This window comes from Luteimonas yindakuii, from assembly GCF_004803715.2.
GTDB lineage: Bacteria > Pseudomonadota > Gammaproteobacteria > Xanthomonadales > Xanthomonadaceae > Luteimonas > Luteimonas yindakuii.
Genome location: NZ_CP039383.2, coordinates 227,376 through 283,193 on the forward strand (window position 1 = coordinate 227,376; position 55,818 = coordinate 283,193).

Annotated in this window: 53 protein-coding genes and 2 pseudogenes (2 of these 55 running past the window's edge); 34 read left to right on the forward strand and 21 right to left on the reverse strand. The window is 70.3% G+C overall.

What is annotated here, in order from left to right; translation table 11 throughout:
• A protein-coding gene (locus E5843_RS01030; RefSeq protein WP_134675230.1) for a cytochrome c oxidase subunit 3 crosses the window boundary here: on the forward strand, positions 1-206 show its final stretch. 676 nt of this gene lie to the left of the window's left edge; only the last 206 of its 882 coding nucleotides appear in the window; the start codon falls outside the window, past its left edge; the stop codon is at positions 204-206.
• 240 nt (positions 207-446) lie between these two features.
• Here E5843_RS01030 and E5843_RS01035 read toward each other — a convergent pair whose 3' ends face one another.
• Positions 447-665, reverse strand: coding sequence for a twin transmembrane helix small protein (locus E5843_RS01035; RefSeq protein WP_134675229.1), 219 nt, complete (start codon positions 663-665; stop codon positions 447-449).
• Positions 666-793: 128 nt separating this feature from the next.
• Between E5843_RS01035 and E5843_RS01040 the strand changes: the two genes are divergently transcribed.
• From E5843_RS01040 to cyoE, 4 genes are read left to right on the forward strand one after another with little or no spacing between them, the layout of a single operon-like run.
• Positions 794-1,447 carry an SURF1 family protein gene (locus tag E5843_RS01040; protein WP_141066115.1) on the forward strand — a complete coding sequence of 218 codons (654 nt, stop codon included), beginning with the start codon at positions 794-796 and terminating at the stop codon, positions 1,445-1,447.
• On the forward strand, positions 1,444-2,016 hold the full coding sequence (locus E5843_RS01045) for a hypothetical protein (protein ID WP_134675228.1): 573 nt from the start codon (positions 1,444-1,446) through the stop codon (positions 2,014-2,016). Before E5843_RS01040 ends, E5843_RS01045 begins: the two co-directional genes overlap by 4 nt.
• 51 nt (positions 2,017-2,067) lie before the next feature.
• Positions 2,068-3,333, forward strand: coding sequence for a COX15/CtaA family protein (locus tag E5843_RS01050; protein WP_141065563.1), 1,266 nt, complete (start codon positions 2,068-2,070; stop codon positions 3,331-3,333).
• A gap of 1 nt (position 3,334) precedes the next feature.
• Positions 3,335-4,243, forward strand: coding sequence for a heme o synthase (cyoE, locus tag E5843_RS01055; RefSeq protein ID WP_136411567.1), 909 nt, complete (start codon positions 3,335-3,337; stop codon positions 4,241-4,243).
• A gap of 1 nt (position 4,244) precedes the next feature.
• Here cyoE and E5843_RS01060 read toward each other — a convergent pair whose 3' ends face one another.
• Positions 4,245-4,622, reverse strand: a complete 378-nt coding sequence (locus E5843_RS01060; RefSeq protein WP_136411568.1) for a hypothetical protein — start codon at positions 4,620-4,622, stop codon at positions 4,245-4,247.
• A 12-nt stretch (positions 4,623-4,634) separates the two neighbouring features.
• A complete protein-coding gene (locus E5843_RS01065; protein WP_166815817.1) occupies positions 4,635-5,897 on the reverse strand; it encodes a DNA/RNA non-specific endonuclease in 1,263 nt (420 codons plus the stop codon).
• Between the two features lie 173 nt (positions 5,898-6,070).
• Between E5843_RS01065 and ku the strand changes: the two genes are divergently transcribed.
• Entirely contained in the window at positions 6,071-7,027 is a 957-nt protein-coding gene (gene ku / locus E5843_RS01070) for a non-homologous end joining protein Ku (RefSeq protein WP_136411570.1), read from the forward strand.
• A gap of 57 nt (positions 7,028-7,084) precedes the next feature.
• Positions 7,085-7,945: pseudogene (gene ligD, locus E5843_RS01075) on the forward strand (non-homologous end-joining DNA ligase); the annotation flags it as partial.
• A gap of 13 nt (positions 7,946-7,958) precedes the next feature.
• Here the strand turns inward: ligD and E5843_RS01080 are convergent.
• The 6 genes from E5843_RS01080 to rpsU form a co-directional block, all read right to left on the reverse strand.
• The gene (locus tag E5843_RS01080) at positions 7,959-8,513 is read right to left on the reverse strand and encodes a cytochrome b (protein WP_134675222.1); all 555 of its coding nucleotides are present in this window, start codon (positions 8,511-8,513) and stop codon (positions 7,959-7,961) included.
• 192 nt (positions 8,514-8,705) lie between these two features.
• Positions 8,706-10,445: a DNA primase gene (gene dnaG, locus E5843_RS01085; protein ID WP_136411571.1), complete on the reverse strand. Its 1,740-nt coding sequence runs from the start codon at positions 10,443-10,445 to the stop codon at positions 8,706-8,708.
• Positions 10,446-10,557: 112 nt separating this feature from the next.
• Complete coding sequence (locus E5843_RS01090; RefSeq protein ID WP_208542761.1) at positions 10,558-11,541, reverse strand: YihY/virulence factor BrkB family protein; 984 nt, start codon at positions 11,539-11,541, stop codon at positions 10,558-10,560.
• A 99-nt stretch (positions 11,542-11,640) separates the two neighbouring features.
• On the reverse strand, positions 11,641-12,132 hold the full coding sequence (locus tag E5843_RS01095; protein ID WP_136411572.1) for a GNAT family N-acetyltransferase: 492 nt from the start codon (positions 12,130-12,132) through the stop codon (positions 11,641-11,643).
• The gene (locus E5843_RS01100; protein ID WP_136411573.1) at positions 12,132-12,578 is read right to left on the reverse strand and encodes a GatB/YqeY domain-containing protein; all 447 of its coding nucleotides are present in this window, start codon (positions 12,576-12,578) and stop codon (positions 12,132-12,134) included. The genes E5843_RS01095 and E5843_RS01100 overlap by 1 nt, the downstream gene beginning before the upstream one ends.
• 142 nt (positions 12,579-12,720) lie before the next feature.
• Positions 12,721-12,936: a 30S ribosomal protein S21 gene (gene rpsU, locus E5843_RS01105; protein WP_024889019.1), complete on the reverse strand. Its 216-nt coding sequence runs from the start codon at positions 12,934-12,936 to the stop codon at positions 12,721-12,723.
• A 205-nt stretch (positions 12,937-13,141) separates the two neighbouring features.
• Here rpsU and tsaD point away from each other — a divergent pair, with 205 nt between their 5' ends.
• The 5 genes from tsaD to E5843_RS01130 all read left to right on the forward strand — a co-directional run bounded on the left by tsaD (position 13,142) and on the right by E5843_RS01130 (position 17,566).
• Positions 13,142-14,179: a tRNA (adenosine(37)-N6)-threonylcarbamoyltransferase complex transferase subunit TsaD gene (gene tsaD / locus E5843_RS01110; protein ID WP_134675218.1), complete on the forward strand. Its 1,038-nt coding sequence runs from the start codon at positions 13,142-13,144 to the stop codon at positions 14,177-14,179.
• Between the two features lie 158 nt (positions 14,180-14,337).
• A complete protein-coding gene (gene folB / locus E5843_RS01115; RefSeq protein ID WP_134675217.1) occupies positions 14,338-14,694 on the forward strand; it encodes a dihydroneopterin aldolase in 357 nt (118 codons plus the stop codon).
• Positions 14,695-14,747: 53 nt separating this feature from the next.
• Positions 14,748-16,070: a mechanosensitive ion channel family protein gene (locus E5843_RS01120; RefSeq protein WP_243733162.1), complete on the forward strand. Its 1,323-nt coding sequence runs from the start codon at positions 14,748-14,750 to the stop codon at positions 16,068-16,070.
• A gap of 57 nt (positions 16,071-16,127) precedes the next feature.
• Complete coding sequence (gene folK, locus E5843_RS01125; RefSeq protein WP_136411574.1) at positions 16,128-16,628, forward strand: 2-amino-4-hydroxy-6-hydroxymethyldihydropteridine diphosphokinase; 501 nt, start codon at positions 16,128-16,130, stop codon at positions 16,626-16,628.
• A 104-nt stretch (positions 16,629-16,732) separates the two neighbouring features.
• On the forward strand, positions 16,733-17,566 hold the full coding sequence (locus tag E5843_RS01130) for a DUF6159 family protein (protein ID WP_134675214.1): 834 nt from the start codon (positions 16,733-16,735) through the stop codon (positions 17,564-17,566).
• 81 nt (positions 17,567-17,647) lie between these two features.
• On the opposite strand, the gene E5843_RS01135 is transcribed toward E5843_RS01130, so the two are convergent.
• Entirely contained in the window at positions 17,648-18,397 is a 750-nt protein-coding gene (locus E5843_RS01135; protein ID WP_141065564.1) for a pteridine reductase, read from the reverse strand.
• Between the two features lie 94 nt (positions 18,398-18,491).
• Here E5843_RS01135 and E5843_RS01140 point away from each other — a divergent pair, with 94 nt between their 5' ends.
• The 4 genes from E5843_RS01140 (at position 18,492) to E5843_RS01155 (ending at position 22,383) form a co-directional block, all read left to right on the forward strand.
• Positions 18,492-19,688 carry a class I SAM-dependent methyltransferase gene (locus E5843_RS01140; RefSeq protein ID WP_141065565.1) on the forward strand — a complete coding sequence of 399 codons (1,197 nt, stop codon included), beginning with the start codon at positions 18,492-18,494 and terminating at the stop codon, positions 19,686-19,688.
• Between the two features lie 5 nt (positions 19,689-19,693).
• On the forward strand, positions 19,694-20,092 hold the full coding sequence (locus E5843_RS01145; protein ID WP_141066116.1) for a VanZ family protein: 399 nt from the start codon (positions 19,694-19,696) through the stop codon (positions 20,090-20,092).
• A 224-nt stretch (positions 20,093-20,316) separates the two neighbouring features.
• Entirely contained in the window at positions 20,317-21,330 is a 1,014-nt protein-coding gene (locus E5843_RS01150) for an aminoglycoside phosphotransferase family protein (protein WP_425480736.1), read from the forward strand.
• Between the two features lie 228 nt (positions 21,331-21,558).
• Entirely contained in the window at positions 21,559-22,383 is an 825-nt protein-coding gene (locus E5843_RS01155) for a DUF72 domain-containing protein (protein WP_136411575.1), read from the forward strand.
• A gap of 131 nt (positions 22,384-22,514) precedes the next feature.
• On the opposite strand, the gene bla is transcribed toward E5843_RS01155, so the two are convergent.
• From bla to E5843_RS01170, 3 genes are all read right to left on the reverse strand, one after another.
• Positions 22,515-23,387: a subclass B3 metallo-beta-lactamase gene (bla, locus tag E5843_RS01160; RefSeq protein WP_425480722.1), complete on the reverse strand. Its 873-nt coding sequence runs from the start codon at positions 23,385-23,387 to the stop codon at positions 22,515-22,517.
• A 1,101-nt stretch (positions 23,388-24,488) separates the two neighbouring features.
• Positions 24,489-25,721 (reverse strand): multifunctional CCA addition/repair protein, encoded by a 1,233-nt coding sequence (locus tag E5843_RS01165; protein WP_141065566.1) that lies wholly within the window; start codon positions 25,719-25,721, stop codon positions 24,489-24,491.
• 139 nt (positions 25,722-25,860) lie between these two features.
• Positions 25,861-27,831 (reverse strand): lytic transglycosylase domain-containing protein, encoded by a 1,971-nt coding sequence (locus E5843_RS01170; RefSeq protein ID WP_141065567.1) that lies wholly within the window; start codon positions 27,829-27,831, stop codon positions 25,861-25,863.
• 109 nt (positions 27,832-27,940) lie between these two features.
• Between E5843_RS01170 and E5843_RS01175 the strand changes: the two genes are divergently transcribed.
• The 5 genes from E5843_RS01175 (at position 27,941) to E5843_RS01195 (ending at position 33,403) form a co-directional block, all read left to right on the forward strand.
• Positions 27,941-28,735 carry a sulfite exporter TauE/SafE family protein gene (locus E5843_RS01175; RefSeq protein WP_244240810.1) on the forward strand — a complete coding sequence of 265 codons (795 nt, stop codon included), beginning with the start codon at positions 27,941-27,943 and terminating at the stop codon, positions 28,733-28,735.
• 105 nt (positions 28,736-28,840) lie between these two features.
• Positions 28,841-29,227: a DUF1761 domain-containing protein gene (locus E5843_RS01180; RefSeq protein ID WP_134675206.1), complete on the forward strand. Its 387-nt coding sequence runs from the start codon at positions 28,841-28,843 to the stop codon at positions 29,225-29,227.
• Positions 29,228-29,307: 80 nt separating this feature from the next.
• Positions 29,308-29,865: a nucleotidyltransferase domain-containing protein gene (locus E5843_RS01185; protein ID WP_136411577.1), complete on the forward strand. Its 558-nt coding sequence runs from the start codon at positions 29,308-29,310 to the stop codon at positions 29,863-29,865.
• A 12-nt stretch (positions 29,866-29,877) separates the two neighbouring features.
• Complete coding sequence (locus tag E5843_RS01190) at positions 29,878-30,177, forward strand: hypothetical protein (protein WP_134675204.1); 300 nt, start codon at positions 29,878-29,880, stop codon at positions 30,175-30,177.
• Between the two features lie 349 nt (positions 30,178-30,526).
• The gene (locus tag E5843_RS01195) at positions 30,527-33,403 is read left to right on the forward strand and encodes a TonB-dependent receptor plug domain-containing protein (protein ID WP_141065568.1); all 2,877 of its coding nucleotides are present in this window, start codon (positions 30,527-30,529) and stop codon (positions 33,401-33,403) included.
• A 74-nt stretch (positions 33,404-33,477) separates the two neighbouring features.
• On the opposite strand, the gene E5843_RS01200 is transcribed toward E5843_RS01195, so the two are convergent.
• The 4 genes and pseudogenes from E5843_RS01200 to E5843_RS01215 all read right to left on the reverse strand — a co-directional run.
• Positions 33,478-34,266, reverse strand: a complete 789-nt coding sequence (locus E5843_RS01200; RefSeq protein WP_134675403.1) for an endonuclease/exonuclease/phosphatase family protein — start codon at positions 34,264-34,266, stop codon at positions 33,478-33,480.
• A gap of 135 nt (positions 34,267-34,401) precedes the next feature.
• On the reverse strand, positions 34,402-35,214 hold the full coding sequence (locus tag E5843_RS01205; RefSeq protein ID WP_136411580.1) for a thiol:disulfide interchange protein DsbA/DsbL: 813 nt from the start codon (positions 35,212-35,214) through the stop codon (positions 34,402-34,404).
• Between the two features lie 43 nt (positions 35,215-35,257).
• Positions 35,258-35,905 (reverse strand): thiol:disulfide interchange protein DsbA/DsbL, encoded by a 648-nt coding sequence (locus E5843_RS01210; RefSeq protein ID WP_141065569.1) that lies wholly within the window; start codon positions 35,903-35,905, stop codon positions 35,258-35,260.
• Positions 35,906-36,228: 323 nt separating this feature from the next.
• Positions 36,229-37,002 (reverse strand): annotated as a pseudogene (locus E5843_RS01215) (c-type cytochrome); the annotation flags it as partial.
• 163 nt (positions 37,003-37,165) lie between these two features.
• On the opposite strand from E5843_RS01215, the gene yihA reads away from it, so the two are divergent.
• The 10 genes from yihA (at position 37,166) to E5843_RS01265 (ending at position 48,651) form a co-directional block, all read left to right on the forward strand.
• Positions 37,166-37,783 (forward strand): ribosome biogenesis GTP-binding protein YihA/YsxC, encoded by a 618-nt coding sequence (yihA, locus tag E5843_RS01220; protein WP_134675199.1) that lies wholly within the window; start codon positions 37,166-37,168, stop codon positions 37,781-37,783.
• A gap of 175 nt (positions 37,784-37,958) precedes the next feature.
• On the forward strand, positions 37,959-39,323 hold the full coding sequence (locus E5843_RS01225) for a glutamate--cysteine ligase (protein WP_136411583.1): 1,365 nt from the start codon (positions 37,959-37,961) through the stop codon (positions 39,321-39,323).
• Between the two features lie 394 nt (positions 39,324-39,717).
• On the forward strand, positions 39,718-40,890 hold the full coding sequence (locus E5843_RS01230) for a hypothetical protein (protein WP_141065570.1): 1,173 nt from the start codon (positions 39,718-39,720) through the stop codon (positions 40,888-40,890).
• Positions 40,891-40,907: 17 nt separating this feature from the next.
• Positions 40,908-41,633 (forward strand): ferritin-like domain-containing protein, encoded by a 726-nt coding sequence (locus E5843_RS01235; RefSeq protein ID WP_141065571.1) that lies wholly within the window; start codon positions 40,908-40,910, stop codon positions 41,631-41,633.
• 49 nt (positions 41,634-41,682) lie between these two features.
• Positions 41,683-44,430, forward strand: coding sequence for a phosphoenolpyruvate carboxylase (gene ppc / locus E5843_RS01240; protein ID WP_141065572.1), 2,748 nt, complete (start codon positions 41,683-41,685; stop codon positions 44,428-44,430).
• Positions 44,431-44,679: 249 nt separating this feature from the next.
• Entirely contained in the window at positions 44,680-45,312 is a 633-nt protein-coding gene (locus E5843_RS01245) for a glutathione S-transferase family protein (RefSeq protein WP_136411585.1), read from the forward strand.
• A 495-nt stretch (positions 45,313-45,807) separates the two neighbouring features.
• Positions 45,808-46,083 carry a metal/formaldehyde-sensitive transcriptional repressor gene (locus tag E5843_RS01250; protein ID WP_134675402.1) on the forward strand — a complete coding sequence of 92 codons (276 nt, stop codon included), beginning with the start codon at positions 45,808-45,810 and terminating at the stop codon, positions 46,081-46,083.
• 67 nt (positions 46,084-46,150) lie between these two features.
• Complete coding sequence (locus tag E5843_RS01255) at positions 46,151-47,260, forward strand: S-(hydroxymethyl)glutathione dehydrogenase/class III alcohol dehydrogenase (RefSeq protein ID WP_141065573.1); 1,110 nt, start codon at positions 46,151-46,153, stop codon at positions 47,258-47,260.
• A 60-nt stretch (positions 47,261-47,320) separates the two neighbouring features.
• The gene (gene fghA / locus E5843_RS01260; RefSeq protein ID WP_136411587.1) at positions 47,321-48,151 is read left to right on the forward strand and encodes an S-formylglutathione hydrolase; all 831 of its coding nucleotides are present in this window, start codon (positions 47,321-47,323) and stop codon (positions 48,149-48,151) included.
• Between the two features lie 65 nt (positions 48,152-48,216).
• Positions 48,217-48,651, forward strand: a complete 435-nt coding sequence (locus E5843_RS01265; protein WP_134675191.1) for a sugar transporter — start codon at positions 48,217-48,219, stop codon at positions 48,649-48,651.
• A gap of 3 nt (positions 48,652-48,654) precedes the next feature.
• Here the strand turns inward: E5843_RS01265 and E5843_RS01270 are convergent, their stop codons facing one another.
• The 3 genes from E5843_RS01270 to E5843_RS01280 all read right to left on the reverse strand — a co-directional run bounded on the left by E5843_RS01270 (position 48,655) and on the right by E5843_RS01280 (position 50,671).
• Positions 48,655-49,332 carry a Dph6-related ATP pyrophosphatase gene (locus tag E5843_RS01270; protein ID WP_136411588.1) on the reverse strand — a complete coding sequence of 226 codons (678 nt, stop codon included), beginning with the start codon at positions 49,330-49,332 and terminating at the stop codon, positions 48,655-48,657.
• A gap of 1 nt (position 49,333) precedes the next feature.
• On the reverse strand, positions 49,334-49,666 hold the full coding sequence (locus E5843_RS01275) for a hypothetical protein (RefSeq protein ID WP_134675189.1): 333 nt from the start codon (positions 49,664-49,666) through the stop codon (positions 49,334-49,336).
• Between the two features lie 66 nt (positions 49,667-49,732).
• Complete coding sequence (locus E5843_RS01280; RefSeq protein WP_136411589.1) at positions 49,733-50,671, reverse strand: DegV family protein; 939 nt, start codon at positions 50,669-50,671, stop codon at positions 49,733-49,735.
• A 225-nt stretch (positions 50,672-50,896) separates the two neighbouring features.
• On the opposite strand from E5843_RS01280, the gene E5843_RS01285 reads away from it, so the two are divergent.
• On the forward strand, positions 50,897-51,661 hold the full coding sequence (locus tag E5843_RS01285) for an NYN domain-containing protein (protein WP_134675187.1): 765 nt from the start codon (positions 50,897-50,899) through the stop codon (positions 51,659-51,661).
• Between the two features lie 12 nt (positions 51,662-51,673).
• Here E5843_RS01285 and E5843_RS01290 read toward each other — a convergent pair whose 3' ends face one another.
• Positions 51,674-53,890: a primosomal protein N' gene (locus E5843_RS01290; protein WP_141065574.1), complete on the reverse strand. Its 2,217-nt coding sequence runs from the start codon at positions 53,888-53,890 to the stop codon at positions 51,674-51,676.
• A gap of 444 nt (positions 53,891-54,334) precedes the next feature.
• On the opposite strand from E5843_RS01290, the gene E5843_RS01295 reads away from it, so the two are divergent.
• The gene (locus tag E5843_RS01295; RefSeq protein ID WP_134675185.1) at positions 54,335-55,315 is read left to right on the forward strand and encodes a hypothetical protein; all 981 of its coding nucleotides are present in this window, start codon (positions 54,335-54,337) and stop codon (positions 55,313-55,315) included.
• On the forward strand, positions 55,305-55,818 hold the 5' portion of the coding sequence (locus E5843_RS01300) for a DUF3106 domain-containing protein (RefSeq protein WP_208002256.1). Its footprint extends 113 nt past the window's final position; the window shows 514 of its 627 coding nt (coding positions 1-514); it begins with the start codon at positions 55,305-55,307; the stop codon falls past the right edge of the window. The genes E5843_RS01295 and E5843_RS01300 overlap by 11 nt, the downstream gene beginning before the upstream one ends.

Below are 55,818 nucleotides of genomic sequence, written 5' to 3' on the forward strand. Positions count from 1 at the left end.
TCTACGGTTCCACGTTCTTCATGCTGACCGGCTTCCACGGCGCGCACGTGACCCTGGGCACGATCATGCTGATCGTGATCTGGTTCCGCTGCCTGAAGGGGCACTTCACCCGCGAGAACCATTTCGCCTTCGAGGCCGTGGCCTGGTACTGGCACTTCGTCGACGTGGTGTGGCTGATCCTGTTCCTGTTCGTCTACGTGGTCTGACGGCGCGGCATCACCCGATCCCCCGACGCGTCGAAGGTCTCGCGTCGGGGAAAGATCCGGTACTCCCTTCGCCCTTCTCCCGCGTGCGGGAGAAGGTGGCGCGAAGCGCCGGATGAGGGCGGAGCGCGGCATCTGCCGGAGTCCGGCGCAGGTTGCCAACCGCCATCACCCGCGGCTCGGATGTCCCATCCACCTGCAGGCATCCCGGAATCAGGGTGCCGGTCCGCATCCCCGCGCGGCTTACCCGCCGACGCCATGCGGTTCGATCCAGCCCATCCAGATCGCCAGCACCACCAGCAGGATCAGCGCCACGGACAGGCCGATGCGCTTGGTCAGCGCATTGACCGTGCGCTTGGTCTCGCCCTTGTCGACCAGCATGTAATACAGGCCCGCGCCGAGGTTCCACAGGATGAGCAGCAGAAAGGCGACGATCAGCAGGATCTTCAGCGAGTCGTTCATTGCGTTCTCCGGCGCGGGCTGCGCATGAGCGGATTATCGCAGCCGTCGCGGAGCAGCGGGTGAGCCGGTCACGGGCGACGCCGGTCCTCGGCTGGGCGTTCGCGCTGCTGCTGATCGCACTGTTCTGCATGCTGGGCAGCTGGCAGCTGGGACGACAGCACGCCAAGCAGGCGATGCTGGATTCCGCCGCGCAGGCGCTGTCGACGCGCGCGCCGCAGTCGCTGGATGCGGCAGCGGACACGCAGCGCGGCCGGGCGCATGAATGGGCTGCGGGCAGCGGGCGCTTTGCCGATACGCCTGCAGTGTTGCTCGACAACCAGCAGCGCGGTGGGCGTCCGGGGCTGCGCGTGTACCGCGCGTTCCTGCCCGAGGACGGACGCGCCCCGGTGCTGGTGGATCTCGGCTGGCTGCCGGTGCCGCCGGACCGCACCATCCCGACCATCGACCCGGCGCCGGAATGGTCGCGCGTGGAAGGCCTGCTCGCGCCGCCGCCCGCCGCCGGGCTGGTGGCGCCGGCGATCCAGCCGCAGGCCGATGGCAGCCTGCTGGTGATGGCACTGGAGCCGGATGCCATCGCCGAGGCGCTTGGCCTGCCGACGCTGGCCGCGCGCGTGCTGCGCGCCGATCCCATGCTCGACGGCGGCTACCCGCGCGACCTCGAACTGCTTGCGAACACCCTTCCGCCGGAACGCCACCTCGGTTACGCGGTGCAGTGGTTCGGCCTCGCGCTGGCGGTGCTGGTCACCGCGCTGGTACTGACCTTCCGCAGGAAACGTCCATGAATTCCGCTCCCGTGTCGCGCCGGCAGCGCAACCGCAACCGTGCGCTGCTGGTCGCGGTCGTCGTCATCTTCCTCGGCAGCGCGCTGATGGCGGGCGCATTGCGCTTCTCCGGCTGGCGACCGGAGGGCATGCGCAACCATGGCGAGCTGCTGCAGCCGCCCGGCGACCTGCGCGCGGTGGCGCTCGCGACCGCCGACGGTGCGCCGTACGCCTGGCAGCCGGCCGAGCGCACGTGGCGGATCGCGCTCGCGCCCCCTGCCGGGTGCAACGAGGAATGCGTGCGCCTGTCGGCGGACCTCGACAAGGTCTGGCAGCTGTTCGGGCGCCAGGCCGACCGCGTGCACATCCTCTGGATGGGCGAGCCGCCAGCCAACGCCACGCACTCCCGCGCGCTGCATGTGCTGGCCGAGGATGCCGGGTTCCGCGCCGGCCTCGCCCGCAACGACGACCCTGCCGGCGTGCCCGTCTACGTGATCGATCCCAATGGCTTCGTCATACTGCGCTACGCTCCCGGCTTCGATGCGGGGCATCTGCGCACCGACATGGCGCGCCTGCTCAAGCTGAAATAGCCCGCGGCCCCGCTGCCCGGCGCCCCCGGACCGACGACCGACCACGAGACGATGACCCCAGCCACACCAGGCGCCCCCACGCCCAGCCCGCCGCCATCCAGGCCGACGCGTCCGGCCGCCTCGAGGCCGACACTGCATCGGCATTTCCACCGCATCGCCTGGTTCGCAGTGGCGTTGACCCTGCTGGTGGTGGTGTTCGGTGCGTTCGTACGCCTGTCCGACGCCGGCCTGAGCTGCCCCGACTGGCCGACCTGCTATGGCCGCGCGGCGTGGCCGAAGGTACCCGAGGAGGTGGCCGGGCACGCCGCCACCGACATCCGTCCGCTGGAGACCCACAAGGCCTGGCGCGAGCAGGTGCACCGCCACATCGCCGCGATCCTCGGTGTGCTGGTGCTGGGACTGGCGCTGCTGGCAGCGCGCCGTCGGCGGCACGGCATCGCCCAGGTCGTCGGCGCATCCGCACTGGTGGCGGCGGCGATTCCGGCCTACATGTACGGCCACATCGGCGCCGCGTTCGCGCTCGCCGGTGCCGGCGAGGCGATCCTGCTGCTGGCGGCGTTGCGCTGGAGCAACGTCGACCTGGCCCGCGCCGCCGTGCTGACGCTGGCGGTGATCATCTTCCAGGCGCTGCTCGGCAAATGGACGGTGACCCTGCTGCTGAAGCCGGTGATCGTGATGGGCCACCTGCTGGGCGGCCTGCTGACGTTCTCGCTGCTGACGTGGATGGCCTGGCGCGCCACCCACCTGCCGATCCGCCTCGCCGGGGCGCACGCACTGCGCGTGCTGCTGTGGGTGGCGCTGGCGGTGCTCGGCGTGCAGATCGCCCTGGGCGGCTGGGTGAGCGCCAATTACGCGGCGCTGGCCTGCGGTGGCGGCGGCTGGACCACCGACACCGCCCATTACATCGACTTCCCCAGGTGCGTGGGCCAGTGGTGGCCGCCGTCGGACTTCCGCGAGGGCTTCGTGCTCTGGCGCGGGATCGGTGTCGACTACGAGGGCGGCGTGCTCGACGGCGGTGCGCGCATCGCCATCCAGATGGCCCACCGCCTGTTCGCGATCGTCGCCTTCGTCGCGCTGATCACTGCCGCGGTGCAGCTGCTGCGCATGCCCGGCCTGCGCGGCTGGGGCGTGCTACTGGCCCTGCTGACGGTGGCGCAGGTCATGCTGGGCATCCTCAACGTCAAGCTTGCCCTGCCGCTGTCGGTAGCGGTGATGCACAACGGCGGCGCGGCCCTGCTGCTGTTCGTGCTGGTCTCGCTGCTGGCGCGGGTGCAGGACGCGGGTGTCGGCGGCCCCACGCGCATGGCGGTCGACTGACATGGCCGTGCCGTTCGGCCAGTACTGGGAGCTGACCAAGCCGCGGGTGGTGGCGCTGCTGGTGTTCACCGCGCTGGTCGGCATGTTCCTGGCGGTGCCGGGCCTGCCGCCGCTGCGCGAAAGCCTGTTCGGGCTGCTCGGCATCTGGCTGGCGGCGTCGTCGGCGGCGGCGATCAACCACCTGATCGACCAGCGCATCGACCGGATCATGGCGCGCACCGCGCACCGGCCGCTGGCCACGGGTACGTTGCGCCCGGTGCAGGTGCTGCTGTTCGCGATCGCCCTGGGCGTGGCGTCGATGGCGGTCCTGGTGCTGCTGGTCAACACGCTGACCGCCGTGCTCACCTTCTTCGCGCTGATCGGCTACGCGATCATCTACACCGGCTTCCTCAAGCGCGCGACGCCGCAGAACATCGTCATCGGCGGGCTCGCCGGCGCGGCGCCGCCGGCCCTGGGCTGGGCCGCGATCACCGGCACGCTGGATCCGCACGCGCTGCTGCTGGTGCTGATCATCTTCGTGTGGACGCCGCCGCACTTCTGGGCGCTGGCGATCTTCCGCCGCGACGATTACGCACGCGCGCTGATCCCGATGCTGCCGGTGACCCACGGCGTGGTCTATACCCGCTGGCAGATCCTGTTCTACACGGTGCTGCTGCTGGTTGCGACGGTGCTGCCGTGGGCGACCGGCATGAGCGGGCTGTTCTATCTCGGCGGCGCGCTGGTGCTCGGCCTGGTGTTTCTCTGGTACGCGTGGAAGCTGCTGGATCCACCCGATGAGTTCTTCGCGATGCGGGTGTTCAACTACTCCATCGTCTACCTGATGGCGCTGTTCGCCTTCCTGCTGGTCGACCACTGGCTGCAGCCGTGGCTGGCGCCTGCGCCGCTGATCGGGTTCGAGCGGATCGGCTGACTCACTGCGGCCGCGCGCGCTCCGCAACGGTGTGGAGCGTCTCCGGGCCGATCTTCCACTGCGTCGGTGTGTCGTAGTCGAAGTCGACCGCGACGCGGCCGGTGTCGCGGCGGATCTTCACCACGCAGGCGTTCCACGGCGCCTTTCCTGCGACCTGCGTGCCCGCGCGCAGGGCGTCGAGCTGTTCGCCCAGTTGTACCGTTGCCTCGGGTGTTGCCGCAGCCGGTGGTGCGCCGTCGCGATAGCGGAAGCCGGCCAGCTTCCGGCTGCCATCGGCATAGACGACGATCAGTGCGTAACCGTCCCATGGTGCGGCGGCGACCTTGTGATCGGTGGCGATCAGCCGGCCGATTTCCATGATCCGGGCGTTGTTGTCCATGGCCCGAGGATATCAGGCGATATCGGCGATCAAGCGGCCGATCTCCGCGCGCGACAGGCTGTCGAACACCTGTCCTGCCGCGTTCTCGAACACCGTCGTCGCCGGGTCGTAGACCACGCTGCCGCTGGCGGGATCGGTGACCGCGTAGTCCACCACCACCTGGTCGGGGCGCAGCGCACCGGACGGTGCGAGTTCCACGCGGATGTCGACATCCATGCCGGCATCGAGCCAGTCGGCCCACTCCTGTTCGAGGCGTGCATACGCGCCGGTGTTGAAGTTGCCGTTCTGCGGGAACATGTTCACCGCGCCATGCCCGTGCACGAAGCGGTAGGCGAAGATGTGGCCGGTGTGCTCGCTGCGGTCGAGCCCGTTGTCGACGCGGAAGCCCGACTGCGCTCGGTTCTCCACGCTGTCGGTGTCGCGCATGCTGCCGCTGCCGGGCAGCCAGGTCAGCGTGCCTTCCGCATGCAGCGGCCGGCCCTCGTCGTCGAAGGTCCAGGTGACGTCGTTGACCTCGCCGCTGGCGACGTCGCTGACCAGCGCGTTGATGCTGCCGGGCGAGACGGTCTCGGCAACGCCAACGGTGCCGTCGGGCAACGTGCCCGAGACCAGCAGGTGGTTGAGTGCCGCGCGCTGGTCGGGATGGCCCGGGTCGCGCTGCACCAGCGTATGCACGCTGAAATCCTCGCGGTCGAGTACCGGCGAGCCGGGGCCATGCGCGGTCGGTGCAGCGAACACGCTGGCGGGCCCCGACATCACCCGCAGTTCCGCCACCGGGCGTGCCCTGGTCTCGGTGGTCTTGACCATCACCAGGCGCACGTCGTCGATCGACTCGACGCCGTTGGCGTCGGCGAGGTTGCGGAACGTGGCCTCGAACGGCGTGCCGGCATGGTCGCCGCCGGCCAGTTCGACGCGGGTGCCGGGCGGCCAGGAGCCCGGATCGAGCGGGTTGATCGACCGCATCGCTTCCGGGGTCGCGGCGCTGCGCGGCATGTCGGCCTGGTAGTGCACGCGCACCGGCGCGCCCGGCTGCTCCGCCACGGCGACCGAGACTTCGGTGCTGGCGTCCCAGCGGCTGCGCTGGCCGGCGCCGGTTTCGTTGCTGATGCGGGTGGACGCCGGATCGTGTTCGAACGCAACATCGCGGCCCTGCGTGGCCAGCACGTCCGGGCCGAAGCGCGCCGCCGGGGGCTGCAGCATGGCGGCCAGCCCGGACAGCCAGTCCGGGAGCGGCCCCGGGAAGGACGATGCGTCGCGCGAGGCGTCGATGGACATGCGGCAAGCCAGTAGGCGGCGCCTGCGCGCCGACTCCGGAAGCATAGGCAGGCCGCCACCGGGCCGACATTGGGGCGCACCCGAGGTGGCTTGCGTCCTGGCCGCCGCGGTTGACGCACGGCTCACGGCAGCCGCCCGAGACTCGATCTCCCTTCAAGGCCCCGGAGCGCCCCATGGCCAGACCGATCTGGAGCGGCACCCTGTCGTTCGGGCTGCTCAACATCCCCGTCTCGCTGATGGCGGGTGAGCGCAGGACCGACCTGTCGTTCCGCATGCTCGATTCGCGCAACAACGCGCGCGTGCGCTACGAGCGCGTCAATGCCGACACCGGCGACGAGGTGCCGTGGAAGGACATCGTCAAGGCCTACGAGTACGACAAGGACAGCTACGTGGTGCTGGAGCCGGAGGACATCCAGGCCGCGGCGCCGGAGAGCCGCGATTCGATCGATGTCGACACCTTCGTCGATGCCTGCGACATCAGCCCGCAGTACTTCGAGAAGCCCTATGTGCTGGTGCCGGCGAAGAAGGCCGAGAAGGGCTATGTGCTGCTGCGCGAGGCGCTGACCCGCACCGGCAAGGCCGGCATCGCGCGGGTGGTGATCCGCACCCGCGAGCACCTGTGCGCGGTGATGCCACGCGGCGAGGCCCTGCTGCTGATCATGATGCGGTTCCCGCAGGAACTGGTGGACATCTCCGAGTACACGCTGCCCGAAGCCGACGCCAAGGGCTTCCGCATCACCGACAAGGAGCAGGCGTTCTCCGAGCAGCTGATCGAGACCATGGCCGCGCCCTGGGACCCCAGCCAGTACACCGACGACTTCCGCGAGCGGCTGCAGCTGGTGATCCGCAAACGCATGGAGGCCAACGGCGTGGTCGAGAAGCAGGAGGACGCCGAATCCCCCGTCGGCGAGAACGCGGCCACCAACGTGGTCGATTTCATGGAGCTGCTGCAGCAGAGCATCGACCGCAACCGGCGCACGCCGGCACGCAAGGCCGCCGCCACCAAGGCGCTGGCGAAGAAAGCCGCGGCCGAGCCTGCGCCGAAGAAGGCGCCGCGCAAGGCAGCGACGAAGAAGACCGCCGCCAAGAAGGCGCCGGCGAAGAAGTCGGCCGCGCGCAAACGGGCCTGAGCCGTGGCCGCCCGTCGTAACGACGATTCCACCGACGCCGCCGCCGCGCCGGCGCGACTGACCAGCCCGGATCGGGTCGTCTATCCGCGCATGGGCATCACCAAGCGCGAGGTGGCGGACTACTACCGCGCGGTGGCCGACCGCGTGCTGGCCGATGTCGGCGGTCGGCCGCTGTCGCTGCTGCGTTGTCCCGGCGGCGTGGGCGGACAGTGCTTCTTCCAGAAGCATCACGCGCGGGCGCTGGGCGGGGCGGTACGGGCAATCCCGCTGCGCGAGAAGGATGGCGACGAGGCCTGCTACGTGGCCATCGACAGCGTCGAGGGCCTGCTCGAGCTGGTGCAGATGAACACCCTGGAGCTGCATCCGTGGGGCAGCATGGCCGACGATCTCGAGCGCCCGGATCGGCTGGTGTTCGATCTCGATCCCGGCCCGGGGGTGGACTGGAAGGCGATCACCGCCGCGGCGCGCGACGTGCGCAAGCGCCTGGCGGCCGTGGGCCTGGAGGGTTTCGCGCGGCTGTCGGGCGGCAAAGGCGTGCACGTGGTGGTGCCGATCCGGCCCGGCCCGTCCTGGGACGAGGCGCGCGGCTTCTGCGAGGCGCTGGCCAACACGATGGCGCAGCAGCGTCCGGACCGTTACGTCGCCACCGCCAGCAAGGCCAAGCGCGACGGCGTGATCTTCATCGACTGGCTGCGCAATGCGCGCGGGCAGACCAGCGTGTCGAGCTGGTCGCTGCGCGCGCGCGAGAGCGCCGGCGTGGCGGTGCCGGTGCGCTGGGAGGAACTCGCGCGGGCGGGGTCAGGCGACGCCTACGACCTGCGGCGTGCGCTGCGGCGCGCCACGGCGTTGCGTGGAGAGGAGTGGCCCGGCTGGGGGGATGCCTGCGACCAGGCGTTGCCGGACGTCCCCGACGTCTGAACCGCGTCGCGCGTCAGCGCTGACGCAGCGGCCCGGCCATGCGCGCCAGCGTGCCGTCGCGCATCCACAGCTGGTGCAGGGCGACCATCAGCACATGGCCGACGATCAGCGCGCACAGCGTCCACGCCAGCACGCCGTGCGACAGGTTGGCCGGCGCCAGCATCCATTCGATCTTCTGGCCGGTGGCCGCGAACACTGGGATGCCGAACGGGGCGAAGCCGCGCCCGGAGCCGGCCTCGCGCAGCAGGGCGACTGCCGGGATATAGGCCATCAGCGCATAGAGCAGCGCATGGCCCGCGGCCGCGCCACGACCGAGCAATGAACGGGGATGCGGTGGACGCCGCGCCCACTGCGACAGGCCCCAGGCGCCGCGCAGCAGCACCAGCAGCAACAGCAGGGTGCCGATGGGTTTATGGCTGCCGACCATGAACGCGGTCAGCGGATGCCGCCCTACGATGTTCTTCACCGCCATGCCCGCGAACTGCCAGGACAGCAGTGCCGCCATCGTCCAGTGCAGCATGCGGGTGACCAGGCCATAGCGTTGCGGGGTGTCGAGCCAGCGGGACATGCGTGTTCCTGTGCGGGGTGTTGGTAACGGGACAGCGAGCGGTCGGCAGCCGCATCGGCGACCACGCAGTTCAGCCTGCCCGTGCAGGCATGTCAAACGTGGTGGTGCGCTGGCGCGTGAGCGTCGATGGTCCTGGCTCGATCTGCCGAAATACGTCTGCCACGGCCACATCGGCATCGGGCGACGCTGCGACTAGTTCCTAATGGCCTGCTGCAGTTCCCGCAGTTCGCTGTGCTCTTCCGCGTTCAACGCCGAGGGCGAGCCACCTTCGCGCCACTTGAGCATCAGGTCGTCCACCCGTTGCTGCTTCGTCTGTTTGACCAGCTGCGCAACCGCGCCTGCGAAGTCCTGCCGCCATGACTCGGCATCGCCAGGGATCTCACTGGTGGCGAGCTTGTGCAGCGACGCGGCTTCGTCCCGGCCCTCGAAATGCTGCAGCAGCATGCCGGTGCTGATGTCGGGCCGTGCATGCACCAGGTCGATCAGCTCCACCAGCAATGGAACGCCCGGTTGGCGCAGGCCCGCCAGCTGTGCCTGATCGGGGGTGTCGAGCGCCAGCGCCGGACGCTGCAGCAGCAGGGTGATCGCCGTGCGCACCAGGCTGCGCTTCGGTGCAGGCACGCCGCGGCCGGTGCGCATGCGTCGCGTCGGCGCCTGCGCCGGGGCCGCTTCGTTGCGCGCACCGACCCCGGTAAGGGTGGTGAGGTGCTGGCGCATCAGGTCGGCGAAGGCGCCATCGGGGATCTGCGCCAGCAATGGTTGCGTGCGCTCGGCCAGCCGCGCCTTGCCATCGAGCGTGCCCAGGTTCACGCCCTCGGAGAACTGGTCGAAGAAGAACTGCGACAGTGGCACCGCGTCGCGCAGGCGCGCCTCGAAGCCTTCCGTGCCCTCGCTGCGCACGATCGAATCCGGATCCTCGCCTTCGGGCAGGAACAGGAAGAACGCCTGGCGGCCATCGCGCGTGCGTGGCAGCACCGATTCCATCGCCTTGGATGCCGCGCGGCGGCCGGCGGCGTCGCCGTCGAAGCAGAAGTAGACGTCGGGCGCGTTGCGGAACAGCAGCTCGGCATGGTCGGCGGTGGTGGCGGTGCCGAGCGTGGCCACCGCCTCGCGCAGGCCGTGCTGGAACAGCGCGACCACGTCCATGTAGCCCTCGACCACGATCAGCCGCGCGATCTTCTGCTGCGCCTGGCGCACCTGCCACAAGCCGTAGAGTTCGCGGCCCTTGTGGAACAGCGCGGTCTCCGGTGAATTGAGGTACTTGGGACCGTCATCCGATTTGAGCACGCGGCCGCCGAAGGCGATCGTGCGGCCTCGGCGGTCGGCGATCGGGAACATCACCCGGTCGCGGAACTTGTCGTAGGTGTGGCCGCGGTCGTTCTTCGACAGCAGGCCGGCGCGCTCGAGCAGCTTCAGCCGGCGCTCGTCGGTGCCCAGCGTGTCCTTGAGCGCGGAGAAGCCTTCCGGTGCATAACCGATGCCGAACAGCTCGCGGATCTCCAGGTCCACGCCGCGGCCGTCCAGATAGGCCTGGGTGGCCGGACTGGCGGCGAGCGCGTTGCGGTAGTGGCGTGCGGCGGCCTCGAGTGCGTCGTAGACGCCGCGGGTGTCGTCGTCGGGCGTACGCGCGCGCTCGTCGCGCGGGATCTCCATGTTGGCCGCACGCGCCAGTTCCTCGACCGCGTCGAGGAATTCGAGGCGGTCGTAGTTCATCAGGAAGCTGATCGCGGTGCCGTGCGCGCCGCAGCCGAAGCAGTGGTAGAACTGCTTGACCGGCGACACGTAGAACGACGGCGTGCGCTCGTCGTGGAACGGGCACGGCGCGGAGTACTCCCGGCCCTTGCGCTTGAGCGGCACGCGCGCGCCCACCACCTCGACGATGTCGGTACGCGCGAGCAGGTCGTCGATGAACGCGTCGGGGATGCGGGCCATCGCGCTAGTGTATGCCGCCGGCCTCGGGCCCCGCCGCCGTTCGAGCGGCCGCGGCGCGCCCGTCAGCCGGCGTCGCCCGGGGCGGCAACGCACGGACGCAGGCGGTTACGGGCTACGGGTTGCGGGCGTCGCGCGGTGGCGGAGCTGCCGGCGGAGGATCGACGGCCAGCGTCGTCGGGTACACCTGCGGTTCCTCCGGCGCCTCGGCCTGCGGCCAGCAGTCCTCCTGCTCGGGCGGCATCTCGCCGCAGCGGATCTGCGCGCGTTCGTCGATGACCGCGGTGATCAGCGCGCCGACGAAGAACACCATCGCCGCGTAGTACATCCACACCAGCAGGATCACCAGCGTGCCCATCGAGCCGTAGGCGCTGCCGGGCGCGGCGCGCGCGATGTACACGCCGATCGCCCAGCGGCCGAGCATGAACAGTGCCGCGGTGATCAGCCCGCCGAGGAAGGCCTGCTGCCAGCGCACCCGCCGGTCCGGCAGGTAGTGGTAGAGCAGGGCGAACGCGAAGGCATAGATCGCCAGCGAGATCACGATGCCGAGCAACGGCAGCAGGCTCGGCACGCCGGCGAAGATCCATTCGATCACCGCCGACAGCACCGTCGACACGATCACCAGGAAGCCGAGCGCGAACACCACCCCGAACGAGAACACCCGCTTGCGCAGGAACACGAGGATGCCGCCGAGCGTCTGCCCGCTGGTATGGAAGATCAGGTTGAGCGTGCCCTGCAGCCGCGCGAACACCGTGGTCGCGCCGATGAACAGCAGCAGCGTGCTCCACATCCCGGCCAGCGAACCGATGTCGGGCTGGTCGCGGGCGTTGCGCAGCACCGTGCCCGCGACTTCCTGCGCGGCGCTGCCGGCAATCGCCCCGAGCTGCTCGATCAGCTGCTCCTGCGCTTCCGGGTACAGCGACGCCGCCAGCCACAGCAGCAGCACCAGCAGCGGCGCCAGCGACAGCAGGGCGAAGAACGACAGCGAGGCCGCCTGGGTGAGCAGGTCGATCTCGACGAAGCGCCGTGCCAGCGCCACCGGCAGGCTGTGCTGGAGGCGCTCGATCTGGCGCTTGAATTTCGCGCGGGTTCCGGACATGGCGACCTGGGATGCGGCGTCGCCGGCGAGGATGCCAACAGCGCACGTGCGTGCGCCGTGTAGGTGCGCCACCGGTGTGCGTACGCGCGGTGGCGCGGATCAGGCGGCCGCGGCCAACCGTTGCAGGGCGTCGCCGTCGACGCGCTGCACCGTCCAGCCGTCGAGGCCGACCGCGCCCAGTTCGCGATAGAACGCGATCGCGTCGGTGTTCCAGTCCAGCACCGACCATTCGAAGCGCGCGCAGCCGCGCTCGACCGCGGTGCGGGCGAGGTGGTGCATCAGCTGGCGGCCGATGCCGCGCGCGCGGAAGGCCGGGCGCACGTACAGGTCTTCCAGGTACAGGCCGCGGCGGCCGTGGAAGGTGGAGAAGTTGTGGAAGAACAATGCGAAGCCGGCGGGCTCGCCGTCGACCTCGGCGATCACCGCTTCCGCCGCCGGGCGCGCGCCGAACAGGCTGTCGGCGAGCACCATCTCGTCGACGACCACCTCATGGGCGAGGCGTTCGAAGTCGCCGAGCTCGCGGATGAAGGCGAGCAGCAGGGCGACGTCGGCCTGCGTGGCGGGGCGCAGGCGGGACGCGTCGGCCGCCATCAGCCGGCGAGCTTCTGCTTGACCAGCTTCGAGACCTCGCCCATGTCGGCCTGGCCGGCCAGCTGCGGCTTCAGCACGCCCATCAGCTTGCCCATGTCGGCGGGGCCGGCGGCGCCGGTCTGCGCGATGGCGGCACTGATCGCGGCCAGGATCTCGGCCTCGCCGAGCTTCTCCGGCAGGTAGCGCTCGATCACCACGATCTCGGCACGCTCGATCGCGGCCAGGTCCTCGCGCGCGGCGGCCTCGTACTGGGTAACCGAATCCCGGCGCTGCTTGACCATCTTCTCCAGCACCGCCAGCACGGCGGCGTCGTCGAGCTCGATGCGCTCGTCCACCTCGCGCTGCTTGATCGCGGCGTTGATCAGCCGGATCACGCCAAGGCTGGCCTTGTCGCCGCCCTTCATCGCGGCCTTCATGTCGTCGGTGAGTCGCTGCTTGAGGGTCATGGTGATGGCTCCATCGGAATCGGACGGCCGAGCGCGGATGCGGGCGGCGGGAACGCAGAAAAGCCGGTCACGCTTGCGCGTGCCGGCTTCTGGCGGGTACCGGTGCGCGCGAAGACCCGCGCCGCGACCGGCAACCGACGACTCAGTACAGGCGCTGGCGCTTGGTGACGTCGCGCGACACGCGACGGGCCTGGCGCTTCACCGCAGCCGCGGCCTTGCGCTTGCGCTCCTGCGTCGGCTTCTCGTAGTACTCGCGCTTGCGCGTTTCGGCCAGCACACCGGCCTTCTCGCAGGTACGCTTGAAGCGGCGGAGGGCAAACTCGAACGGCTCGTTTTCGCGGACTTTGACGCTTGGCATAGGGATCTCTGGGAAAGTGGGTGACCGGCCGGCGGGGCCGGCATCCCGGCCGTCGCGGGGCGCATAGGCACGCCACCCCGGCGGGAGAGCCGCGTATGATACCGGGCCTGCGTGGCCGCCTGCAAGACGGTCCCCACTTTTCGGCATGACCGGGCGTGATCGCCTGTTCCGGCCGCCCGCTGGCCGACCGGCCCGGAGCCTGCCCATGCGCGTCCTCGGCATCGAAACCTCCTGCGACGAAACCGGCGTCGCCGTGTACGACACCGTACTGCGCGGTGCCGCCGCCCTGCGTGCGCAGGCGCTGTACAGCCAGATCGCGCTGCATGCCGAATACGGCGGCGTGGTGCCCGAGCTGGCCAGCCGCGACCACGTGCGCAAGCTCGTCCCGCTGATCCGCGAGACGCTGGCCCAGGCCGGGATGACGCCTGCCGACCTCGACGGCGTTGCCTATACCGCCGGTCCCGGGCTGGTCGGCGCACTACTGGTGGGCGCCGGGGTGGCACGTTCGCTGGCCTGGGCGCTGGAGATACCGGCGATCGGCGTGCACCACATGGAAGGCCACCTGCTGGCGCCATTGATCGAGGACGATCCGCCGGCGCCGCCGTTCGTGGCCCTGCTGGTGTCCGGCGGCCACACCCAGCTGGTCGCGGTGGAGGCGATCGGCAGCTACCGCCTGCTCGGCGAAACCCTCGACGATGCCGCCGGCGAGGCCTTCGACAAGACCGCCAAGATGATGGGCCTGCCGTACCCGGGCGGGCCGCAGCTGGCCGCGCTGGCCGAGCAGGGCACGCCGGGCGCGTACCGGTTCTCGCGGCCGATGACCGACCGTCCGGGCCTCGACTTCAGCTTCAGCGGCCTGAAGACCCAGGTGCTGCTGGCCTGGCGCGACAGCGACCAGTCCGACGCCACCCGCGCCGACATCGCGCGCGGTTTCGAGGATGCCGTGGTGGAGACGCTCGCAATCAAATGCGCACGTGCGCTCGATGCGGCCGGCAGCAACACCCTGGTGGTGGCCGGCGGCGTGGGCGCCAACCGGCGCCTGCGCGAACGCCTCACCACGATGTGCGCGCAGCGCGGCGGCCGTGCCTGTTTCCCGCGCCCGGCGCTGTGCACCGACAACGGCGCGATGATCGCCTTCGCCGGCGCCTTGCGCCTCGACGCCGGCCAGCACGACGACGCCAGCGTGCGCGCGGTGCCGCGCTGGGACATGGCGACGCTGTCGCCGCTGGTGCCAGCGAGGTGATTGGTGATTCGTGATTTGTGATTCGGAGAGCGGTTGCGAGACTGCGTCGGGGTGATCCTGTTTGCCGGACGCCACGGCACACCACGAGCCGCCCGCTAAGCTGTGGGCGCACGTCGGTTCCGAATCACCATCATCACCAATCACCAATCACGGCTCCCATGGACAAAGTCTTTATCGAAGGCCTCGAGATCGAGGCACTCATCGGCATCTACGACTGGGAGCGGCGGATCCGGCAGACGCTGGTATTCGACCTCGAGATGGGCTTCGACAACCGCGTGCCCGCCGCCAGCGACGACATCGCCCATACGCTCAATTACAAGGCCGTCAGCAAGCGCCTGATCGCCTACGTGCAGGCGTCGGAATTCGGGCTGGTGGAGACGCTGGCCGAGCGCTGCGCGCAGATCGTCATCGATGAGTTCAAGGTCGACTGGTTACGCTTGAAGCTCTCGAAGCCGGGTGCGGTGCGCGGCGCGCGCGCGGTCGGCGTCATCATCGAACGCAGCCGGCAGGCCTGATACCGGTCCCGGCATCGGCGCCGTGCACGGCGCAAACCGGAGGTCGAATGCCCATGCAGTCGCAGTTCGCACAGCTCAACGAGGTGCTGGCGCCGTATCCCTGGGCGTACACCGCCATCGTGCTGTCGGGCCTGTTGCTGCTCGCCTGGCTGGCCAACTTCGTCACCAAGCGGATCCTGCTGCGCGGCCTGCGCCAGCTGCTGCAACGCACCGCGCTGGGCGGCGCACAGCACGACCAGCAGGTGCGCATGCAGGTGGTGCCGCGGCTGGCCAACGTGGTGCCCGCGCTGGTGATCGCGGCCGGCATCTCGATGGTCCCCGACCTGCACCCGCAGCTGGTCGCGGTGGTCAAGGCGCTGTGCCAGGTGTTCGTGGTGGTGACCATCGCACTGGCGGTGTCGAAGGTGCTCGATGCGATCAACCGCAGTTACGAGCGCCGGCCCGACGCCCAGAACAAGCCGATCAAGGGCTACTTCCAGGTCGCCAAGATCATCATGTTCGTGCTGGTCGGCATCTCGGTGGTGGCGACGCTGGTCGGCGCGGAGTTCCTGCACATCGTCACCGGCCTCGGCGCGATGACCGCGGTGCTGCTGCTGATCTTCCAGGACACCATCCTGTCGCTGGTGGCCAGCGTGCAGATCAGCAACGACGGCCGCGTGCGCATCGGCGACTGGATCGAGATGCCGGGCCAGAACGCCGACGGCGACGTCATCGACATCGCCCTGCACACCATCACCGTGCGCAACTGGGACCGCACCGTGACCACGGTGCCGACCAAGAAGCTGGTCTCGGATGCGTTCAAGAACTGGCGCCACATGTCCGAGGGCGGTGGCCGCCGGATCAAGCGCGCGCTGCATATCGACCAGCGCAGCGTGCGTTTCCTCGAACCCGACGAGGTGCAGCGCTTCCGCTGCTTCGTGCTGCTCGACGACTACCTCGATCGCAAGGAGGCGGAGCTCAACGAATGGAATGCCGCGTTGGCCGCGCGCGGAGCCGAGCCGGTGAACCATCGCCGGGTCACCAACCTCGGCACCTTCCGTGCGTACGTGCAGCACTACCTGGGCAGCCATCCCGGCATCAACCAGGACCTCACCCTGCTGGTGCGCCAGCTGCAGCCGACCGAGACCGGCCTGCCGCTGGAGATCTACTGCTTCACCGCGGATACGCGCTGGGCGGTCTACGAGGGCATCCAGTCCGACATCTTCGACCATCTGCTGGCGATCCTGCCCGAGTTCGGCCTGAGCGTGTTCCAGGCCCACAGCGATGCCGCGGTGGAAGTGCACCTGCGCCATCTCGAGGGCGATGGCGGGGTCGCGCAACCGGCGCGTGCGTTCGCCGCTGCACAGCCGTCGCCGGACGCACCCGACGCGCACTGAAGGCATCGCGCCCGGGCCACGGCTGCGCGATCATGGCGCCCCGATCCGGAGCGCCCCATGCCGCATACCGCCTGTTTGAGCCTCGGCAGCAACGTCGAGCCCGAACGCCACCTCGCCGCCGCGGTCCACGCGCTGCGCGCGGAGTTCGGCGAGGTGGTGCTGTCCACGTTCTACCGCACCCGCGCGGTCGGCTTCGATGGTCCGGATTTCGTCAACGCGGCAGCGGTCGTGCGCACCACGCTCGACGTGCACGCGCTCGATGCGTGGCTGCATGCGCTCGAGGACGCGCACGGGCGTGACCGCAGCGGGCCGCGCTACGGCAACCGCAATCTCGATATCGACATCGTGCTGTTCGACCAGCTGGTCATCGACGGCCCCGGGCGGTTGCGCCTGCCGCGTGCGGACCTGCGCCATGCGTTCGTGCTGCGGCCGCTGGCCGAGATCGCGCCCGGGATGGTCGAGCCGGTCAGCGGACACACGCTGGCCCAGCTGTGGGACGCCTCGCCGGAACGCGGCTTGCCGATGGAGCCACTCACCCTGCCGCCCTCAGCGACGTAGCGCGCGGTCACATCGCCCGCGCCACTGCGTCTGGTGACTTCCGGCGCTTGCGTGGGTTTGCAGCGCCGGCGCACGATTCCGTTCGTCGACAGGGGAGGTGGGCCATGTTGGAGAAGTTCTCGCGCAGCTGGGCGCTGGTGAAGGCGAGTGCGGCGGTGTTGCGCTCCGACAAGGAGCTGATGCTGTTCCCGGTGATCTCGGGCATGTGCACGCTGGTGGTGCTGGCGACGTTCCTGTTGCCGATGTCGGTGTTCGGCGGCTTCTCCGGCAGCTGGGGCGTCGGGGCGATCGCGGTCGGCCTGCTGTTCTACTTCTGCCAGTACAGCGTGATCATCTTCTTCAACTGCGCGCTGGTGGCGGCCGCGATGATCCGCCTCGATGGTGGCGACCCGGGGCTCGGTGACGGGCTGCGCGCGGCACGGGCGCGACTGCCGGCGATTTTCGGTTACGCGGCGATCGCCGCCACCGTGGGCGTGCTGCTGCAGTCGCTGCGCAACCGCGAGGGCAATGTGCTGGTGCGCATGTTTGGCGGCCTGCTCGGCGCGGCGTGGACGCTGGCGACGTTCCTGGTGGTGCCGGTGCTGGTCAGCCGCGACGTCGGGCCGATCGATGCGCTGAAGGAGAGCGTGCGCCTGCTCAAGCAGACCTGGGGCGAGAACGCGATCGGCAATGTCGGCATCGGTGCGGCGTTCGGGCTGATCAGCGGCGCCACGATCGTGGTCGGCATCGTGCTGACCGTGCTCGCGGCCAAGGCCTGGCTGGGCCTGGCGATCCTGGTCGGCGGCCTGTTCGCGATCGCCGTGCTGCTGCTGGGCGTGGTGCAGTCGGCGCTGAGCGGCGTGTACTCGGCGGTGCTCCACCGCTATGCGCATACCGGTGAGGCGCCCGCCGGATTCCAGTCGACTGCGCTGGAGCAGGCGTTCCGCGCGCGGGCCTGATGTCGTAGGAGCGGCCAGCGGCCGCGACGCGCTGGCACAAGGGATCCGGCGTGGGAAGTCACGGCCATGGGCCGCTCCTACTCAGCCGGCGACCAGCCGGCCGCCGTCCACGCGCAGGCTTTCGCCGGTCAGGTAGGTCGCATCGCGCAGCAGCCACAGCACCGCACCGGCGACCTCGTCCGGGGTGCCGGTACGTGCCAGTGGCGTGCGTGCGAGCATCGATTGCTGGCGCAGCGCGTCGTCGTCGCCGGCGCCGTCGCCCCACAGGATCGCACCGGGCGCGACGCTGTTGACCCGCACCTCCGGTGCAAGGTCCAGCGCCAGTGAACGCGTGGCCGCTTCCAGTGCCGCCTTGGCCATGCAGTACAGCGCATGGTCCGGGCGCGGATGGTGGGCATAGATATCGGTCATGTTGACCACGGCCCCGCGCGCGGCGCGCAGATGCGGTGCAGCGGCCTGGATGAGGAAGAACGGTGCGCGGGCATTGCTCGCGAACAGGCGGTCCCAGTCGTCCGCCGTGGCCGCGCCCAGCGGCGTGGCAAAGTACGACGAGGCGTTGTTGACCAGCGCGTCGAGTCGGCCGAAGCGGGCGATGGTCTGCGCGGCCAGCTGCGGCAGGCATGCGATGTCGGTCAGTTCGGCCTGCAACGCCAGCGTGCTGCGCGGGCGCGCGGCTTCGAGGTCGGCCACCAGCGCGGCCAGCTCCGGCCGCTCGCTGCGGTAATGCAGGGCGAGGTCGTAGCCGGCGGCGTGCAGGCGGCGGGCGATGGCATTGCCCAACCGGTGCGCGCTGCCGGTGACGAGGGCGACGGGGACGGGGCGGTCGGCCATGGGATCGCGGATCGGTCGTGGCCCGCCACCATACCTTCCGCGTCGGCAGGCGTGCAGGCGCGCTCGCTTATCCTGTAGGCCGCCCCCGTGATGCATGCCGATGCCCGACCCCCACACCCACCTGCCCGAGGCCGCCTACGCGCTCAGCGCGCGCCTGGAAGCGCTGATCCGCGCCGAGATCCACGCCGCACCGGATCGTGCGATCCCGTTCCATCGCTTCATGGAGCTGGCGCTGTACACGCCGGGCCTGGGCTATTACAGCGCCGGCATGGCCAAGTTCGGCGCCGAGGGCGATTTTGTCACCGCACCCGAACTCGGCACGCTGTTCGCGGGCGCGGTGGCCGAGGCGGTCGCGCCGGTGCTGCGCCAGCTCGGTGCCGACGCGCAGTTCGTCGAGATCGGCGGTGGCAGCGGCCGCTTCGCCGAACACGCGATTGGCCGCCTGCTGGCGCTCGGCGCGATGCCTGCGCGCTACGCCATCCTCGAGCCCAGTGCAGACCTGCGCGAGCGCCAGCGCGAGCACCTGCGGCGCGCACTGCCGGCCGATGTCTTTGCACGCGTCACCTGGCTGGATGGCCCGCTGCACGAGCCATGGCGTGGCGTGCTGTTCGCCAATGAGGTGATCGACGCGCTGCCCACGCCGCGCTTCGCGATCCGTGGCGGCGAGGTGTTCGAGGAACACGTGGCCGTGGATGCGCAGGGCGCATTCGCGATCACTGACCGGCCCGCCGATGCGCTGCTGGCGGCAGCGGTGCGCCATGTCGAACGCCAGCTGGAGGCGCCGTTCGCCGACGGCTACCGCTCCGAGCTGCTGCCGCAGCTGCCGTACTGGATCCAGGCGGTGATCGGCGGCCTCGACGACGGCGCGATGCTGTTCGTCGATTACGGCCACGCGCGGCGCGACTACTACCGCCCGGAACGCCGCGACGGCACCCTGCGCGCCTTCAGCCGCCACCGCGTCGGCAGCGCCGTGCTCGCCAATCCGGGGCTGCAGGACCTCACTGCGTCGGTGGACTTCACCGCGCTGGCCGAGGCCGGCACCGGGGCCGGCTTCGACTTCGCCGGCTACTGCAACCAGGCCAGCTTCCTGCTCGGCAACGGGATCGACCGCCTGCTGGTCGAATGCGAAGCCGGTGCGGGGGACGAAGCCGCGCGCTACCGCCTGCGCCAGGAGGTCAAGCAGCTGACCCATCCCGACGCCATGGGCGAGCGCTTCCAGGTGATGGGCTTCGCGCGCGATGTGGACCTAGACCATGCCTTCCTCGCCGGCGACCTGAGCCACCGGCTGTGACCCGGCTGCGGCTGGGCCGCTCGCTCAAGCCGTTCCGCCGGCCGTGGCTGTGGGCGGGGCTGTGGATCGCGGCGATCGCCGCGGTGGTGGCGGTGTCGCTGTCGCCACCGCCGCCGATGCCGCCGGTCGACAACAGCGACAAGCTCGGGCACTTCCTCGCCTACGCGGTGCTCGCCGTTGGCGCGGTGCAGCTGTACGCGCGCTGGGCGGCGCTGATGGGCGCGGGCATCGGCCTGGTGCTGCTGGGCATCGGCATCGAGTACGCGCAGGGTGCGCTCACCGCGACCCGCATGGCCGATCCGGCCGATGCGCTCGCCAATACGCTGGGCGTGGTCGCGGGGCTGGCGCTGCGGCTGACACCGTGGCGCGACGCGTTGCTGCGGCTGGAGCAGGCACGCAGCTGAGTGGGTGGGGACTGCGGTCCCGGCAGCCGCGCTGACCCTGCTGGCGTCTGACCGGAGACGCGCATGCCCCCGCGAACGCGGGTGGCGTGGAGCGTCGGAAGGGGCCGTACCCGCGATGCGCCGGCACTCGACGCCTGCGCCGCCCGGCCGCAGGCCGTTCGCCTGCCCGACTTGCTACGCTGCGCGCCCCTGATCCGCCTGCCGCCGCCATGCACGTACCTGCCATCGTCCATGCCATCCCCGACGCACTGCGCGCCACGCAGCGATTGGCCTGGGCGCGCGGCGCGACCGGCGAGACGGCGCTGGAGCTGCAGCGCGCATCGATGGATGCCGGCTTCCGCAGCTACTGGCGCACGCAGGGTGCAGGCCCGAGCCGCATCGTCATGGATTCGCCGCCGGAGCTCGAGGACGTGCGGCCGTGGCTGCACGTGCGCGACCTGCTGGAGGCCGGTGGCGTGCGCGTGCCGCGGGTCGATGCGCGCGAAGTCGATACCGGCTTCCTGCTGCTGGAAGACCTGGGCGGCGACACCTGCCTGCAGGCGCTGGCACGGCTGGATGCCGATGCGCTGATGGACGCCGCGTTCGACCAGCTGCTGCAGCTGCAGGCCGTCACGCCGCCCGCCGACCTGCCGGCCTACGACGCGCCGATGCTGCTGCGCGAACTGTCGCTGTTCGACGACTGGTTCCTCGGCCGCCACCTCGGCGTGACCCTCGATGCCGGCGAACGGGCGGCGCTCGACCGGGTAAGGACGCTGCTGGTGGAGGCGATGCTGGCGCAGCCGCAGGTGCTGGTGCATCGCGACTACATGCTGCGCAACCTGATGCCGGTGGCCGACGGCGTCGCGGTGCTGGATTTCCAGGACGCGGTGCGTGGCCCGGTGGCCTACGACCCGGTGTGCCTGCTGCGCGATGCGTTCCACAGCTGGCCCGAGGCGCGCGTCGACGGCTGGCTGGCGCGCTACCACGCCCGCGCCGTGGCGGCCGGCATCGGGCTGCCGCCGTACGAACGCTTCCTGCGCGATGCGGAACTGACCGGCGTGCAGCGCCACCTCAAGGTGCTGGGCATCTTCGCGCGCCTGCACCACCGCGACGGCAAGCCGAAATACGTGGCCGATGCGCCGCGTTTCGTCGCCTACCTGGATACGGTGCTGCCGCGCCATCCGGAGCTGGCGCCGCTGGGCGCGCTGCTCGACCGCCACGTGCGTCCGCGCCTCGCTGGCGAGGCGATCTCCGAATAGTCGCCGCGCCGGCCGGTTCCACTGCCGGGGGGCGGGTCAGCCACGGAGATCGGCCACCGCCCCGCCAATGCCGTGGCGAAGCCCTCTGATACCGCATGCCACCGGCACCGCGTTGTTTGGGCGCTACCAGGTGCGGAACCACTGCTGCGCGCCCGCCCCATCTGCACGGCGCCGCCACCGGCCGCGCGCCATCGTGCGTCCCGCACCGCCGATTCCTGCGAGCCCGCCATGGTCGATCTCCTCAGCGATATCCCGCAGCCGAAACACGGCATCCGCACGGGCATCGGCGGCTGGGTCTTCGTGCCCTGGCGCGACAACTTCTATCCCAAGGGGCTGGTGCAGCGCCGCGAGCTGGAGTTCGCCAGCCGCCAGGTCACCGCGATCGAGATCAACGGCACTTTCTACGGGCCGCAGAAGCCGGCGACGTTCGCCCGCTGGCGGTCGGAAACGCCGGACGGTTTCCTGTTCGCGCTGAAGGCGCCCAAGCAGATCGTCGAATCCCGCCAGCTCGCTGGCACCGGTGCGCGCATCGAGGGTTTCATCCACGGCGGCATCGCCGAGCTGGGCGACCGGCTGGGACCGCTGCTGTGGCAGCTGGCACCCCGGCGTGCGTTCGACCGCGACGATCTCGCCGCCTTCCTCGACCTGCTGCCGCGCACGCTCGACGGCTTGCCGTTGCGCCATGTGCTGGAGGTGCGCAATCCGGCGTTCATGTGCGCGGAGTACCTGGCGCTTGCGCGCGAGCACGGCGTCGCCACGGTGTTCACCGACTCACCGGCGTATCCGTCATTTGCCGATGTCACCGGCGATTTCGTCTATGCGCGGCTGATGCACAGCCGCGAGGACGTGGCCACCGGCTATCCGGATGCCGAGCTCGACGCCTGGGCGCAACGCGCACGTACCTGGGCCGCAGGCAAGGAACCCGCCGACCTGCCGCGGATCGAGCCTGCCGCCAAGGGCAAGGCATTACCGCGCGAGGTGTTCGTGTTCTTCATCGGCGCGGCCAAGGCGCGCAACCCCGCCGCGGCGATGGCGCTGCAGCAGCGGCTGTAGCCTGCACTGGCCACTGCTTCGATCGAAGCGCGGTCACCTTCGAAGCGCTCCCGAAGCCTTCCCTTCTCCCGCCAGCGGGAGAAGGTGCCCGCAGGGCGGAAGAGAGCGGAGACGCGGTGGGATGCCCGCGCTCAGCGTGCCGCGCGTTCCTTGTCGATCTGCGCATCCAGCGCGGCTTCCGCGACATCCGCATAGCCGCGGCAGTCCAGTTCGCGCTCGCGGGCCGGGGTGGCGTCGTAACGCCAGCCACTGGCTTCCGGGTGCGGCGTCAGCAGCAGGTCGCAGGGCAGTGCGCGCAGCGTGGCCATGCTGCGGCGGAAGTCCTCGACGATGCGCGGATAGCGCGGGTTGTCGATCAGCCGGTAGCCGGGCGCGCTCAGGCTGTCGGCATAGACGATCTGCACGGGCAAGCCGTCGGTGCCGGCGTCGCTCCAGCTCCAGCTCATGCTGCCGGGCGTGTGGCCGGGAGTGAAATGCACCTGCAGGCGCAGCTCGCCGAGCTCGACGGTCTCGCCGTCCTGCAACAGGCGGTCGACCTGCAGCGGCGGGTACAGCATGCCGTCACCGAAGTGCAGGTCGCCGGCGCCGCCACGTGCGAGCAGCGCCGCGGATTCGGCATTGCTCGCCACGCGCGCGCCGGTGGCCCGCTTCACTGCAGCGAGCGGGCCGACATGGTCGGCATGCGCCTGGCTGTGCACGATCCACTTCACGTCGGACGGCTGCAGCCCCAGCGCGACGATGTTGGCCAGCAGATGCTCGGCCGCCTGCGGCACGCCGCCATCGATCAGGATTGCGCCGTCATCACCGACCAGTAGCAGGGCGCTCAGGCCGGCGGTGCCGATCTGCCAGGTGCGTTGTGCGATGCGCACCGGCGCGACCGGCGTCCGCCAGGCCTCGCGCACCTCGTAGGCACGCAGCTGCGGCAACGGCTCCGCATGTGCACTGGCAGGCGCGAGCAGGGCGGTGCAGGCGAGCGTGGAGAGGAGGCGGTGCATGCGGGTCATGGGCGCTGGTCCGTGCGGAAGGTGATGGACGCACAGTGTGCCGACCGGCGCGCTGCCAGCACCAATGTCGGGACGGATCGGGAGTGTGCGACGTTGGCACCGGAAGGAGCCTCCATGAAAACTGATCAATGCGTGGTTCGGTGACGTCTGGACGTGCATCCCGATGCGGAGGCAATGGCATCCAGAAAAGGTTCGTCTCACGCTCCGGGGATAACTGCACCGGGTGTCGTGCGCTCGCGAGCTGCTCCGTTGGTCCTCGCGCCCCGTCGCGCGCATCGGGGGGTGTGCTCCCCCGGCCGGAGTCCGCGTCCAGCTACCACGGCCGGCCGCCGGCCATCCATGGCCGGCTGTTCGCACACCCCCCGATGCACGCGACGGGCGGAGGTTTCCGCCGGCTTCGGCACGGAGAGCAACAACGGGCACCGTGTCTGCCAACCATGGAGAAGAACCTGAGAAAGGACCGTCTTCAGACGACGGGAGCGATGGCGCACTGCTGGAGTGTTTATGCCTGCGTGAATTGCTCCGTTGTGGTCCGCGCCGCCCGTCGCGCGCATCGGGGGGTGTGCTCCCCCGGCCGGAGTCCGCGTCCAGCTACCACGGCCGGCCGCCGGCCATCCATGGCCGGCTGTTCGCACACCCCCCGATGCACGCGACGGGCGGAGGTTTCCGCCGGCTTCGGCACGGAGAGCAGAGCGAACGCTGTCGGGGTCGTCTACCGATGGCGATCCGATCGTTTGCCACTGATATCCATCAGATGCGACGCCAGCTTGGAGCCCGCCGCGGACGCAGGGGGATGTCCAGAGCCGGCCATGGATGGCCGGCGGCCGGATGTGGTAGCAGGACGCGGAGATATCCGGCTGGGCATCTCCCTGTGGCCGCGGTGGGCCGCCGGGACTCACGGACGCCCGATCGATTTAGGGAAGAGCCACGCCAGTGAATGGCCTGGGCGGAGGCGAGTCAGACATGGATGTTTGACCGAGTCGGGAGCATTGCCCCGGATTCGGTGACGCGCACCGAGCGGTGGCCCCGGACCTACGCTTGCCTACATCAAGCAGCTCACGCTTTCGAGAACAAGGAAGAGCGCACCCGTCAGCGGCGGATCTACGTGACCGGCTCCGAGCGCGCCCGGCCGATCGCGGCAATGCGCGCACGCGCCAGCGCTTCGCCGATCGCCGGCCCGGTCATGCCTTCGCGCAGCACGTCGCGTGCCTGCACCGCGCGCGCCGCGTCGAGCAGGCGCAGCAGTTCCGCGCCTTGCGGGTAGGGCACGTCGGCCAGGCCCAACCGGCCACGCTTGTCGGCCTCGCAGACGGTGGCCAGCAGGGCGATGCGCGCCGGCTTGCGGAAGGCATCGCAGCGCTCGAGCAGGGTATGCACGGTGCGATCGCGCAGCTCGAACAGGCGGTGCACGTTGAGGTGTTCGCGGCAGGCCAGTACCGCCAGTTCGCGGTGGGTCGACGGCACCTTCAACCGCTCGCACAACGCCCGTAACGGTGCCACGCCGCGCTGCTCGTGGCCGATGTGCTTCGGCCACTCCGCCGGCGGCGTCAACGCCTTGCCGAGGTCGTGGGTCATCGCCGCGAATCCCACCACCGCATCGCCGGGCGCCAGCGTCGCGGCCATGTCGCAGACCATTCCGGTGTGGATGCCGGTATCGATCTCGGGATGGTACTCCGCGCGCTGCGGCACGCCGTACAGCGCCGCCACTTCCGGCAGCACCGCATCCAGCGCGCCGGCATCGTGCAACGTATGCAGGAACGCGGAAGGCCGGGCGGAGGCCAGCGCGCGCGACAGTTCCTGCCACACGCGCTCGGGCACCAGGTCGGCAAGTTCGCCGCCAGCGGCCATCCCGCGCATCAACGCCTGCGTCTCCCCGGCGACGCGGAAGCCGAGCGGTGCGAACCGTGCCATGAAGCGCGCCGCGCGCAGCACCCGCAGCGGATCCTCGACGAAGGCCGGGCCGACGTGGCGCAGCACGCGCGCCTCGAGGTCGCTCACGCCGCCGAACGGATCGACCAGGTTGCCGTCGGCGTCCTCGGCGATCGCGTTGATGGTGAAGTCGCGGCGCTCGAGGTCCTGCTCGAGGGTCACCGCAGGATCCGCGTGCACGACGAAGCCGCGGTAGCCGCGCCCGGACTTGCGTTCGGTGCGTGCCAGCGCGTGCTCCTCACCGGTATCGGGATGCAGGAATACCGGGAAGTCGCGCCCCACCGGGCGGAAACCCGCCGCTTCCATCGCTTCGGGCGTGGCGCCGACGACGACGAAATCGCGGTCGCCCGGCGCCAGGCCCAGCAGGCGGTCGCGCACTGCGCCGCCGACCAGATAGGTCTTCATGCCGGTCGCGCGTCGATGGCACGCGCAACGTCGCGCGTCGCAGGAACGTCCGGGCGGGCGCGATGGATCGGGAGCAGCGTGCAGGGCATCGGCAGGGGGCGGGCAGTGCGGAGAGCAGAGCTTAGGCCACCGGCACGATTCACTCGGCCAGGCTGCCCGCCGGGCACGCGAACGGCTTGCGCGCGACGTCCACCCGGCCCTGCATGCGCTCGCTCAGTGGTGCGGCCTGGCCGTGCAGGCGCCAGTCGTAGATCACGCTGAAGGCGAGCACGCGGGCGACGTACTCGCGCGTCTCGCGGTAGCTGATGGTCTCGATCCACAGGTCGGCATCCATGCCGGGGCGCTGTTCCATCCAGCGCCGGGTCGGGGCCGGCCCGGCGTTGTAGGCGGCGATGGCGACGTACGGCAGGCCGTAGCGCTCCTTCATCTCGCGCAGGTAGGCGGTGCCCAGGCGGATCGACACCGCCGGGTCGTAGAGGCTGTCCGCGCCGGCCCAGGGCTCGCCCAGCCGGCGCGCCACCGCCTGCCCGGTGGCCGGGATCACCTGCATCAGTCCGCGCGCGTCGGCAGGCGAACGGGCGCGCGGGTTGAAGGTGCTCTCGGCACGGATCTCCGCCGCGATCCATGCCGGATCGAGGTTGTGGCGACGTGCTTCGGCGCGGATCAGCTCGTCGTGGAAAAGCGGGAAACGCAGCGTGTAGAGGCGGGTTTCCTCCGGTTGCCGGCCGAGCGCGAACACCGCGCGGTCGAACCAGCCGTTGTCCTGCGCCACCGCAACCGCGAGGCGGCGCTCGGCATCATTGAAGCTCTCCAGCGCGGCGTTCCACTCGCGCGTCGCCCAGCCGGGACGGTCGGCACGGAACAGCGCCATCGAGCGCACCATTTCCGGGCGGTTGGCGATCCGCGCGCGCGCCGAGGCGTCGGCCGGCAGCTCGATCGGGCACAACGCATACGGCTGGCCGAGTCGATCCGCGGCGAGGAAGCCGTGGAAGGTGGCATCGCGCGCCGCACGCACGTACAGCGGCTGCGCGCGTGCGCGATCGCCCAGCAACTCGTGCATGCGCGCGGCGAAGTAGCTCCAGCGCGAGCTGTCGCGCTGGGTGGCCGGCATCCGTTCGATCGCCGCCAGCGCCGCGCGCCAGTCCGATCGCGACAGCGCCTCGCGCGCCTGCCATTCGTGCAGGCGCTCGTCATAGGCCGGCAGCGGCACCGCCGACAGGCGTTGCGCCGAACCCGGCAGGTACGACGCCACCGTCCACAGCGCGACCTGGTGCAGCACGCGCCCGCGCTCCGCCTCGTCGAAGCCCAGCGCACGGGCGACCTGCGGCAGTTGCGCCTCGGCGGCGTCGGGGTTCTCGCGGCCGAGCTTCGCCAGCCCGTGCGAGGCCACCAGCCGGCTGCGCGCGGTCTTCGGCCACTGCGCCGCACGTGCATGCGGGGCCTGCACGAAGGCGGCGTAGTCCTCCGCCAGCGCGCGCTCGGCCTCCGGCAGTCCGGTTGCAGCACTGCGCATCACCGTCGGGTTCCATTCCGCCGCGGCGAGCTCCAGCCGCTGCCAGCGCAGCGTCGGGGTCAGGCTGCCACGCGCGCTGGCGGCAGCGAACGGCGCATTGCATTCGTCGGGCAGCGAGTTGCCACTGCTGGTCCAGATCGCCGCGACCTCCTGGTCCCAGCGCGCATCCGCCGCACCCAGGCGATGGCGCGCGTCGAGTTCGATGCAGCGCAGCCCGGTGTTGCCGACGGTCGGCGCCCACGCCGCGCGGATCGCGGTCCAGTCCTGGCGCCGGTGCAGCGCGCGCAGCCATTCCTCGCGGAAGGCCTCGGCCACCGGTTGTCCGCGGTAGCGCTGCAGGAAGGCGTCCGCCTGCGCGACGGGCAGGGTGGCGAGGTTGCGGCGCAGGGCGGTGAATTCGATCCAGCCATAGGCCGGGTGGCGGCTCATGTGCGCGGGCACGGCCTGGCCGCGGGCGGCGGCATCGAGCGCGCGGCGCAGTTCGACGTCGGCGGCGGATTGCGCATGCACGCCAGTGGCGGCAAGCGCCAGCAGCGCCAGTGCAATGAGCCGGAAACGGAAGCGGAGACGGGTGCGGAGATCGGGGGCGTGCGACATGCGCCGGACTATAGCCAAGCAGGGATGAAGCGCATCGACGCCACGCGCACGCGCCCGCGGTATGAGCTGGACTAACCTCGCATGTGTATTCCCCTGCGATGGCTTGCGCATGCTGACGATGCTGCTGTTCTTCCTTGTCCTGGGTGCGTTCGCCGGCGTGCTGGCCGGCCTGCTCGGCATCGGTGGTGGACTGGTGCTGGTCGCGGCGCTGGCGTGGTTCCTGCCCTTGCACGGCGTGCCGAGAGAGGCGGCCATGCATGCGGCGCTGGCCAGTTCGATGGCCAGCATCATCCTGACCGCCGGTTCTTCGGCCTGGGCGCACCACCGCCGCGGCAGCGTGCTGTGGCCGACGGTGGGGTGGATGGTGCCCGGCATCCTCATCGGCGGATGGCTCGGCAGCCGCTTCGCGATCGGCCTGGATGGCGGGGTGCTGAAGTGGTGCGTGGCCGGTTACTGCTTCCTGGTCGGCACGCAGATGGCACTGTCGGGTACGCGCACGGCTGGCGGCCGCGACAGCGCGCCGCGCGGCGCACCGATGGTCGCGGCGGGTGGCGGCATCGGCGCGGTGTCGGCGGTGGTCGGCATCGGCGGCGGCAGCATGACCGTCCCGCTGCTGGTCTGGCTGGGCATGACGCCGGTGCGCGCGGTGGGGACGTCGTCGGCATGTGGCGTCTTCATCGGGCTGTCGGCGGCGGCCGGCTATGCGCTGCAGGCGCCAGCGGGTGCGCTGCCCGCGCATGCGGTCGGCTACGTCTATCTCCCCGCGGCGATCGGCGTGGCGGTGGCGTCGGTGTTCGCGGCCCCGTGGGGCACGCGGCTTGCGCACGCCATCAGCGGGGTCGCGCTCAAGCGCGTGTTCGCGGGCTTCCTGTTCGCGGTCGGCCTGAGCTTGGTGCTCTGGTAGGGGCGTCGTCGTGGCCAGCCGTGCACGGCCTTCCGCTGTCGGCGTGTCGGGCACAGCGGCTATGCTCGTCGACCGGCGCGGGAGCGGCCGGGGCTGTCATGGGGAATGACTTTGAACATCTGGATCGTCCTGCTCGCTGCCGTGTCGAGTTTCCTTCTTGGCGGGCTCTGGTATTCGCCTGCCCTGTTCGGGAAGGCATGGAACCGGGAAAACGGCGGCGTTCCGGCCGCGGGGCATCCCGTGCGGGTGTTCGGTGTCAGCTTCGGCTTCGCGCTGGTGGCCGCCGTCGCATTCGCAATGCTGGTGGGGCCGTCGCCGACGCTCGAGGCATCGCTGCGACTGGGCATGCTGGCCGGCCTCGGCCTGGTGGCGGCGAGTTTCGGGATCAATTACCAGTTCGCGCAACGCACGTTCAGGCTCTGGTTGATCGACGCGGGGTACCACGCCGCGCAGTTCCTGCTGTTCGGGCTGGTGTTCGGGTTGTGGGGGTGAGGTTCCCGGGCCACGGCCCCGCGCGGACATCGCGGCCGGGGTCCGGCCAGGTCAACAGCGTCCCGGCGCCGGCACGCTGAATGGGCGGACATGCCGCGGCGCCGGGTAATGCGGTCCAGCTCGACCTGCTTGCGCGCCTGCTCGACGCGGCGGCGCGACAGGCGATGCCGCTGTGGCTCGGTGGCGGCTGGGCCATCGATGCACGGTTGGGTCGCATCACCCGCGCCCACGTGGACATCGACCTGACGTTCCCCGGCGAGCGTCGCGACGAGTTCGTCGAACTGATCGGCGCGCTGGGCGCGGTGATCACCGAAGAGACCGACTACGGCTTCCTCGCCGACTGCCATGGGGTCTTGCTCGACTGCGAGCCCGCGCGCTGGACCGGTTCGGCCTACGAGCTCGACGGCACCCCGCCCGGGTCGTGCCCGGATGCGCTGGAAGGGACGCTCGGCGGCCTGCCCCTGCGCTGCAACAGCTGGGTGGCGATCGCGTGGGACTACCTCCACTACGCCGAGGAGCAGCCACAGTCGCAGTGGCCGGCCAGGCATGTGCTGTCGTATGGTCTGGTCCGCTCGGCACTCGGCAATGCCGAAGTCGAGCGCCTGCATGCCCTGTTCAATGCATCGCGCACCGACTGAAAGGACGACCGGATGGCAATGGAGACCGCCACGCAAGCCGCACCGGGCCGGCACCAGTGGATCGTCTGCGCGGCGCTGCTCGTCATGGGCGTCGTGCGCGTGATCGACGGCATCCGCGAGGAACAGGGCCACCATCTGCTGTTCGGCATCGGCATGCTGCTCATGGCGGTCTTTGCAACGCAGCACGATCTACTGGACAGGCGCCGTCCGGCCCTGCGCTCGATGACGCGGTGGCGTCGGGCAAGCTTTCTTGCAGGCATGGCCGGTGTGCTGCTGTGCCTGGCCGCGTTCGCCTGGCGGCTCGCGATGTGACCGGCCCCGGGGCGCGTTGAAGCTGGCGACGGGCATCGGGGATCCTGCGCGAGCTGTCGTGACATGCGGCACGGCACCACGAGGCTTGCGTCGGTCGTTGCGTTGAAGCCGGCCGCGGGCTTGCCGATGCCGCCAAGGCCAACCCGACTCCGTTCGGTTCCCGTGTTCGCGCCTGCGTCGCGCTTCCCATCTCACCGACTGCCGGTGCACGGCGAAGTTGTCGCCCTACGCCTGAAGATTCACAGGGTCAGTGACGGGCATCACAGTTTTGGTTTAACGATCTGGTTACAACGGCATCACCGCGGATGTACAGGGGCATCGGCGGCACCTTCGTCCATGGAGAGAGATGATGTTGCCGAAACCCTCACGGCTGGCCCGCGCGGTCCAGCTCTGCCTGCTGCTTGCACTGCCTGCCACCGCTGCCGCGCAGGATGCGAGCCCGACGCCTGCCACGCCCGATACCCGCACGCTGGATGCCGTCCAGGTCACCGGAACCCGCATCCGCCGCGCCGAGCTCGAGGGCCAGGTGCCGGTGCATACGGTCAGCCGCGCCGATATCGAACGGTCCGGCCTGACCTCGATCGGCGATGTCGTGCAGCAGCTGACCGGGTCCGGTTCGGCGCTCAACACCAAGTTCAACTCGTCGGGCAACTTCGGCTTCCCGCCCGATGGCAGTGGCGTTGGCGCCGGTTCGGCGCAGGTCGACCTGCGGCATCTCGGCTCCAAGCGCGTGCTGGTGCTGGTCGACGGCATCCGCTGGGTCAACGAGTCCTCGGCCTCCGGCGTCGGCGCGGCCACCGACCTCAACACGATCCCGCTGGCGATCGTCGAACGCATCGAGGTGCTGGAGGACGGTGCCTCGTCGCTGTACGGCTCCGACGCGATCGCCGGCGTGGTCAACATCATCACCCGCCGCGATTTCGACGGCGCACAGGTGACGCTGAACTACGGCGAGTTCGACGAGGGCGATGGCGCCAGCAAGGGCGTGGACCTGTCCTGGGGCCGCACCACCGACCGCAGCAGCCTGTTCCTGTCGCTGAGCCACACCGACCAGGACGTGGTGTTCGCACGCGACCGCGAGCAGTCGCGCTTCCCGGTGCCGGGCACCGGCGTGGCGCTGGGCAGTTCGGGCATTCCCGCCGGCCGCTTCATGGTGCGCGACCCGAACACCGGGGCCTCGCTGGACCTGGTGCCCAACGCCGGCGTCACCGATCCGCTCTACAACCCCGCGCAGACCGGCTGCACGCGCACCGACGGTTTCCACTGTTTCGGCCTTGCCGACCGCTTCAACTTCGCCGAATACAACCTGCTGCTCACGCCGTCGAAGCGCAGCGGCGCCTTCGGCCAGTTCCGTTTCGACATCAGCCCGGAACTGCAGTGGTATGCGAAGGCGCTGATCAACCGCCGCGAGTCCACCAACCAGGCGGCACCGGAGCCGATCTTCCTCGGTCCCGAAGGCGCCACCGGCAATCCGCTGGCCGACAACATCACCATCTCCGCGCGCAACCCCTACAACCCGTTCGGCTTCGACCTGGTGTCCGGCGACAGCCTGATCCTGGTCGGGCGCCGGCCACTGGAGGGCGGGGCGCGCGTGTTCGAGCAGAAGGTCGACACCCAGTACGTGGGCACCGGCCTGGTCGGCAGCTTCGAGGCCGGCAACTCGCTGTGGTTCTGGGACGTCAATGCCGCCTGGTCCCGCAACAAGGCACGCCAGACCAACCGCGGCAGCTACAACATCTTCAATATCGCGCTGGCGCTGGGCGATCCCGACGCCTGCGCGGCCGTGGCCGGTTGCGTGCCGCTCGACATCTTCGGCGCCGGCACGATCACCCCGCAGATGCTCGGCTGGATCCAGCCGCTGGTGCGCGATGAGAGCCAGAACGAGCTGCGCCTGGCCTCGGCCAACATCTCCGGCGACCTGTTCCGCCTGCCCGCCGGCGAGGTGGGCTTCGCGGCCGGCTACGAGTTCCGCGAGTACAAGGGCTGGTACCAGCCCGATCCGCTGACCGTGCGCGGCCACTACAACGGCGTGCCGTCGCTGCCCACCGCCGGCACCTACGACGTCAACGAGGTGTTCGTCGAGCTCGACGTGCCGATCTTCGGCGAGGGCGTGCTCGGCAAGAGCCTCAACCTCAACCTGGCCGGCCGCTACTCCGACTATTCGACCTTCGGCGGCGAGTTCACCCCGAAGTACGGGCTGCGCTGGCAGGTCGCCGATGACTTCCTGCTGCGCGCGACCTATGCCGAAGGCTTCCGCGCACCGTCGATCGGCGAGCTGTTCGGCTCCGACAGCCGCTTCGACGCGCAGTTGAACGACCCCTGCACCGAGCCCTTCCTCGATCCGTCCCTGGCCGGCAACTGCCGCGCGCTGGGCGTGCCGGCCGGGTTCCAGCAGCCCAACCCGCAGATCTCGATCACCACCGGCGGCAACCCCGCACTCGACCCGGAACGAGCGCGCAGCTTCACCACCGGCTTCGTGTGGAGCCCGTGGTTCGCGGCCAACTCGTCATGGGCCGACCGCTTCGACTTCGAGGTCACCTTCTACCGCCACGACATCCAGGGCCCGATCCAGGCGCTGTCGGCACAGACCCAGCTCGACCTCTGCGTGCGCACGCTCGACCCGACCTACTGCGACGGCATCGGCCGCGCCGCCACCGGCGGCATCAACGCGTTCAACAACCGCCTGACCAACCTCGGCTCGATCAAGACCGACGGCTGGGACGTGGACCTGTACTGGACGCTGCCGGAGAACGCCGCAGGCCGCTTCGCCTTCAGCTGGCAGAACACCTTCGTCGGTCGCTACGAGGCGGTCGGCGGTGCGGGGCAACTGCAGCCGCGGCGTCCCGGCATCGAGGTCGAGGACAGTGCCATTCCGGAGTGGGCGTCCACCGCCGCGCTGGACTGGACCCGCGAGGCCTGGAATGCGTCGTGGACCCTGCGCCACGTCTCCGACCTGGTCGAGGATTGCGGGCGTGCGGTCACCTTCCCGGTCTGCAGCGATCCCGCCACCGCCACCAACCGGCTGGGCTCGACCACGTTCCACGACCTGCAGGCGGGCTACCGCTTCGACTGGCAGCAGGGCCTGACGCTGACCGCCGGCCTCAACAACGTGTTCGCCAAGGACCCGCCGATCTGCCTGTCGTGCTCGCTCAACGGCTATGACGCGTCGACCTACGACATGCCCGGCAGCCGGTTCTGGTACCTGCGCGCGGACCTGAGGTTCTGACGAGAGGGCATACGCCCTGGGACCCTTCTCCCGCCTGCGGGAGAAGGGGCTCCGCAAGGGCGGACGAGGGCGCTCTACGCCGCGTCGTTCGGCGACTGCAGCGCTGCCACCGGCACATCAAGCGCCACCGACACCGCGAGGTGGTCGGACAGCGCCGCCGGCATCGCCTGCATGTCGTTGCAGACCAGCGAGCCGGTGGCCAGCACGTGGTCGATGGCCTTGGCCGGGCGCCAGCTCGGAAAGGTCTGGATCGCGCACGACGGCGGCTGCAGCGAGGTGTTGCGATAGAGGATCTGCATCTCCGGGGTATCGGCGGTGCAGTTGAAATCGCCCATCAGCACGGCATTGGGATGGTCGTGCAGCAGCTCGGCGATGAACGACAGCTGCGAGCGACGTGACTGCGCGCCCAGCGACAGGTGCGCCACCGCGATGCTCAGGCCCTCGGCACCCTCGCCGAAGCGCGCCAGCAGCATGCCGCGGCCGGAGATGCGCCCGGGCAGCGGATGCGACTGCACTTCCACCGGCTCGAGGCGGGCCAGCAGGCCGTTGGCGCTGGAGGCGAGGTTGGCGACGTTGCGGTTGGGCTGGTGGGTCCACCAGTCGAATCCACCGCGCTCGGCGAGGTAGTGGGTCTGGTTGGTGAAGCCCGAGCGCCAGCTGCCGGGGTCGGCCTCCTGCAGGCCGACGATGTCATGGGTGCCGGCGAGCTGGGCGATCTGGTCGAGCGCCCAGCGCTTGTTGCCGGCCGGCAGGACGTGCGACCAGCTACGGGTGGCGTAGTCGCTGTAGCGACGCGTGCTGGAGCCGGCCTGGATATTGGCGCTGAGCAGGCGCAGGCGGCGGGTGGAAGGATCGATCGCCATCACCGGGGCGTCAGGAGAGACCAACGCACCGTAGCCACCGGCGGGTGACGACGGCGCAGCGCGGGCGGAGGCACCGATCCCGGCGAGGGGTGCGGTGCGGTGCACGGCCAGTGGCGACATCGCGCGGGATACGCCTCAGCGGGCGTCGCGTTCCTGCGCGACCAGGTGCTCGACGGTGTTGAGCACGTCGTCGAACGAGCGCCCACCGATGACGCGGTACTTGCCGTTGACCACCAGCGTCGGCGTTGCGTCGACGCCGGTGCGGCCGATGAACTGCTCGGCACGCTTGAGCTTGGCGTTGACGGTGAAGCTCTGCATGGTGCTGGCGAACTGCGCGGCGTCGGCGCCATGGTTGGCGTAGAAGCCGGCGATCTGCTGGTCGCTGACGTTCTGCACCGGCAGGCTGCGCTGCACGTGGATGGCTTCGAACATCGCACCGTGGGTGCGATCGATCAGGCCCATGGATTCGGCGGTGTAGAAGGCGCGCGCGTACGGCATCCAGAAACCGCCGAACGGGGCGGCCAGCGGGGTCACGCGGACATCGGCCGGCTGGCGCTTCTTCCACGCCGAGAACTGCGGCTCGAACGCGGCGCAGGCCGGGCAGGTGTAGCCGAATACCTCGACCACCTCGACCTGGCCGTTGAGCGGCTGGAACGGCTGGCCGTTGGCGATCGTCACGTAATCGGTGCCCTCGACCGGGGCCGGGCCCTGCGGCGGCGTCGCGGCAGGCGCCGGCGTGGCGGCTTCGGCGTCCGCGTTCGCGGCGGGGTCGACAGCGGCGTCGGCGGAGTCCACGGCAGCCGCGTCGGCGGGCGCGATGTCCTGCGCAGGCGTGGTCGCCGTGGCGGCGGTATCCGCGGTCGCGGCCGGTGCGGCCTGCTCGCGGTCGCCACAGGCGGCCAGGGCGGCGGCCAGCAGCAGGGAAACGAGGATGCGTGACGTGCTCATGGGTCTGGAAAACCTCGGCTCGGGAAGGAGGGGGTGGGGCGGCTCAGCCGCCGGCCTGGCGTTCGGCGGCGATCAGCTGCCCGGCCGTGTGCAACAGCTCGCGCAGGCTGCGCGCCTGCACGCGGTAACGGCCGTTGATGATGAGGGTGGGGGTGCCCTGCGCGCCACTGCGCAGCAGGAAATCGCGGGCATCGTTCAGTTTCTGCCGGGTCTGCGCGCTGGCCATGGCCGCATCCAGACGCGCGCGATCCACCCCGAGCTGCTCGTAGAACCAGGCCAGTTCGGCGGTGGTGGCGTTGCGCGGCAGCCGGCGCGCGCGATGCATCGCATCGAAGGTCGCCGCGTGCGTCTGCTCCAGCGCACCGATCTCCTCGGCGGCGAAGTAGGCCGTCGCGAACGCGTCGTCGGGCAGGTACACCACGGGCAGGTAGCTGAAACGCACGTCGTCGGGCAGCGCGCGCTGCCAGGGCTCGATCAGCGGATGCAGGTCGGCGCAGTGGCCACAGGCATACGAGAAGATCTCCACCACCTCGATCCGGCCATCCGGCGGTGACAGCCGGCGTCCGTCGGGGATGCGCACGTAGTCGACGCCTTCCACCGGCGGATGGCCCTCATGGGCGGACGCCAGCGGTAGGGCAAGGGCCAGGCAGAACGCGGCGAGGCAGGTCAGCAGCCGGCGGGGCAGGTGCATCGGAACACTCCGGAAAAATGCGGATGCGCGGCGCGCTGGATCGCAGGCCGCAATGAAAACGCCGGCCCGTGTGGCCACGGCCGGCGCTTCCGGTGGTACGGGATCGGCAGCGCAGGCGCGCCTGGCGACTGCAACCGCGGTCACTGCTGCTGGACGGGCTCCGCCGGCGTGGCGGCTTCGTCCGTCGTGGCCGGGTCGATGCCGCTCGCCTCCGGCGAACCGGGGGCGCCGGCGGGAATGGTGGTTTCCGGGTCGACGCTGCGGCCCTCAAGGCCCATGGTGCCGGGGGTCTCCGCGGGCGCCGCGGTCTGCAGGCGCGCCATCTGCGCGCGGGTGGCGGCGTCGGGACGCGGATGCAGGCCTTCCATGTAGCTTGCCAGGGCCTGGATTTCCTCGTCGGTCAGTGGCTGCGCGACGGTGTGCATCACCTGGAACATGCGGGTATCGCGCTCGGCGGTGGTGCCGTCGCGGAACTCCTGCAGGCGGCGCGCGGTGTACCACGCGGGCTGGCCGGCCACGTGCGGGTACGACGGACCGGGCATGCCGGCGCCGGTCGGGCCATGGCAGGCCATGCAGGCCGGCACCTGGCGCGCGGTATCGCCGCGCCGGTAGAGCTGCTGGCCGATCTCGTAGAACTTCATGCCTTCGTAGTCGCCGGCGGCGACCAGCCCGTCATCGGCGATGCCCGGCTGCGCCGACTGGGTGGAGAAGTAGGCGCCGAGGTCGCGCATGTCCTGCGCCGACAGCGGCGCCGCGAACGGCTGCATGATCGGGCTGGGACGCTCGCCGCTCTTGAACAGGGCGAGCTGGTGCGCGACGTAGGGCTCGTTCTGGCCGGCGATGCTGGGATACACCTCGCGCACGACGCTGTTGCCGTCGAGGCCGTGGCAGGCGGCGCAGGTGCCGGCCAGCGTGGCGCCGCGCTGGGCATCGCCCCACTGCGCGTCGGCCAGCTCGGCAACCGCGTTGTCCTCCAGCGGCGCGGCCTGCACCGGCGCTTCCTCCGGCAACGGCACCGCGGTCGACTGTGCGAAGGCCACGGCGCCCACAACGAGGGCGGCGAGGCTGGCGATTCCGTACACGCGGGCTTGGCGCATTGCTGGGCTCCGACAAACATGAATCGAACGCGAACGCGCCCGGGATCGCCGAATTATCGACGCCGCCCGCGACCGGGGTCAAACCATCGCTTCCATGGCGTAAGCCCCGCGCCGGTGCGTGAAAAATCGCGCGGCGGAGTGAAGCCCATGCGATCCTATCGCCATGACCAACTTTCTTGCCCGCTCCCGTTACCGGCTGGCGGCGCACACGCCCGCCCAGCTTCCGCCCGACATCGGCTACGAAGTCGCTTTCGCCGGCCGTTCCAACGCCGGCAAGTCCAGCGCGCTCAACGCGATGTGCCAGCAGAACGCGCTCGCGCGGGTATCGAAGACCCCCGGCCGCACCCAGCAGCTGGTGTTCTTCCAGGTGGAGCCGTACGAAGACCGCCACCTCGTCGACCTGCCCGGTTACGGCTACGCCAAGGTGCCCAAGGACCTGCAGGCGCACTGGCAGGCCTTCATCGCCGGCTACTTCGCCCGCCGCGAAGCGCTGCGCGGACTGGTGGTGGTGATGGACATCCGCCATCCGCTCCGCGACTACGACCGGCAGATGCTCGGCTATGCGGTCGAACGCGGGCTTCCCGCGCACGTGCTGCTGACCAAGGCCGACAAGCTCGGTCGCGGCGGCTCCGGCAACGTGCTGCTGCAGGTGCGCCGCGACCTCCAGCAGGCCTATGGCGACACCGTTTCGGTGCAGACCTTTTCGGCCCTGCACAAGCTCGGGATCGAAGAGGCCTGTGGCGTGGTCAACGGCTGGCTCGGGTTGCCCCCGGCGCGCTGAGTCGCGCCTGCCGCGCAGCCGGTGCGGCGCTTCCCGCGTGACCCGATTGTGGCGCTGCCGATGATGCAGCGGACCATGCGCGTGCGCCGTGGCGTCGGTGGCGCGGGATATAGTGGCGCCCTTCCACGACGTGCCGTGAGCACGCGTCCTCCAAGCGTCGACGAGTCTCCACCACGTGCCCACAGCCAGTCGTTCCCCTGATGCCCCGATAGTTGACCCGCGCGAACTGACCGCGGAGATCGCCTCCGGCGAGAAGCCGCGGGCCGACTGGCGCATCGGCACCGAACACGAGAAGTTCGGCTTCCGCCTCGACGACCTGCGTCCGCCCACGTTCGATGGCGAGCGCGGCATCGAGGCGCTGCTCGATGGCCTGACCCGCTTCGGCTGGGATCCGGTGCGCGAGAACGGGCGCACGGTCGCGCTGCTGCGCGATGGCGCGTCGGTGACGCTGGAGCCGGCGGGGCAGCTGGAACTGTCGGGTGCGCCGTTGCTCGACATCCACGAGACCTGCCAGGAAGTGGGCAACCACCTCTACGAGGTCAAGGCGGTCGCTGACGAGTTGCGGCTGGGCTTCCTCGGCATGGGCTTCCAGCCGAAGTGGCGTCGCGACGAGATGCCATGGATGCCCAAGGGGCGTTACAAAATCATGCGCGAGTACATGCCGAAGGTCGGCAGCCTCGGCCTCGACATGATGACGCGCACCTGCACGGTGCAGGTCAACCTGGACTACATCACCGAAGCGGACATGGTGAAGAAGTTCCGCGTGGCGCTGGCGCTGCAGCCGATCGCCACCGCGCTGTTCGCCGATTCGCCGTTCACCGAAGGCCGGCCCAACGGATATCTGAGCTACCGCTCGCATATCTGGACCGACACCGACGGCGACCGCACCGGCATGCTCGACTTCGTGTTCGAGGACGGCTTCGGCTACGAGCGCTACGTCGATTACATCCTCGACGTGCCGATGTATTTCGCCTACCGCGACGGCGTCTACCACGACGCCAGCGGGCAGAGCTTCCGTGATTTCCTGCGCGGTGGGTTGCCGGCATTGCCGGGCGAACTGCCGACGCTGCGCGACTGGTCGGACCACATGACCACCGCCTTCCCGGAAGTGCGGCTGAAGAAGTTCCTGGAGATGCGCGGCGCCGATGGCGGACCGTGGAACCGGCTGTGTGCGCTGCCGGCGTTCTGGGTGGGATTGCTGTACGACGATGCCGCGCTCGACGCCGCCTGGGACCTGGTGCGCGACTTCACCCGCGCCGAACGGCATGCCCTGCGCGACGGGGTGCCACGCACCGCGCTGGCGACGCCGTTCCGCGGCAGCAGCGTGCGCGAGCTGGCGATCGAGGCATTGAAGATCAGCGCCGCCGGGCTGCGTCGTCGCGATCGCCGCAACGCACAGGACATCGACGAGGTGCGCTTCCTCGAGCCGCTGATCGAACTCGCCGAGGCCGGGCAGACCCCGGCCGAGCGCAAGCTCGAACTGTTCCACGGCGAGTGGGGCGGCGACATCGACCGCGTGTTCCGCGAGTTCGCGTACTGACATCGCCGCGCCACGGGGATTGTCCGTGGCGGGGGGGCCGCTCGGGCGCGCTCGCCACGCAGGTGGCCCGACACGCGACGCGATGGGTGGGCCTGCCGGTGCCGGCAGGCAGATGGCTGGCGTCGGGGATAGAGCCGCATCGAACCGCCAGAGCACGGTGCGATAGCCGTCGTCATCCGCCGCGCCCTGCGAACAGAAAACACCACGCGCGCATCGCCCAACATGCCTCTTTTTGCATCTGCGCGATGCCGCAGTCATGCAGGTGTCGAACGCGTGATCAGTTCAGGAAACGCGATCACGTAGGCTCGATCCGCGCCCCGAAACACACGGGCCACGCCCTCACCTCACGAAGTTCATCCGCAGCGGTCATCGCAACTGCGCAGGAGTTCCTTCCGTGGCAATCGACCTCAGCAACATCAAGGGCTGCCCGCTCGAACAGCAGCGCTTCACCTGGCGCGAGCTGGTCCAGCACCCGATCAGCAAGCTGGACGATGACACCTTCACCCGTGTGCGCATCATCCTGCTCAACGGGCTCGAGCACGAGGCGCTGCGCTTCTCGCACGCGTTCGCGCGGATGAGTCGCGACATGCGTGCACCGCTGGCGCGGGTGCGCCGCGTCGAGCAGCACCAGCACACCATGATCAACTGGCTGATCGGTGCCGACCATTCGCCACTGGAGACGACGATCGCCTACGAGCAGGTGGCGATCGAGATCACCGCGGCGGTCGCCCAGGCCGAACCCGATCCCTATCTCGCGCAGACCTACCGCTTCGGCCTGCTGGAAGACTTCGACCACATGTACCGCTACTCGGCGATGCTCGACCGGCTCGAGGGCAAGGATGCCAACAACATCCTGCAGTGCTACACCGACATCCTGCCGGGGCGGCCGACGGTGGTCGAACACCGCGATCCGGATGACGATCTGCGCAATCCCTTCGATGCGAAGACCGCGCACCCGCTGTCCAAGCTGCATGCGCTCACGATCATGGCGGCCGAGCAGCAGACTCACAATTACTACATGAACATCGGGCCGCTGTTCTCGGACCCGGTGGCACGCCTGCTGTACGCGGAGATCGCCTCGATCGAGGAGCAGCACACCACCCAGTACGAGTCGATCATCGACCCGGACCAGACCTGGATGGAACAGTGGCTGATGCACGAGTTCAACGAGGTCTACAACTACTACGGCGCCGTGCGGCAGGAATCCAACCCGCGCATCAAGGCGATCTGGGAACGCTTCCTCGATTACGAACTCGGCCACCTGCAGTACGTCATGGAGCTGTTCAAGCAGGTCGAGCGACGCGATCCGATGGAGATCCTGCCGCCGGTGATGCCCGAGCCGATCGCCTTTGCCAGCCAGCGCGAGTTCGTGCGCCAGGTGCTGCTGCAGGAAGTCGACCTGCGCGCCGACGGCCCGGACTTCGTGCCGATGGAGCAGGAGCCCGACGGCTCGCGTGCCTATCGCCGACAGCTCAATGCCGAAGGATCGCCGACCGAGGCCGTGGCCGCGGGCTACGTGTGGAACCCGGGTACCGAGCTCGCATTGCCGGCCGAGCAGCAGAAGTAGGCGTCGAGGAGACGATCATGGAAAACGAAATCCACACCGGCACCAACCGCACCGGCATGAAGGCGTCACCGGTGGACGCGCGCAAGCTGCTGGAAGTGCGTGAGCTGCAGACCACCATGCCCGATCCCGAGGTCGATGCCGTCGCGCTGCGAGCTGCGTACCTGACCGAAGCCGGGCCGGTGGGCTCGATGCCGCCGCCGCCGACCCTGCGCGGCATGGCCGGCACGGCGATGAAGGCGCTGACCGGCAAGAAGATGCACGTGCTGCTGGACAAGATCGCCGAGCGCGCCGCGTTCGAACGCACCGGCACCCGGCTGTACGACATGATGCTGCAGAAGGTCGCCGTGGCCCCCGCATTGCCGGCGGGCATGACCATCGACGGCGTGCGCGAGATCCGCGACGAGGAGCATTCGCACTACCTGCTGCTGGCCGCCGCGATCGAGACGCTGGGCGCCGACCCGACCGCGATGACCCCATGCGCCGACGTCACCGGCGTGCAGGGCATGGGCCTGGTGCAGGCGATGGGCGAGCCGCGCCTGACCATCGCGCAGGCACTGTCGACGCTGCTGGCCGCCGAGGTCATCGACAACGCCTCGTGGGAACTGCTGATCGATCTTGCGCAGCAGTTCGGCCAGGACGAGCTTGTCGCACAGTTCACCGAAGCGCTGGCCGCGGAGCAGCGCCACGAGGCAACGGTGCGCCAGTGGATGGCGACGGCACTGACCGAGGAAGCAGGCCTCTGACGCTGGCTGCATGCATCGTGGAGGCGTGCTGACGGTGTAGCCTGCGGGCATGCAAGCCTCCACGATCGCCGCGACGACGCAGGACATTCCGGACGACGACCCGCTGCGCGAACCGATCGAGTTCGCCCACACCGACGTGCTGCTGCGCGACGACGTGCGGCGGCTGGGTGCGCTGGTCGGCGACATGCTCGCCGAGCAGGGCTCGCCGGGCCTGCTCGCGCAGGTGGAAGCGGTGCGCCGCGCCGCGATCGCCCGGCGCGAGTCGTCGCTGCCGGTCGACGACCTTGCCGAGCGCCTGTCGCGGATCGAGCTGCACGATGCCGAGGCCCTGGTGCGCGCGTTCGCCGCCTACTTCGGCGCCACCAACATCGCCGAACGCGTGCACCGCATCCGTCGTCGTCGTGACTACCAGCGCGAAGCCGCGGTGCCGCAACCCGGTGGTCTGCAAGCCGTGCTGGAAGCGCTGCGCGACGAGGGCGTCGACAGCGACGAAGTGCTGGCGCTGCTGCCACGCCTGCGCATCGAGCCGGTGTTCACCGCGCACCCGACCGAAGCCATGCGCCGCGCACTGCTGGAGAAGGAGCGCGAGATCGTCGCCCGGCTGGTGGCGGACATCGATCGCGGGCGCACGCCCGGCGAGCGTGCGGTGGACGTCGAGCGCATCCGCCAGGCATTGACCGCGGCCTGGCAGACCTCGGAAGCGCCACCGACGCGACCCACGGTGCTCGACGAGATGGAGCATGTCGGCTTCTATCTCGGCGACGTGCTGTACCGGGTGCTGCCGACCTTCTACCGCGAATTCGGCGATGCGCTGGAAGCGGTGTTCGGCGCGCGGCCGGAGTTGCCAGTGATGCTGCGGTTCGGCACCTGGGTCGGCGGCGACATGGATGGCAACCCCAATGTCGGCGCCGACACCATCCTCGCCACGCTCGCGGCGCAACGCGCGCAGGTGGTGGGCAACTACCAGGCCGACCTCGCCAAGCTGATGCGCGTGCTCACGCAGACCGGGGAGCGTGCCGGGATCGACCCGGCCGTGGCTGCACGCCTGCAGGCCTACCGGCAACTGCTGCCGGATGCGGCGAAGCGCCTCAAGCCGCGCCAGGTGGACATGGTCTACCGGCAGCTGCTGGACATGATGCGGGCGCGCCTCGAAGCCACCGCGCAGGGCGACGCCGCCGGCTACCCCGATGCCGCCGCGCTGCTCGCCGACCTCGACCTCGTGGCCGACAGCCTGGGCGCGCATCGCGGCCAGCACGCCGGCCTGCATGCACTCGAGCGCGTCCGCCTGCGCGTGCGCAGCTTCGGTTTCCACCTTGCCCGGCTCGACCTGCGCCAGGATTCGGCGGTGCACGATGCCGCGATCGCGCAGTTGCTGGGCGATGCCGACTGGCCGGCGGGTGCACTCGACGCGCGCCTGGCCGACCTGCATCGCTGGCTCGACGGCGGGGTGCCGACCACGACGCCGGACGAAGCCACCGTCCGCACCCTCGCGGTGTTCGCCGCCGTGCGCGAGGCACGTGCGCGCTATGGCGAACATGCGTTCGGTCCGTACATCGTCAGCATGAGCCGCAGTGCCGTCGATGCGCTGGCGGTGCTGGCGCTGGCGCGGCAGGGCGGGTGCGTGGAGGACGACGCGGTACCGCTGGACGTCGCCCCGCTGTTCGAAACCGTCGACGACCTGCAGGCCGCACCGGGCGTGATGCGCTCGCTGTTCGACGATCCGCTGTACCGCGCGCACCTGGCCAGCCGCGGCAACCGGCAGACGGTGATGCTCGGGTATTCCGACAGCACCAAGGATGGCGGCGTGCTGGCGTCGCGCTGGGCGCTGCAGAGCACCCAGGCGGAGCTGGTCGCGCTGGCCCGCGAGGCCGGCGTGCGCATCGTGTTCTTCCATGGCCGCGGTGGCTCGGTGAGCCGCGGCGGCGGCAAGACCGAGCGCGCGATCATCGCCGCGCCGCGCGGCTCCATCGACGGCACCCTGCGGGTGACCGAGCAGGGCGAGGTCATCCACCGCAAGTACGGCATCCGCGCCCTGGCGTTGCGCAACCTCGAGCAGACCACCGCCGCGGTGCTGCGTGCGACGCTGCGCCCGCGTGCAGCCGAGCCGCGACAGGATGCCTGGCGCATGCAGATGACCGGGCTCGCGCAATGGTCACGCACGCACTACCGCGCGCTGGTCCACGAGCATCCCGACTTCATCGCCTATTTCCGTGCGGCCACGCCGATCGACGTGATCGAGCGGCTGCAGATCGGCTCGCGTCCATCTCGACGTCGCGATGGGGGCGTCGGCAACCTGCGCGCGATTCCGTGGGTGTTCGCCTGGTCGCAGAACCGCTCCGGGCTTACCGGCTGGTACGGCGTCGGCACCGCGCTCGCACGCGGCATCGAGGCCTGGGGCCTGGGCCCGTTGCAGGAAATGGCGCGCGACTGGCCGTTCTTCGCCGCCACCCTCGACGACATCGAGATGCTGCTGGCGAAGTCCGACCTCGACATCTTCGAGCGCTACTCGCGCCTGGCAGGCGAGCTGCACGGCCCGATGTTCGACGACATCGCCGGCGAGTTCACGCGCACCCGCGACGCGATCCTGGCGATCAAGGGTCGCGACGAGCTGCTGGCCGACGACTACCGGCTGGGCCTGTCGATCCGCCTGCGCAACCCCTACGTGGACCCGATCAGCCTGCTGCAGGTCGAGCTGCTGCGCCGCTGGCGTGCCGACGGCAGCACCGACGACGCGACGCTGCGTGCACTCATCGCCACCGTCAACGGCATCGCCGCGGGGATCCAGAACACCGGTTGATGGAGGATGTAGGGGTGTTGAGGGGGTGGCGGTCAACAGCGCGCCGCATTGCGTCCTCCGACCCCGCGGGAGACACATCGGCAGGAATACCGATCTGGACGGCGAAGCCGCCTGCAGGGTGAGCGACATGGATGTCGCGCGTCCAGGTGGCGCGAAGCGCCGGACGAGGGCAACGGACGTCGCGTCAGGCATCGCGCCACGCCGGGCCCGGGAGTAAGGTGCAGGCGATTCCCCGACTGGACCGCTGCCATGGCCGAACACGAACTGGTCTTCCATACCAACCCGATGTCGCGCGGCCGGATCGTGCGCTGGATGCTCGAGGAGCTCGGCGTCGAATACCGCACGGTGGTGCAGGAGTACGGCGGCAGCATGAAGTCCGCCGAGTACCTCGCCATCAACCCGATGGGCAAGGTGCCGGCGATCGAGCATCGCGGCGTGGTGGTCACCGAGGCCGCGGCAATCTGCGCCTACCTGGCCGATGCCTTCCCGCAGGCGGGGCTTGCCCCCGCCACCGATGACCCGCGGCGCGGTCCGTACCTGCGCTGGCTGTTCTTCGCCGCCGGACCGGTGGAAGCGGCGGTGACGGCCAGGGCAATGGGCCTGCTGGCACCGCCGGAGAAGGCCGGCATGGTCGGTTACGGCAGCTACGACCAGACCATCGACGCGCTGGAAGGCGCGGCCGCATCGGCCTCGCCGTGGCTGCTGGGCGAACGCTTCAGCGCAGCCGACGTGTACGTGGGCGGCCAGGTCGATTTCGGTCTGGGGTTCCAGTCGATCCCGGCCCGTGATGCCTTCACCGCCTGGGCCGAGCGCCTGCGCGCGCGGGAGGCCTACCAGCGGGCGAAAGCGCTCGACGATGCGCTGATGCCGGCGCGCGGCTGATCTTCATCCGTCCGGGCGCGTCGCCATGCCCGGGCTGAATGGCTGTGGGGCACCCGAACCGGCCGCGTAGTGGCGAACCTGCCGCTGCGCGTGGCCTGACGACATCGCGTCGGAACAGCCACAGCATGGCGGTAGGCCTCGCCGATGCTCGCGGCATGGGTGCCTTCGGGGTAGCACGATCAGTTCGACCTCCCACGGTACGTCCGTCCGCTGCTTCCAGTTCGCCGCCCACTCGGCCGCGCCGCGGACCCGCGCTTCGGTATCGCGCGCGCCGCTGGCGACGACCACCGCAAGATCGTCGCGCCGATGCGCCGCCGGCGCCGCGAACAGCTGTTCGCGCGCCGGTTCTAGCGCGGCTGCATGGGCGTCGCCCGGCGTGTGCGCAGCGACTGGGCGTGGTTCCTGGGCGCCGTGGGCCCCTGCGGCGAGGTCACCGCACAGGTCGTCGGGCCACCAGATGCTATACTCCCCCCCACTATCAAATGCTGCCGCGCTATGCCGCACTCGCCCGAAGAAAAGAAGAAGGTCCGCGCCCGCGTGCGCCGTATCCGCGGCCAGTGCGATGCGCTCGATCGCGCACTGGAAGCCGGTGCCGACTGCGCGCCGGTGCTGCAGCAGATCGCGGCGATCCGCGGCGCGGTCAACGGGCTGATGAGCGAGGTGCTGGAGTCGCACCTGCGCGAGCAGTTCGGCCACGCCGCGCACGACGACGGCGAGCGTGCCGCGCGCGTCGCCGAGATGACGGGCCTGATCCGCTCGTATCTGAAGTGACCCGACCCCGCTTGGCCGCGGCCGCGCCGCGACCGTTCCACATCACATCGCATTGCAGGAGAAAACCATGAAATCCCGCGCCGCCGTCGCCTTTGCCGCAGGCCAGCCGCTGCAGATCGTCGAGCTCGACGTCGCCCCGCCGCAGAAGGGCGAGGTGCTGGTGAAGATCACCCATACCGCGCTCTGCCACACCGATGCGTTCACCCTGTCGGGCGAGGATCCGGAGGGCGTGTTCCCGGCGGTGCTCGGCCATGAGGGCGCCGGCATCGTGGTGGAAGTGGGCGAGGGCGTCACCAGCGTCAGGCCCGGCGACCACGTGATCCCGCTGTACACCGCCGAGTGCGGCGAGTGCCTGTTCTGCAAGAGCGGCAAGACCAACCTCTGCGTCGCCGTGCGCGCCACCCAGGGCAAGGGCGTGATGCCCGATGGCACCACCCGTTTCAGCTACAACGGCGAGCCGGTCTACCACTACATGGGCTGCTCGACCTTCAGCGAGTACACCGTGGTCGCCGAGGTCTCGCTGGCGAAGGTGAACCCCGAAGCCAACCCGGAGCACACCTGCCTGCTGGGCTGCGGCGTGACCACCGGCATCGGCGCGGTGCACAACACCGCGAAGGTGCAGGAAGGCGACACCGTGGCGGTGTTCGGCCTCGGCGCCATTGGTCTGGCGGTGATCCAGGGCGCGGTGCAGGCGAAGGCCGGGCGCATCATCGCCATCGACACCAATCCGTCCAAGTTCGAGCTGGCGACGCGGATGGGCGCCACCGACTGCGTCAATCCGAAGGACCATGACCGGCCGGTGCAGCAGGTGATCGTCGAGATGACCACCTGGGGTGTCGACCATTCGTTCGAATGCATCGGCAATGTCGAGGTGATGCGCGCGGCGCTCGAGTGCGCGCACCGCGGTTGGGGCCAGAGCGTGATCATTGGCGTGGCCGGCGCGGGCAAGGAGATCAGCACCCGTCCGTTCCAGCTGGTCACCGGCCGCAAGTGGCTGGGCACCGCGTTCGGCGGGGTCAAGGGGCGCAGCGAGCTGCCCGGCATGGTCGAGGACGCGATGAAGGGCGACATCCAGCTTGCGCCGTTCGTGACCCACACGCTGCCGCTGGAACGCATCAACGAGGCCTTCGACCTGATGCACGAAGGCAGGTCGATCCGCACCGTCATCCACTACTGACCCCGCACTGCCCTTCTCCCGCGTGCGGGAGAAGGTGCGGTCCGAAGAGGAGTCCCATCCATGCAACGTATCGAACATCGCGCCAGCTTCGGCGGCTGGCAGGACGTGTACCGCCACCGCTCCGAAGTGCTCGGCTGCGACATGACCGTCGGCGTGTACTTCCCGCCGCAGGCGGCCGACGGCCCCTGCCCGGTGCTGTACTGGCTCAGTGGTCTCACCTGCAACGAGCAGAACTTCATCACCAAGGCCGGGGCGCAACGCTATGCGGCCGAGCACGGGATCATCCTGGTCGCACCCGACACCAGCCCGCGTGGTGACGACGTCGCCGACGCCGACGCCTATGACCTCGGCAAGGGCGCCGGCTTCTACGTCAACGCGACGCAGGATCCGTGGTCGAAGCACTACCGGATGTACGACTACATCGTCGACGAGCTGCCGGCATGGGTCGAAGCGGATCCGTCCGCCAGCGACCGCCGTGCGATCAGCGGGCATTCGATGGGTGGCCACGGTGCGCTCACCATCGCGTTGAAGAACCCGGGTCGCTATCGCAGCGTGTCGGCGTTCTCGCCGATCGTCGCGCCGTCGCAGGTGCCGTGGGGCGAGAAGGCCTTTGGCGCCTACCTTGGCGATTACCGCGAGGCGTGGAAGCAGTACGACGCGGTCGAGCTGGTGGAGTCGGCGCAGGAGAGGCTGCCGCTGCTGGTCGACCAGGGCGATGCCGACGAGTTCCTCGACGGCCAGCTGAAGCCGCAGCTGCTGCAGGCCGCATGCGACGCGGCAGGGCATCCGCTGACGCTGCGCATGCAGCCCGGCTACGACCACAGCTACTACTTCATTGCCAGTTTCATTGGCGACCATATCGCGCACCACGCAAAGGCATTGCGCGACTGACCGACCCGCTGCACGCGGCACCGCGCCGGGCGTAAGCTCGGCGGGTCCGTGCCCGGGAGAGTGTCATGGCGACAACCGCAATGAAGACGCCGGCGAGCGTGTGGATCGTCGGCACGCTGGCGCTGCTGTGGAATCTGGTCGGCGTCGCCGCCTTCGTCATGCAGCTGGCGATGCCCGCCGAGGCGCTGCAGGCGATGCCGCCGGAGCAGCGTTCGGTCTACGAGGCCACGCCAGGCTGGATCTACCTGTTCTACGGCGTGGCGACCATCGGCGGCGTGCTCGGTGCGATCGGGTTGCTGCTGCGCCGTCGCTGGGCCGCACCGGTCTGGCTCGTCGCACTAGTGGCCCTGCTGCTGCAGGTGGTGGCCAGTTACGCGGTGACCCCGGCATGGACGGTGAGTGGTGCGTCCGGCCTGGCCTTCCCTGTCGTCCTGCTGGTCATCGCATGCGCACTGTGGCTGTTCGCGCGCCACCTGGCCGAACGTGGCGTGCTGCGTTGAGGCCTACCCGGCCACGGTGAAGCCGGTACGCTGGAAGCGGTTCTGATCGAGGGTGCTGGCGCCCCGTCGCAGGTGCAGCGGGGTCGCGAACATCGGCCCGGCGTGCACGACGGTGTGGAACTCGCCGTTCTCGCCGCAGGGGTCCACGCCGGCAGGCAATGCATCCAGCAGCGACGCGTCGTAGGCGCGACCCGCAAAGCCCGCGGCCAGTTGCACGGTGTCCACGCAGCACAGCGTGGCCCGCAGCCCGCCGGCCAGCATGGTGCGCGCCAGCGTGTTGGTGTCGGCACCGAACAACGGAAACAGCGCCTGCCAGCCGAGCCGCGCGCACAGCGCCGTGCGCCACGCGCGGATGTCCTCCAGGGCAAGGTCGCCGAACGCGAGATGGCCGATGCCGGGCCAGCGCAGGCGCGCCGCCGCCAGCGCTGTCGCAAGGGCGGCTTCGTACCTGCTGTTGTCGGCGCCGGGCGCGACCGGCACCTCGATCAGCGGCAACCGTGCCGCCGTTGCCTGTGCATGCAGCACCTCGCCGGTCACGCCCTGCATCGACGCTGGCCCGCCCTCCGCGACCACGGTCGTCAGCAGGCCCACCACGTCGAAGTCGCCTGCCGCGCGCAGCGTGTGCAGCGCCCAGGCGGCGTCCTTGCCGCCGCTCCACGACAGCAGCGCCGGCGTGCCCACCTCAGGAGCGGACGTCGCGCAGTTCCCAGGCCTGGCCGGCCAGCAGGCGCAGGCGGTGGCGCACGACGTCCCCCGGCAGGCTGGTCCTTGCCACCAGGTCGAACGCAAGGTCGCCGTCGCCGGTGACCTGCGCCGCGGGGTCGGCCGGACCGAGGTCGGGATCGACGAGATCCGGATCGTCCTGGCTGTCGCGCCAGCGGTCGAACAGGTCGGTCCCGGTCAGTGCGGCCTGCAGTTCCTCGGCCATGCCGGGTGCGCTCTGCGAGTGGAACGCGAAGGTGCCGCTGGCGCGGGCGCGGTCGGGATCGGGAATCCGGATGTAGTAGGTCGACATCGATGCGCACGGTTGTGGAGTTGCCACGAGCCTAGCAGCGGGCCGCGTGAGGGTGCCGTCCGCGCCTCAGACGAACGCATGTGGTGGCGCGGCAAAGCCGATGGTGAGCGCACCGGGGCCGACGTTGACCATGCCGCTCAGGCTCATCACGGTTTCGAAGACCTCGATCCCGTGCTCGCGGCAGGTGCGGATGAGGCGGTCGTAATGCGGCAACGCGCGCATCACGTCGAGCTCGCCGCCGTAGCTCAGGCACAGCGTTGGCGTCAGCAACCCTTCGCGCACGCGTTCGATCGCGCAATCGAACAGTTTCTGTGCCGCCGGTTCGAACCCGCGCACCTTGCCGACCGGGCCGGTCTCGCCCTGGTGGCAGTGCAGGATCGGCTTGATGTCGAGCGCGCCACCGAGGGTGGCGGCGAGCAGGCTGACGCTGCGATCGCCACGATGGCGCGTGCGCGCGCGCAGGTAGCCGAGGTCGCGCGGCACCATGTAGGTGTAGCTGCGGCCAGCCAGGAACTCCAGCCGCGAACGGATTTCCGGGGCGCTGGCCTCGGCCTCGCGCAGGCGCACCGCCTCCACCGGCAGGATGCCCTGGCCGGCGAACACCTGCTGCGAATCGATCACCCGCAGCGAGAACGGCGTGGCATGGCCGGCGGCGCTGCGCGGTTGCCGGTACTCGTTGAGGATCGCGTAGCTGGCGTGCGCGGCGTTGTCGTGGATCTGGCTGCGGCTGCGCGCGACCGTCAGGCAGAACACGTAGTCGTAATCGATCACCAGCTGGTCGAGGAACAGCGACTTGATGCGATCGGCCGGGAACGCGGCGGTCTCCGCGCTGTGGCCCCGTTCGCCGTGGGCCTGGATGAACCCGAGCGTGGCCTGCGGGTCGCGCACGTCCACGAGTTCCGCATCGCCGATGCGCACCGTCACCGGCAGCAGCACGATGCCGGCGGCCTCGAGCCATTCGGGTGGCAGGTCGCAGGCCGAGTCGACGACGATTCCAATGCGCATGGGACCTCCTCGGGAAGCGCAGCGCGCTCGGGCATCGCCATGTCGCGATGCCGGTATGGAGCTGGGACTTTACGTGATCATCGACACGGACTGCACTTCGGCAACCGGTACCGGCGTTGTCCGACCTGCTGTAAGCACACAGCCGACGATGCCGGGACGGACGTCCGCGACGGCCGCAGGTGCGGGTCGACGTAGACTGCGGCAAACCCCCGCCGGAGCACCCCGATGGCCGACGCCGAACTGCGGCTGGCATTGCTGATCGACGCCGACAACGCGCCGGCCTCGAAGATCGAGCCAATCCTGACCGAACTCGCGCGCCACGGCGTGGCCAACGTGCGTCGTGCCTACGGCAACTGGAAGAGCCCGCACCTGAAGGGCTGGGAAGCCGCGCTGCACGCGCATGCGATCCGCCCGATCCAGCAGTTCGCCTACACCAGCGGCAAGAACGCCTCCGACATGGCGATGGTGATCGACGCGATGGACCTGCTGTACGGGCGCACGCTCGACGGTGTCGCGATCGTGTCCAGCGATGCCGATTTCACCCCGCTGGTGATGCGCCTGCGCCACGAGAACCTGCGCGTGTTCGGCTTCGGCGAGGAGAAGACGCCGGAGCCTTTCGTCAAGGCATGTTCGACCTTCCTGTACCTGGAGAAGCTCGGCGTGCTCGACAACGGCGACACCGGCGCCGCACGGCCGAAGACCGCGGCACAGCTGCGCGGCGATGCGACGCTGGTGCAGCTGCTGCGCAGCGCGGTCCAGGCCAGTGCCGATGAGTCCGGCTGGACCCATCTCGGCGCGGTCGGCAGCCATGTCGGTAACCAGGGCTCGTTCGATTCGCGCAACTACGGCTACCGCAAGCTCAGCGACCTGATCGAGGCGACCGGGCTGTTCGAGGTGCGCCGCACCGGCCAGGCAGTGGAACTGCGCGAGCTGGCGACCACGCCGGCGCGGCGTTCGCGCAGGGGCGGCGGCGGTGGTGGCGCAACGTAGGGCGCCGTCGCCTCAGTAGAGATCCACCGGGTCGACGTCGAGCGACCAGCGCACCCGGCGTGCCGCGGGCAGCGCGTGCAGCTCCGGCATCGCGCGGTCGAGCAGCGCATGCAGCGGTCGACGGCTGGCGCACGACAGCACCAGCTGCGCGCGATGGAAGCCCGCGCGGCGCGGCATCGGCGCCGGCAGCGGGCCCTGCAGTTCCACTGCGCCCTGTGCGTCCAGGCGCGCCATCACCGCGACGGCTTCGCGCAGGAATTCACGCGGCAGCTCCACATGCGCGGCCTCGGCGCGCAGCAGTGCCAGGTGCGCGAACGGCGGGAAGCCGGCGACCTCGCGCTGCAGCAATTCGGCCTCGGCAAACGCCGCATAGCCGCCCTGCAGCAGGGTGCCCAGCAGCGGGTGGCCCGGATGGTGGGTCTGCAGCAGGACCTCGCCGCTGCGTGCGCCGCGGCCGGCGCGTCCCGCGACCTGGATCAGCAGCTGGGCGAGTTTCTCCGGCGCGCGGAAGTCGGCGGAGAACAGCCCTTCGTCGATGCCGACCACCGCCACCAGCGCCAGTCCGGCGAGGTCGTGGCCCTTGGCCAGCATCTGCGTGCCGATGAGGATGCCGGCGCGATCGCCGAGGCCTGCCAGTGCGCGTTCGATGCCGTCGCGCCGCTGCGTGCTGCCGCGGTCGATGCGCACCACCGGCACGTCGGGAAAAGCCTGCAAGAGGTGTTCCTCGAGCCGCTCGGTGCCCACGCCCTGTGGCTGCAGGGCAAGGCTGGCGCAGGCGGGGCAGGCCATCGGCGCCGGCTGGCGGTGGCCGCAATGGTGGCACTGCAGGCGACGGCCGCCGGCGTGCACGGTCATCGGCCGGCCCTGTTCGGTGATGCTGCAGCGCGTGCACTGCGCGCTCCAGCCGCAGTCGTGGCACAGCAGCACCGGCGCATAGCCGCGGCGGTTGCGGAACACCAGCACCTGGCCGCCGGTCGCCACCGTGTTGGCGATCGCGTCCAGCACCTCGCCCGACAGGCCCGCCTGCAGGCCGCGCTTGCGCACGTCGAGCACGCGCACCACCGGCGGGCGGGCGGCGCCGGCACGCTGCGGCAGGCGCAGGGCGGTGTAGCGGCCGCTGCGGGCGTTGTGCAGGGTTTCCAGTGACGGCGTCGCGCTGCCCAGCACCACCGGCACGCCCAACGCCTGCGCGCGCACCAGGGCGAGGTCGCGGGCGTGGTAGCGGATGCCGTCCTGCTGCTTGTAGCTGCCGTCGTGCTCCTCGTCGACCACGATCAATCCGGCGTCGGGCAGCGGCACGAACACCGCCGACCGCGTGCCGACGATCACCCGTGCCTCGCCACGCAGCGCTGCCGCCCACACCTGCGCGCGTTCGCTGTCGTTGAGGCCCGAGTGCAATGCATGCACCGGCACCCCCAGGCGCTCGCGGAAGCGCGCCAGCGTCTGCGGCGTCAGGCCGATCTCCGGCACCAGCGCGAGCGCCTGCCGGCCCCGTGCCAGCGCCTGCGCGATCGCCTGCAGGTAGACCTCGGTCTTGCCGCTGCCGGTCACGCCGTCGAGCAGGAAGGCGTGGAAGCCGCGGGCATCGGCGATCGCGTCGATGGCGGCCTGCTGCGCCGTGTTGGGCGGTGGGCCGGCCACCGGCGCCGGTCCGGGCCGGCCGGCGGTGGCGACACGCTCGGCCTGGCCGCGGGCTGCCAGGGTGCGGGCGGCGGCCCGCCAACCGGGCATGCGGTCGTCGAGGGCGGCCTCGTCGGGCACCGCACCGTCCAGCAGCGCCGCGAGCGCGCGCGGTTTGCCGTCGCGCATGCCGGCCAGCGCGGCCGTGCCGGCCGCGGTCAGCGTCCAGCCCCAGGTCCGGGTGTCGGGCAGGGCTTCGCCGCGTCGTAGTGACGCCGGCAGGGCCGTGGCCAGCACCTCGCCCAGCGGTGCGTGCAGGTAGCGGGTCAGCCAGCGCAGCGAGTCCAGCAGCTCCCCGGCCAGCAGCGGCTGGTCGTCGAGCCAGGCCACGGCATCGCGCAGGCCGTCGCTGCCGTGTGCCGGCGTCCCGACCGCGGCCACCACGCCCACCAGTTCGCGCGGACCGAAGGGCACCCGCACCCGGCAGCCCACCGCGCGCGCGGGGATGGCCACCCCCGGCGGCGGGCGGTAGTCGAACAGCCGCGGCAGCGGCACCGGGAGCGCCACGCTCAGGCAGGGGGCATCGTTGCTGCCATCGGCTGAAGTCATCGGCCCGGCAGTGTACGCGCCAGGCCGCTGGCGCTGGATCGGACTTGCGGGCCAAAGCTGCGCGCTCCGGCACGAGGTGAAGGTAAACCGGCGTCACACAACGGGTTTCGCCCTTATCCACACGGCCTGTGGATAAACCTGTGCATCAGCTGTCCGCGAGGGGTCGGAAGGGGCACTGCCATCGGCCCGGGGCGGGGTTGGTGAAAATTTCGCCAAAAGCGACTTTTCGATATAAAACAGCGACTTACCCGTGAAACATGGCTGAACGGCGCCACTTCAGCCTTGTGGAGCCGGCGTGTATGACGGTTTGGTGCGCCTGTGGGCAACATCTGCTGCGGATATCCCGGGCGTCGCCGGCCCCGGCGTAATTGTCAAGTCGCGATGCAACGCGCCCGCTGGCTATCATGTGGCGATGGATCCGCGCCCAACAGAGCACCGCCGACCGTGAGCGAAGGACCGAGCGCATCACCGGCGCTGAGTGCATTCCTGCGGGGCGTCGAGCGACGCGCGGCGCTGTTCGCGCAGCTGCAGGTCGGCAGCGCGGAGGCCGGCGACGCCGCCCTGACCACCGCGATGGTGGGCTTCCGCGATACTGCCGCGCGCACCCCGTTCGGCGACTGGCCGCGCCGCTTCTGGTCGCTGCTGCTGGCCGCGCCGCAGTTGCGCGAACCGCCGCGCAGCGAACACTGGGACGGCGACTTCGGCGTGCTGGGCGAGATCGGCACCGGCCCGCGCGCGGCGCTGCTGCTGCGGCTGGTCGCCAATGTGTCCGAGGGCGATGCCGCCGCGGTGCTCGGGGTGTCGCGCGAGACCTACCGGCTGGCCCTGCGCCGCGCGCTGCCACGGCTGCCGGACGGCCGGCCCGACGAGACCCGCTTCCGCGTGCTGGCCGACACCGTGCAGCTGGCCCTGCGCGATACCCCGCCCGAACGCCTGGCCGAACTCGCCCGGTTGCGCGACGCCGCCCTGCGCGGCCGCATCTACACCCCGCGCCGCGAAGCCGCGGCGCGCGAGCCCGCGCGCCCGGCCGGTCCGCGACCGCGCTGGCTGTGGCCGCTGATGATCGCCGTGGTGGTGGCCACGCTGGCGGCGCTGGCGGCGACCTTCACCGGTGTCATGGGGAGCGTGGACCTCGACGCCGAACCGCACGGCATCCGCATCGACGAACTGCCCGAACAGGGCGGCGCCGGCCCGCGCCTGGAAGGCGACGCCGCGCTGCTGATCCATCCGGATTTCGACCTCCTCGCCAGCGACGAGGGCGAGGGCGCCGCGCGCGACCCGGCCTTCCTGGCGTGGCTCACGGTGGAACTCGAGCACGGCGACGTGGAACCGGATATCGCCCGCCCGCAACGCGACGAGGATGCCGGCGACACCGACGAACGCGCACTGGACGCACACGCACAGGAAGCCGCCGATGCGCCCTAGCGCCGCGCTGCTGCTGGCCATGGCGCTGCTGGCGCTGCCGGCCCAGGCACTGCCGCCGCAGCTGTTGCGGCAGCTGGAGGCGCTGCCCCCGGCCGAGCGCGCCCGCGTGCAGCAGCAGGCCCGGCAGTGGCAGCAGATGCCCGCCGACCGCCAGCAGGCCCTGCGCCAGCGTGCGGTGGAGTGGGATGCGCTGGCGCCCGCCGTCAAGCAGGCACGGCGTGCCGCGTGGGAAACCTGGCAGGCGTTGCCCGACGCCGACAAGGCGCGCCTGCGCGCCACCGCCGCGGTCTACGCGCGCATGTCGGAAACCCAGCGCCACGCGCTCACCGAACGCTACGCGGAGCTGGATGCGTTCGAACGCGACGGTTGGCGGCTGGGCCCGGTGCTCGGCGCCGACTGGCCGCAACTGCATGGGCTGTTCGCGCTGGTGCCGGACGACCAGCGGCTGGCGTTGCTGGCGATGCTGCGCACGCTCGACGAATCCGCGCGCGCCGACCTCGCGA

Coding starts and splice junctions, on each gene's coding strand:
- folB (WP_134675217.1), top strand. CDS start 14,338: ATGGACAAAGTCTTTATCGAAGGCCTCGAGATCGAGGCACTCATCGGC.
- E5843_RS01140 (WP_141065565.1), top strand. CDS start 18,492: ATGCCGATGCCCGACCCCCACACCCACCTGCCCGAGGCCGCCTACGCG.
- E5843_RS01050 (WP_141065563.1), top strand. CDS start 2,068: ATGACCCCAGCCACACCAGGCGCCCCCACGCCCAGCCCGCCGCCATCC.
- yihA (WP_134675199.1), top strand. CDS start 37,166: ATGACCAACTTTCTTGCCCGCTCCCGTTACCGGCTGGCGGCGCACACG.
- E5843_RS01155 (WP_136411575.1), top strand. CDS start 21,559: ATGGTCGATCTCCTCAGCGATATCCCGCAGCCGAAACACGGCATCCGC.
- E5843_RS01185 (WP_136411577.1), top strand. CDS start 29,308: ATGGGCGGACATGCCGCGGCGCCGGGTAATGCGGTCCAGCTCGACCTG.
- E5843_RS01250 (WP_134675402.1), top strand. CDS start 45,808: ATGCCGCACTCGCCCGAAGAAAAGAAGAAGGTCCGCGCCCGCGTGCGC.
- E5843_RS01265 (WP_134675191.1), top strand. CDS start 48,217: ATGGCGACAACCGCAATGAAGACGCCGGCGAGCGTGTGGATCGTCGGC.
- rpsU (WP_024889019.1), bottom strand. CDS start 12,936: ATGCCAAGCGTCAAAGTCCGCGAAAACGAGCCGTTCGAGTTTGCCCTC.
- E5843_RS01120 (WP_243733162.1), top strand. CDS start 14,748: ATGCAGTCGCAGTTCGCACAGCTCAACGAGGTGCTGGCGCCGTATCCC.
- ku (WP_136411570.1), top strand. CDS start 6,071: ATGGCCAGACCGATCTGGAGCGGCACCCTGTCGTTCGGGCTGCTCAAC.
- dnaG (WP_136411571.1), bottom strand. CDS start 10,445: ATGGCCCGCATCCCCGACGCGTTCATCGACGACCTGCTCGCGCGTACC.
- E5843_RS01170 (WP_141065567.1), bottom strand. CDS start 27,831: ATGTCGCACGCCCCCGATCTCCGCACCCGTCTCCGCTTCCGTTTCCGG.
- ppc (WP_141065572.1), top strand. CDS start 41,683: ATGCAAGCCTCCACGATCGCCGCGACGACGCAGGACATTCCGGACGAC.
- E5843_RS01045 (WP_134675228.1), top strand. CDS start 1,444: ATGAATTCCGCTCCCGTGTCGCGCCGGCAGCGCAACCGCAACCGTGCG.
- cyoE (WP_136411567.1), top strand. CDS start 3,335: ATGGCCGTGCCGTTCGGCCAGTACTGGGAGCTGACCAAGCCGCGGGTG.
- E5843_RS01175 (WP_244240810.1), top strand. CDS start 27,941: ATGCTGACGATGCTGCTGTTCTTCCTTGTCCTGGGTGCGTTCGCCGGC.
- E5843_RS01285 (WP_134675187.1), top strand. CDS start 50,897: ATGGCCGACGCCGAACTGCGGCTGGCATTGCTGATCGACGCCGACAAC.
- tsaD (WP_134675218.1), top strand. CDS start 13,142: ATGCGCGTCCTCGGCATCGAAACCTCCTGCGACGAAACCGGCGTCGCC.
- E5843_RS01235 (WP_141065571.1), top strand. CDS start 40,908: ATGGAAAACGAAATCCACACCGGCACCAACCGCACCGGCATGAAGGCG.
- bla (WP_425480722.1), bottom strand. CDS start 23,387: ATGACCCGCATGCACCGCCTCCTCTCCACGCTCGCCTGCACCGCCCTG.
- E5843_RS01165 (WP_141065566.1), bottom strand. CDS start 25,721: ATGAAGACCTATCTGGTCGGCGGCGCAGTGCGCGACCGCCTGCTGGGC.
- E5843_RS01035 (WP_134675229.1), bottom strand. CDS start 665: ATGAACGACTCGCTGAAGATCCTGCTGATCGTCGCCTTTCTGCTGCTC.
- E5843_RS01090 (WP_208542761.1), bottom strand. CDS start 11,541: ATGTCCGGAACCCGCGCGAAATTCAAGCGCCAGATCGAGCGCCTCCAG.
- E5843_RS01290 (WP_141065574.1), bottom strand. CDS start 53,890: ATGACTTCAGCCGATGGCAGCAACGATGCCCCCTGCCTGAGCGTGGCG.
- E5843_RS01275 (WP_134675189.1), bottom strand. CDS start 49,666: ATGTCGACCTACTACATCCGGATTCCCGATCCCGACCGCGCCCGCGCC.
- E5843_RS01065 (WP_166815817.1), bottom strand. CDS start 5,897: ATGTCCATCGACGCCTCGCGCGACGCATCGTCCTTCCCGGGGCCGCTC.
- E5843_RS01200 (WP_134675403.1), bottom strand. CDS start 34,266: ATGGCGATCGATCCTTCCACCCGCCGCCTGCGCCTGCTCAGCGCCAAT.
- E5843_RS01245 (WP_136411585.1), top strand. CDS start 44,680: ATGGCCGAACACGAACTGGTCTTCCATACCAACCCGATGTCGCGCGGC.
- E5843_RS01255 (WP_141065573.1), top strand. CDS start 46,151: ATGAAATCCCGCGCCGCCGTCGCCTTTGCCGCAGGCCAGCCGCTGCAG.
- E5843_RS01060 (WP_136411568.1), bottom strand. CDS start 4,622: ATGGACAACAACGCCCGGATCATGGAAATCGGCCGGCTGATCGCCACC.
- E5843_RS01205 (WP_136411580.1), bottom strand. CDS start 35,214: ATGAGCACGTCACGCATCCTCGTTTCCCTGCTGCTGGCCGCCGCCCTG.
- E5843_RS01080 (WP_134675222.1), bottom strand. CDS start 8,513: ATGTCCCGCTGGCTCGACACCCCGCAACGCTATGGCCTGGTCACCCGC.
- E5843_RS01095 (WP_136411572.1), bottom strand. CDS start 12,132: ATGGCGGCCGACGCGTCCCGCCTGCGCCCCGCCACGCAGGCCGACGTC.
- E5843_RS01195 (WP_141065568.1), top strand. CDS start 30,527: ATGTTGCCGAAACCCTCACGGCTGGCCCGCGCGGTCCAGCTCTGCCTG.
- E5843_RS01130 (WP_134675214.1), top strand. CDS start 16,733: ATGTTGGAGAAGTTCTCGCGCAGCTGGGCGCTGGTGAAGGCGAGTGCG.
- E5843_RS01210 (WP_141065569.1), bottom strand. CDS start 35,905: ATGCACCTGCCCCGCCGGCTGCTGACCTGCCTCGCCGCGTTCTGCCTG.
- fghA (WP_136411587.1), top strand. CDS start 47,321: ATGCAACGTATCGAACATCGCGCCAGCTTCGGCGGCTGGCAGGACGTG.
- folK (WP_136411574.1), top strand. CDS start 16,128: ATGCCGCATACCGCCTGTTTGAGCCTCGGCAGCAACGTCGAGCCCGAA.
- E5843_RS01040 (WP_141066115.1), top strand. CDS start 794: ATGCTGGGCAGCTGGCAGCTGGGACGACAGCACGCCAAGCAGGCGATG.
- E5843_RS01180 (WP_134675206.1), top strand. CDS start 28,841: ATGACTTTGAACATCTGGATCGTCCTGCTCGCTGCCGTGTCGAGTTTC.
- E5843_RS01100 (WP_136411573.1), bottom strand. CDS start 12,578: ATGACCCTCAAGCAGCGACTCACCGACGACATGAAGGCCGCGATGAAG.
- E5843_RS01135 (WP_141065564.1), bottom strand. CDS start 18,397: ATGGCCGACCGCCCCGTCCCCGTCGCCCTCGTCACCGGCAGCGCGCAC.
- E5843_RS01280 (WP_136411589.1), bottom strand. CDS start 50,671: ATGCGCATTGGAATCGTCGTCGACTCGGCCTGCGACCTGCCACCCGAA.
- E5843_RS01190 (WP_134675204.1), top strand. CDS start 29,878: ATGGCAATGGAGACCGCCACGCAAGCCGCACCGGGCCGGCACCAGTGG.